The following is a 57,329-nucleotide window of genomic DNA, read 5'->3' as shown; positions in this document are numbered from 1 at the left end:
CTGGCTGGCACAGCTCAATGGCTGGATCCTGTTGTCAGGAGTCGGCAACCCCATCTGGTGGCATGCGCACGAGATGCTGTTTGGTTTCGGTGCGGCCATAGTAGCGGGCTTTCTGCTGACCGCCGTACAAAACTGGACGGCCCATCCCGGTGTCCGGGGCTGGCCGCTGGCACTGGTCGTGGGCCTGTGGGCCGTACCTAGGTGCTTGTTGCCCTGGCTGGGAGAAGGGAACCCGGTTCTGATGATGATGGATCTGATGTGGTTACCACTCTGCGCCTGGTTCCTGGCCAAGCCCATCATAATAACCCGCCAATGGCGCAACCTCTTCTTTGTCCCCCTGCTCGTGGTACTGACTCTGCTCAATGGCGCCAGCTGGTTGTGGCATGAGGAGTGGATCGTCATAGAGCATCTGCTGATCACGACAGTGCTGCTGTTCACGACTCTGATTGCCGTGATGGGAGGACGGGTCATCCCCTTCTTTACCGCCCGAGGCACCGGCCTGGAGAAAGCCGCCCCCCTGCCCTGGCTGGAGCGCACAGCACTCGCATCGCTGTGGCTTATCTTGCTGTGCTGGCTGTTGCTCCCCACCCAATGGACCACCAGCACTTATATGGTGCCTCTATATATAGTGGCGGCAGGTTTGCATCTGTGGCGACAACTGCGCTGGCGCCTGCCGACCACCCTTGCTCATCCCCTGCTGTGGTCACTGCATCTCGCCTATCTGTTTATTCCGCTCGGTCTGCTCGCTCTCGGAGCGCAGGCCGCCGGCCTGCCCATCACCTTGTCGACGGCCAGCCACCTGCTCAGCGCTGGCTGCATGGGCACCATGATCCTGGGGATGATAGCGCGCGTCTCCCTCGGCCATAGCGGCCGAGCCTTGCAGGTAGGGCGCCGGATAAGCTGTGCGTTCGCACTGGTCATAGCTGCAGCCGTGATCCGGGTTGTGATCCCGCTACTCTGGCCTGCCTATACCCTGCCCGGCTGGAACCTGAGTGGCCTGGCCTGGGTCGGCGCCTATGGGCTGTTCGTCTGGGTTTATGCCCCCATACTGACCAGTCCCAGGGCGGATGGCCGTCCGGGCTGATCATCCAGGCTTATTCTCGGGGCCTGGCCGCAGGATAGTGGATCAGGTTGTGAAAGATCGCAGGGGCTATTCCCAGATTACGATAACCATGGGGGCGGTCGGCGGCAAAGCGCACCGCCTCCCCTTGTGCCAGTGCACGCCACTCCCCTTCCACCAGCACCTCCATCAAACCACTGATGACGATGACGTGCTCGGTCACACCGGGCTCATGGGGTTCGGATTCGCGCTGATACCCGGGTAGCAGCGTCAACTCAAACAATTCAAAACCAAATCGCTTCTCATAAGGAAATAAGGGAGCGACCTGCATGCCCTCTCCCGCAGGCTGCTGGCGAATGGTGTCGGCGGTACGATAGAGCACCTCTCCCTGCGCTGCCGGGGTAGGCTCGATGAAACTGGAGAAGGAGACCCGAAAGCCGGTGGCAATCTTCCACAGGGTCGCCACGGTGGGACTGGACTCTCCCCGCTCAATCTGCCCCAGCATGGCCTTGCTTACCCCCGTCTCACGTGCCGCCACATCCAGGCTCCAGCCCAGTTCGCTGCGCAACCCCTTCAGACGTTGGGCCAGATGCTGATTCATCTCTTGCATGACTGCCTCTTTGTTGCGCTTGCATGAATCGCCTTGTGCGCTATAGCGCACAACGATATAGTCAGAGCACACATTGTACGTAATAACGCACAGCCCGTCACAACTCCACAAGGACGTCACTATGCCCTTCGCCCTTCCCCACCTGGTGGCAGGTTTCATCGCAGTGATGGTCGGCTACACCAGCTCCGTCATCCTGATCATTCAGGCTGCTACGGCGGCGGGTACCGATGCTGCCCAGCTTGCCTCCTGGCTATGGACGCTGGGTATAGGTATGGGAATAAGCTGCATTGGCCTCTCCTTTTATTACCGCATACCCGTACTGACCGCCTGGTCGACCCCGGGTGCCGCCCTGCTCATCACCAGCCTGGGCAACTTCACCCTGGACGAGGCCATAGGCGCCTTCGTTATCTCTTCCCTGCTGATCACCCTGTGCGGCATCAGCGGCTGGTTCGATCGCCTGATGCGGCACATCCCGGCTCCGCTGGCCGCCGCCATGCTGGCCGGGGTCTTGCTCAGATTCGGGCTGGATCTGTTCAAGGTCGCGCCACAAGATCCCTTGCTGCTTGGCACCCTGCTGCTGGCCTTCCTGCTGGGCCGTCATCTCTGGCCTCGCTACACCATGGTGCTGGTGCTGGCGATGGGAATAACCCTCTGTGCCCTGCGGGGGGATCTGCAACTCGACACGCTGCACTGGCAGCTCGCCAGCCCGGTCTGGACCTGGCCGAGCTTCTCCTTCAATGCCCTGTTCGGCATAGCCCTGCCACTGTTCATCGTCACCATGACCTCCCAGAACATGCCCGGCATTACCATATTGCGAGCTCACGGTTATCTACCGGCCACCTCATCCCTGATCACCTGGACCGGCCTGACCGGCCTGTTGCTGGCCCCCTTCGGCGGCTACGCCTTCAACCTGGCCGCCATTACGGCCGCCATCTGCATGGGCAAGGATGTGGATCCCGATGCCAGCCGTCGCTGGCCCGCCGCCATCTGGGCTGGCGGCTTCTATCTGCTGACCGGTTGCTTCGGGGCAAGCGTGGCCGCCCTGTTCACCGCCTTTCCTGCGACGCTGGTCACCTGCGTGGCCGGGTTGGCCCTGATCGGCACCATAGGCAGCAGCCTGCACACGGCATTGCAACAAGACGAGGCGCGCGAAGCCGCCCTGCTCACCTTCATCATCACGGCCTCCGGGATCAGCCTGCTGGGTGTCGGCGCCGCCTGCTGGGGGCTGCTCGTCGGTGTCATCCTGCATCAAGTCAACCAGCGGAGAAACTGACCTGACCATCTGGGGAGCCTCCCGTGAGACACAGCACATAATTCAGAAAAATTGGTTCACAGCTGAAACTAATTGCCATTAAGTGGTGCCGAGGCACTTCTTCTTCCCCGATGTGTGCCTCTGTCAGACTCATAAACTGGAGAATAATAATGAGGAATCAGGCTGTCATTTTGTTACTGGCACTGCTGGGCGCCACCACCGCCCACGCTGCCGACTCGGATCGGGAGCTGGCACGCCAGCTCGCGCTGCAGCAGAAAAACCTGCTGCCACTGCTGAGCAATCAGGAGTACCAGAGCCCGCTGCCCAACCTGCTGCAGAAAGCCAGTCCACGGCTGAAACGGCAGGCGAGCGATGCCAACCAGGCCGCCATCAGCCGGCAAGGGCTGGACGGCGAGGTCAAGCAGTTGATGCAACTGCGACTGGCCAACCCGGAGCAGGCCGCCGCACTGCAACAAGGGGTCGAACCCCTGGTTGCCTATGTACCGAGCGGAGATGAGAAGAGCTGGAGTGCTATTGAAGCTTTCGACAGCGCCGGCAACCCCGTCTATCTGGATGTGGACAAGGCACCGGCGCGACCGGTCCTGGTGGTGGAAGCAGACCCCGTCAAGGCCAAGAACGCCGGTCTGAAGGTGATGCGCAAGGCGCTGGCCGCAGCCGATCTGCAGGCTGCCCCGCGCACAGCCGCCAGCACGGCACCGCTCAAGACCAGCATCCTGAAGAAGATAAGACTGAAGGATGATCAGGAGCCCTGGCTGCTGGGTGCGGCCGAGGTGTATGCGGTGGTCGCCGGGGTCAATCCCAGCCGGGATGAGCCCGTGGTCGACATAGTCGACATGCCCTACCTCGACTATGACAACACCGACTACACCCCCAACCAGATCCTGGTGTACTGGGATCGCTACCGCTGGGGTGCCGTCGACATCGTCATGATGGAGCAGGACGACAACGTCAACTACAAGGAGCTGAGCGGCCTGTTCATCGATGCCCTCAAGCTCGCCTTTACCGCTGGCGGCGTGCCGGAGGCCCTGCCCTTCCTGGATCTCGGCGGTCGTATCGTCAAGGCGCTGCCCGACTCCTGGATGACCAACAACGATGACTATCTGGATACCTTCTACACCCTGGAGCAGGACCAGAGTTATCACCAGTATCCGGGTGCCGCCGGCAATGCGGTCATCGATCTCGAACCTAAAGAGATAGCCCCAACCCGGCCTTGATAAGCCGCCATGACAAACAAGCCAATGAGCGACTCATTGGCTTTTTTTGTGCCTGCGGCAACCTGTGTCAGGCTGGGTCCTTCGGTCTGACCCCCAGGGTATGGCAGATGGCATAGGTCAGCTCGGAGCGGTTCAGGGTATAGAAGTGGAAATCTTTCACCCCCTCCTGACTCAGCACGCGCACCTGATCGATGGCGATACTGGCGCCCACCAGGTTGCGGGTCATCTGATCGTTGTCCAGCCCCTCGAAACGCTGATGCATCCAGCGCGGGATCTTCACGTTGGTAAAACCGGCGAACTTGGCCAGAGTCTGATAGTTGGAGACCGGCAGTATCCCTGGCACGATTTCGGCGTCTATGCCGATGGCGGCGCAGCGATCCCGAAAGCGCAGGTAGGTCTCCACATCGAAGAAGAACTGAGTGATGGCACGGTTGGCACCGGCATCAATCTTGCGCTTGAGGTTGAGCAGGTCGGACTGCGCACTCCTGGCCTCGGGATGGCCCTCGGGATAGGCGGCCACCGAAATATCGAAGTCAGCTTCAGACTTGAGCAGGGCTACCAGATCGGTGGCATACATGTCCGGCTTGTCGAGTCCGGGCGGCAGGTCGCCGCGCAGGGCCACGATATGGCGGATGCCGCTGTTCCAGTAATCGCGGGCTATGGTGCGCAGCTCATCGCGGCTGGCATCGATACAGGTCAGGTGGGGCGCCGCGATCAGGCCGGTACGCTCCTTGATGTCCTTGATCACCTTGTGGGTGCGATCCCGGGTGCCGGAGTTGGCGCCATAGGTCACGGAGACGAACTTGGGTTCCAGCACTTTCAGCCGTTCGATGGACTGCCAGAGGGTGTTTTCCATCCCTTCACTGTTGGGTGGAAAAAACTCGAAACTAACCCCTATGTCACCGCTTAAATCGGCCAAACTCTGGTTGAGTGCCTCAACCTGACGTGCACTGTGAAATCCCATCTGCTCTCTCCCTGTCCCGCAACCCATTCCTCTACGTCAAAACGGATGTTTGGACGTCTAAACGTCTTCTATCTTTATGAGAAAACGGATCAAAGTCAACACTGATTTACGGATCTAGGCGAGAGGCTGGTGTTTATTTCGCAATTAACCTGAAGTAACGATTGGCACCCCATCCCAAAATCCGCGGAGTCGCGTTATGATGAACCCGGATCGTCCTGGACGTTCTGAATCTGCGTGTGATTGTTTGGCCGGAGGCTTCTCCGGCCCCTTTTTCAACCTATTCCCCTCCCTGCCGATAACCAATTGAGCCATTCGCAGGAGCCTCATCATGGATACCCACCCCGGCTTTGCCACCGACTTGCTGTTCGATCGCTATCAGGGCAACGTGGTAGATCATGAGCAATTCTGGGCCGTGCGCACTCCCGATGCTCCCGACTACTATTTTGGCAACTATCTGCTGCTCCCCACCCCGCCCAGCGATCGTGACAAGGGCTGGCTCGAGGCCAGCTTCGACAAGCTGATCGGGCAGGATCCCAGGGTACAACACCGCACCTTCCAATGGCCGCTGGCCGCTGGCCAGAACAGCCGGGTCGCCGGTTTCGTGGCGGCAGGCTATCAATACATGGAGTGCGTGGTGCTGGCGCTGGATGCCCTCAGCTGGCATCAAGCAACGGCTGGCGATCTGGCGACGGATGCCCGTCCCTTCGAGTCCGCCGACTGGGATGAGTGGCTGACGTTTGAGCTCAATGAACGCGACCCTGGCCACTCGGTGGAGAGCTATCTGCCCTATCTGCAGTCGCGCCGCCACCTGTACGAGGCCATGATCGCGGACGGACTCGGGCAGTGGTGGGGGATCTGGCGGGAAGATCAGCTGGTCGCCAGCTGCGGCCTCTTCTTCACCGACACCATGGGCCGCTTTCAGCTGGTGCGCACCCATCAGGACTGGCGCAACCGGGGGCTGTGCCGCCAGCTGCTGAGCCAGGTCGCCCGTCAGGGGCTGGATCGCGTCAGCCAGCTCATCATAGTGGCCGACGAGCACTACCACGCCCAACGGGTCTATCGCTCGCTTGGATTTGCTCCGGTAGCGCGCATCGGCAGCCTCTGCCGCTGGCCCCACGAGGCACAATAGCCCGGCTGCGGGCAGCAATGAAAACGGGAGGCTGATGCCTCCCGTTGTTTATGGTGTTGCCGGTTATTGCTGCGGCGTCTCCAGCTCGTTGGAGAGCGCCTGTTCCACCTCGGCCGATGGCACAGGTAATGGGGCCGCAGCAGCAGACGCTGGCGCAGCGGGTGTCACCGATGGCACGGGCGCGGCAGGAGCCGCTGTCACAGCCGGCGCCGCCGCGGATGGGGCGGCAACGGCGCCAGCCTCTGTGGTAGCGGGGGCTGCTGATACAGGGGGCGCAGCAATATCACATTGGCAATCCTGCCCCTTGGCCTTGTTGCCCTGATGAGCGGGATACCAGCCTTTCAGCCCCTGCTCCAGCCGGTCGGCCGCCGCCTTGGGCTCCATCTTGCCGAGCAGCACGGCCTGACTCACCTCAGCCAGTTCGTCGCCCAGTTTTGGCGTGCCACGGGAGAGGATCTGGGTCGCCACCCGTATGGTGGAGTCACACTGATCGCGCCACTCCATCATCTCCTTCGCCGCCGGATTGGTGACATCGAAGAAGTGGTTGGAGAGGGAGAAGAACCCCGGCAGCGAGTTGGTATAGAGCTCGGCAAACTGGGGGGTGGTCAGCCACTGCAGGAAGGCCATGGCAGCCTCCTTGTTCTTGCTGGCCGGGTTCAGCCCCATGCCGATGTCGGTGTGATCGGTAAAGAAGCAACCATCCCCCTGCTTCGCCACCGGTGGACGCATGACACCAAAGTCGACCTTGCCGGTGAAGGGGGCGATTTCCCAGGAGCCCGCCACATAGAAGGCGGCCTTGCCGGAGGTGAACAACTCATTGGTGGCGGCATAGTCCCGGCTCTCGCCTCCCTCACCCAGGTAGGGGCGCCAGCGGGCCAGCTCCTCGAACACCTTCACGTATTGCGGGTTGTCGAGTCGCTCCTGACCCCCGATCAGCGCCAGACGGCCGTCTTCCCCCTTCCAGTAGTTGGGACCTATGTTCTGAAAACCGAGTTCGGACGATACCCAGCTTTCGGAGCCACTCATGGCCAGCGGCACATAACGACCATCCGCCTTCACCTTGTCGAGCACGGCGAAGAAGGCATCGCGGGTTTGTGGCACTGTCAGGCCCAACTCACTGAATATCTTCTTGTTATAGAAAAAGCCGTGAATAACCGAGGCCATGGGCACGCAGAAAGTCTGGGCACCGGAGTCGGTTTGCCAGGGCGACTGGGCAAAACTCGGGAAGTTTTCCATCCCCGACATCTCGGTCAGCTCCGCCAGATGACCGGCCTTGAACAGAGCCAAAGAGTCGTCAAACGGACGGCAGGTGATGAGATCCCCCGCCTTGCCATCCTTCAGGCTGGCCCACAGGGTCGGCATGTAGTCGACGTTCTGCACACCGTTGAACTTCACCTGGATACCCGGGTGGGCCGCCTCGAAAGCGGGAATGATCTTCTGTTCCCACAAGGCCTTGTCATCGATCCGCCAGCTCTCTATCACCAGCTCGCTGGCCATCAGCTGACCACACAACAGGAGACTCAGGGCCCCAATCCACTTTTTAGACATAAGCCCTCCTAGACCTTGAAATGTGCGATCAATTGCTGCTGCTTGGCGACCAGATCCGCCAGCACTTCACTGCTGCTGGCCGACTCTCTCGCCTCCCGCTCGGTCTCGTAGGCCACGTCGGCAATGCCGGCGATATGGCGGGCAACGCCCTGACTGACCGAGATCTGCTCCTGGGCGGCATGGGCAACCTGATCCGCCATCGACTTGATGGAGGTCATCCGCTCGGCGATGGACTGCAATGCCAGATCCATCTCGCGGGTCTGCTCGACGCAGCTGTGGGTCTGCTCCTGACTGCGACCCATCACTTCCACCACCTGCTTGCTCGAGTTTTGCAGGTTCTCGATCATCGCCTGGATCTCTTCCGTCGAGGTCTGGGTGCGGTTGGCGAGCGCTCGCACCTCGTCGGCCACCACGGCGAAGCCACGACCGGCATCGCCGGCCCGGGCCGCTTCGATGGCGGCATTCAGGGCCAGCAAATTGGTCTGCTCGGCGATGCTGCGGATCACGTCCAGAATGCTGCCGATATTGTTGCTGAACTCGCCCAGCTTGTAGGTGATGCCGACGGCCTCTTCCATGGCGCCAGCCAGCTGCTCAGTGATGCGACGCGTGGTGGCCACCTTCTGGCGACCGCTGCGGGCCTCGTCATCGGCCAAATCCACTTCCCGCTTGGTGCCATCGGTGGAGCGGGCCACCTCGGTGGCACTGACCTCCAGCTCAGTGATGGCGGCGGCGACCTGATCGGTCTGGCTCTTCTGATCCTGCACCCGGGACATGGCGCGCTCGCTGATCTCGGCGGCGCGACTCGCCTCATCCACCAGATGGCGGGAGCCCGCGTTGATCTGGGAGAGCAGCTCCCCCGTCTTGCCGGCCAGAGTATCGATGGAGCGGGAGAGGGTGCCGAACTCGCAACTGCTGCGGTAGTTGATGCGGCGGGTCATGTCCCCGGCCGCCATGTAGTTCAGCTCCTTGTTGATCATCTGCAGCGGACGCTGAATGCTGCGCGCCGTGGTGTAGCCAATGATGAGCGCCGCCGCAGCCGAGATGGCGGCGACGATCAGGATCCAGAAGCTGGCACTGCTGACCGCATCATCCGCCGTGGTCCGGCTCTGACTGGCGATGGTCCCGGCCGACTGGCCCATCTCGTCGAGCAGGCTCAGGCTGTTGACCAGGCTGGCATCGAGCTGCTGATTCAAGGTTTGCAGCGATGACGCCAGTTGCTGGGCATTGCGCATGGTGGCAAGCAAGCCCTGCTGGCCGAGCGCCAGCTCCTGCATGCGGTCCAGGTTGGAGACGAAACGCTGCTTCACATCGTCGGGGACCAGCACCCGATCGAGACGCTTGCGGGCCATCTCGATATCCTTGCTGAGCACCTTTTCCAGCTCATTGAGATCTGTCTTGGCATCGGCCCGGCGAATGTTTTTCAGATCCCGCGCTATACCCGAGGTGATGAGCTCGGCCTTGTTGCGCATGGAGCGCTTGCTGGCGGTCTGCTGCAGCAGCAGATCAGCCGCCCATTGGTAGGTGTCTTCCAGCCGGATGAAGGCAATCTCCAGCTTGTGGCGTTGATCGAGGGCGTTGACCCATTGGCTGTGCTGGGAGAGCACCTGCTCCGCCAGCCCATAAAACTGTTTGGTGGCGCCATCCACCTGCTGGAAGCGACCATTGGCCTCCGCCACGCCGGTGAACTTGTCCATCTCCTGGCTCAGCTGGCTGAAACGGGCCTGCTGCTCCTTGAACTGGCTGGCGAGTTGCGGCAGCTGGCTCGCCTCCTCACTGGTCCGGTAGACCAGCACCCAGCGGTTGCTGTCTTGCAGAGCGCCTTTCAGGCCCGCCACCGCAATCACCAGCGGCGTCGCCCGGTCTGAGACCTGCGACAGGCCGTCGTTGATACCCCTGATCTTCAGGGTACTGATCACCCCAAGCAGGATCAACAGCAGCAGCATCAACACAAATCCGGCGATGATCCGCTGCACAATAGATAAACCCATGGAGACATCCTCACTCATTGGGGGAAGGTAACGTGAACATAGACACTATCGGCACAAGCGGCGAATTATAGAGGGGAGGGTGATGTTATTTTATTGATCTATATGGGGTTGGATCACAATTGGCAGGATCTGGCACAGGCATAAAAGGGCCCGGGCAATGCCGGGCCAAAGAGACGTGCTTAGCTGTACAGGCCGTGAGGAGGCCAACCTTGTGTCCTATCAGAAGCGATAGCCGACACCGAACATGAAGGCCATGGGATCGATGGAGGTCTTGATGGTGCCCACGGCAGTGTGCACATCGGTGTCGATATCCATGATCCAGGCGGAAGCGTTGACGAACCAGCGATCATTGATCGCCATGTCCAGACCGACCTGACCGGCCAGACCCCAGGAAGAGTCCACGCTGACATCTGTGCCTTCCAGTGCGCCACGGCCCTGCTCATCGAAGAAGGTGGTGTAGTTCACACCGGCACCTATGTAGGGGCGAACCTTGCTCTTGGCATCACCGAAATAGTACTGCGCCATCAGGGTCGGCGGCAGATGCTTGACCTTGGCGACCTCGCCCAGACCCGCAGTCGAGACGGAGTGGGAGAAAGGCGTGGCGGCCAGCAGCTCGACACCCCAGTTATCGGTGATCAGATAAGAGAGGGTCAGACCCAGCTGCATGTTGCTGTCAATTTCCAGCTCACCGGTACCCAGCACATCGTCACTGCTCGTTTGAGGGGAGACAAATGCCAGGCCACCGCGGACCAGAATATCGCCGGCCTGGTGGGCCATGGCGACGGGAGAGGCAAGTGCGGCTGCGATCATCAGCGGAAGGATCTTTTTCATCACATTTTTCCTTTTAGTTTTCGTTCTATGTTGCAAGCCTGAAAACTATAAAGGGATGTGAATGCAGAGTTATTGATTTAGCTCAAACGTTACCAATAAATAGATAGATGTGTACGGCAGCTTTCGGTCCCGCCTGCAAACCGCAAAAACAAAGAAAAATTACCTATATAACAATGAATTGGATAATATATAACTGATATAAAACCCACTAAGAGACAATTAAAATATATCTTATTGCGGGTTTAAACGGCGAGAAATGGTTGTCTCATCCTGGCAACAAGCGTATTTTTGCGGCCAATGTAGCGCAGCTGTAAGCGAAAGTTTATGAAAGAACAAACAAGACGGGAAAAGATCATCGCCATTCTGGCGGCCATATGGGGCATAGGATCCTTCCTGTTTATTTTATTGGGATTCATTCTCGGCATGGCGCTATTAATGCTGACCCGTTAAACCAGCTGGCCGACATGGGATGTCTGGCACGACAGCCACTCTCCCGCCACTATCTGCTCCGGGCTCAGCGCCCATTGCTCCCGGGCCAGCTCCCCACTGTAGCCCCGCCAGCGATCCCGCCCCTCCTGCTTGGCCCTGTATAACGCCATATCTGCCAGTTTGAAGCTGAGATTCCAGAACGAATCTTCCAGTTCCCGGTGCAGGGGGTAGCTGCAATATCCCAGCGACGCCGTCATCTTGAGCGGCACCTCCTCGCGCCCGAATCTGTACTCGGCAATCTTGCGGCGCAAACGCTCGACCCGACTCGCGACCTGTGTCGCCTCCTCGCACGTGAGCAGCAGCAGGAACTCCTCCCCACCCAGCCGGATCAGTGGCTCCTCCTCACCGAGGGCGGCGCGCAGCAGTTCGGCGAGCTGGCACAGCACCAGATCGCCGATATCGTGCCCGAAACGATCGTTGACCTGCTTGAAGTGATCCAGATCCAGGATCACCAGCATCCTGGCGGCGGTGACGTTATCCCGGCTCAGCAGCCACTCGTCGAGGTAGCGCCGGTTGAAGGCATGGGTCAGCGGATCCGTATAGGCGGCAGTCTCCATCTTGGAAGAGTGCGCCTGCAGGGCACTGTGGTGCAGACTGATCTTGGCCGCCATCTCCCGGAACTTGCGGCTGAGCAGGGCCATCTCCTGGCTGCTGTCGATGATCGGCAGCACGCTCACGTCCTGTTTCTCGCCAAATTTCTGCAGCGCCTTCACCAGCTCGCTGACCGGCCCCAGTACGATTGCCCGCAACCGCGCCAGCGCCATCAAGATGCAGGCCAGGCTGATCAGCAGCATGCCGACGAAGGTCCAGATCGCCCCCTCCATCGCCCCCTGCAACACATCACGATCGTCTTCCACTATCAGGGTCAGCACGGGGTCGCCATTGCTGTCGAGCAACAGCCCCTCCCCCCTGACCCGCTGCAGCCCCAGGTCCACCAGGCGATAGCTCATCTGTGGCTTGAGTGGCTTGAAGGAGAGGAAGTTATCGGAAGGCTTCGGCTGGGAGAGGGTCAAAGAGAGGGCGGTACGCTCGGCCAGATCATGCAGATAGCGAGCATCCAGCCAGCGAGTCACCAGCAGATAACCGTTGGGTGTGGCGTTTCCCAGGGTGTTGGTCACCGGCTGAAGCGAGTAGATGAGCGGCCCCCACTGGGATCCTCTCACCCCGCTCAGGCTGCGCATCCCCTCCTGACGGGATTCACGCAGCAACTGCAGCTTGAGGTCATCCAGGAAGAAGGGAAGCAGGGTCGTGTCCGTGCCTGGCGTCTCGGGCAGCAGGGTGCGGGTCCAGATCTCGGCCCCCTGCAAATCCATATAGCTCAATACGTTGAGTTCGAAATCCCGCATCGGGGTATCGACCAGCAGATTGGAACGAATATAGGCCTGATTGGGATGGGCCAGAAAGCGATAGCTCTCATCCCAGATGCCCCAATCCCGGGTGAAGGCATTGATGGCGTTGATGTCACCCTGTACCGCCTTGATCACCCGCTGCAGGTGATCCTTCATCCGCCGCTCCTCGACCCGCTGCGCCGCCGGCACCTGGGCCAGGGCGATCACTATGAGCAGCATCAGGATGGCGCCGGCCCAGACGGGAAACATGGAGTAGGCCAGCAAATGATCGATGGAGCGGGAAGGTTGAGCCATGAACGCCAATATCCTTTGGACGGCAAACAAGGGAGCGAAAACTGTCTTGCACCAAGTATGGAGTATCCGCCTCCTGGGGCGGCAACTGAATCACTTCCATAAAAAACAAGGGGCCCGGGGCCCCTTGTCTCATTGCTGCCGCGACTATCTTACCAACAGCGGGGCCAAGAAGCGCGCCGTATGAGAATCCTCACAGCGGCTGATCTGCTCCGGCGTGCCTGTCACCAGGATACGGCCGCCACCGGCACCGCCCTCGGGCCCCAGATCGACGATCCAGTCGGCGGTTTTGATGACGTCCAGGTTGTGCTCGATGATGACTATGGTGTTGCCCCGATCCCGCAACTGGTGCAGCACCTTGAGCAGTTGCTGTATGTCGTGGAAGTGCAGGCCAGTGGTCGGCTCATCCAGGATATAGAGGGTCTGGCCCGTGTCACGCTTGGAGAGCTCCCGCGCCAGCTTGACCCGCTGCGCCTCGCCGCCGGAGAGCGTAGTCGCCGACTGGCCGAGGCGGATGTAGGAGAGGCCCACATCCATCAGGGTTTGCAGTTTGCGCGCCACCGCCGGCACAGGGTCGAAGAAGGCTCTGGCATCTTCCACCGTCATGTCGAGAATCTCGTGGATGTTCTTGCCCTTGTACTTCACCTCCAGGGTCTCGCGGTTGTAGCGCTTGCCCTTGCAGACGTCGCACGGCACATAGACATCCGGCAGGAAGTGCATCTCCACCTTGATGACCCCATCCCCCTGACAGGCCTCGCAGCGCCCCCCTTGACGTTGAAGGAGAAACGACCCGGCTGGTAGCCCCGGGAGCGTGCCTCCTGGGTGCCGGAAAGCAGCTCGCGGATCGGGGTGAACAGGCCGGTATAGGTGGCCGGGTTGGATCTCGGGGTACGGCCGATAGGGCTCTGGTCTATGTCCACCACCTTGTCCAGGTGCTCCAGCCCCTCGACGCTGCGATAGGGGGCCGGGGTGGACTCGGTCGCCTTGTTGAGCTCCCGGTGGGCGATACGGAACAGGGTGTCATTGATCAGGGTCGACTTGCCGGAGCCGGAGACGCCGGTGACACAGGTCATCACCCCTATGGGCAGATCCAGGTTGACGCTGCGCAGGTTGTTGCCGCTCGCCCCCTTGAGTTTCAACCACTTGTCTGTGAGCGGAGTACGTACTTCAGGAATGGCGATCTGCTTGCGGCCGGAGAGGTAGTCGCCGGTCAGGGAGGCGGGATTGTCGATGATCTGCTGGGGCGTCCCCTGGGCCACTATGTTGCCACCGTGCACCCCGGCGCCCGGGCCTATGTCGAGCACGTGGTCGGCGAGGCGGATGGCATCCTCGTCGTGCTCCACCACTATCACAGTATTACCGAGGTCGCGCAGGTGGGTGAGGGTCTTGAGCAACCGCTCGTTGTCGCGCTGGTGCAGGCCTATGCTGGGCTCATCCAGTACATACATGACCCCCACCAGACCGGCGCCTATCTGGCTCGCGAGCCGGATGCGCTGGGCTTCCCCGCCGGAGAGGGTCTCGGCGCTGCGGGACAGGCTCAGGTAGTTGAGGCCGACGTTGACCAGGAAGCCGAGCCGCTCGATGATCTCTTTCAGGATCTTCTCGGCGATCTGGGCGCGCTGGCCGGTCAGGCTCAGCCCCTCGAAGAAGGCGAGTGCATCACCGATGGATTGCTCGGCGATGGCGGGCAGGTTGCGGTTATCCACGAACACGTGGCGCGCCTCTTCCCGCAGCCGGCTGCCACCGCAGCTGGTGCAGGACTTGTTGGCTATGTACTTGGAGAGCTCTTCGCGCACCGAGTTGGACTCTGTCTCCCGGTAGCGCCGCTCCATGTTGTGCAGGATCCCCTCGAACGGATGCTTGCGCACCACCACATCGCCGCGGTCGTTCATGTAGCGGAACTCGACCTCGGTACGCCCCGAGCCGCGCAGTATCACCTCCTGGGTCTTGAGCGGCAGATCCTCCCAGGCCGCCTCCAGATCGAACTGATAGTGATCGGAGAGGGACTTGAGCATCTGGAAGTAGTAGAAGCTGCGCTTGTCCCAACCACGGATGGCACCGTTGGCCAGGCTGATGGCCGGATCGCCTATCACCTTGGCCGGATCGAAATACTGCTGCACCCCGAGGCCGTCACAGGTGGGGCAGGCACCGGCCGGGTTGTTGAACGAGAAGATGCGCGGTTCCAGCTCCGACATGGAGTAGCCGCACTCGGGGCAGGCGAAGTTGGCGGAGAAGGTCATGGGGGCAACCCCCTCCTCCCCATCCATGGGCACCACCAATACGATGCCACCGGAGAGGGTCAGCGCCGTCTCGAACGATTCGGCCAGGCGCAGCGCCAGGTCATCGCGCACCTTGAAGCGGTCGACCACCACTTCGATGGTGTGTTTCTTGTGCAGCTCCAGGGTGGGGGGATCGGAGAGATCGCACACCTCGCCATCGATACGGGCACGGATATAACCCTGGGCCGCCAGGTTTTCCAGCAGCTTGCTGTGCTCCCCCTTACGATCCCGCACCACAGGGGCCAGCAGCATCAGTTTGCTGCCCTCTGGCTGGGCCAACACCTGATCCACCATCTGACTGATGGTCTGGGCGGCGAGCGGAATGGCGTGGGTCGGACAGCGGGGTTCACCTACCCGCGCAAACAGCAGGCGCAGATAGTCATAGATTTCGGTAATGGTGCCGACGGTCGAGCGCGGGTTGTGGGAGGTGGACTTCTGCTCGATGGAGATGGCAGGGGAAAGCCCCTCGATATGATCCACATCCGGCTTCTCCATCAGGGAGAGGAACTGGCGGGCATAGGCGGAGAGCGACTCCACATAGCGGCGCTGCCCCTCCGCATAGAGGGTATCGAACGCCAGGGAAGACTTGCCGGAACCGGAGAGACCTGTGACCACGATCAGCTTGTCGCGGGGCAGGATCAGATTGATGTTCTTGAGATTGTGGGTGCGGGCACCCCGAATCACGATTTTTTCCATCTTTTGCACGCTCGATACACAAACCAGAGCGAATCAGTATGGCATAGAGACTACTGGATGAATAGACAGGTTTTATCCATCATCCCCATCGATTTCAGAGATACTCCTTGGCCCAGCTCACCGCCTGCAACCGGTTCTTTACGTTCAACTTCTTGAACACGTTGTAGAGGTGGGACTTGATGGTGTGCTCGCTCACGAACAGGCTGTCGGCAATCTCGGTATTGGAGGCCCCCGTCATCAGATAACGGATGATCTCCTGTTCACGCACGGTCAGCAGCGTCTGGTTGCGCAGGTGATGCTCCCCTCCCTTACGGTAGTAGTTGACCAGATCGCACAGCAGGTGGCGCGGGATCCAGTACTCCCCCTGCAGCACCTTGCGAATGCCGAGCACCAGCCGATCCAGCGGATCCTGGCGGAAGAAGAGTCCGCTGGTGTGGGGCCACATCAGCAGCAACTCCCGATCCGTGCTGGTCGGAGCGTTGAGCAACACTGTGTTGGCCTCGCCGAAGCGGCTGGAGATCTCCCGTGGCCAACCCGACTGCTGGCTCGACTTGAGATAATCCAGATCGACCAGAAACAAGGGATGCGGCTCGAGCTCGTCCTGCTGCGGCAGGGTTTCCAGCATGCTCACCAGCAGTATGGGGAGCGCCAGCTGCTCGATCAGGTAGCTCTGAAAACTGACCGCCTGCACATTATTTTCGGTAACCAGTACGATGGGATATGGGGTGGTCATGAAGAGCACGTCCTTGAACATTCAGGCCATGGTTTTTTTTGGCAGCAGAGAGTACCAAGCCCCTCGATCGGTGCAGCATTAAAAAAGTATTAGACACAAGTGTGCCTCCTTTGAAACTCACCAATTTCCCAATCAATACAAATGACTAGCCATACCCCCCCATTTGGGTGGAATGCTGGCGCCACGGCTGACAAAGGGTGTCACATCGCGGCAAACCCGCATTCCTGCAGCGATCACGCCATGGGTACAGACACCCTGCCGTTCCTGCTCACTTGCTGGCCAAGGTCTGCCTCGTGTAAGTTAATCCTTCGGTCCAGGCCCTGGGTGAAGGCTGAACGGGCAGGAAGATGTGCGCTCGTTCGCGCCAACTGTTACTATTGCGGGCAAAATCTGAAAGCGGGGCTTTGGCCAGCAGGCCGACTGAACCGGGTGCAGTCATCACTTGAGTGACGGTATCGTCCAGCGATGCTGCCTATCTGACAGAAAACAAACGATATGTTGAATTGGTCCGGGCATATGGCCTGGCCGGTATATAAGGGTGGAAGAGAGATTATGGCCAGTCGAGGCATCAATAAAGTCATTCTGATCGGTAACCTGGGACAAGACCCGGAAGTGCGCTACATGCCGAGTGGCGGTGCCGTGACCAACATCACCCTGGCCACCTCTGAAACCTGGCGCGACAAGCAGACCGGCGAGCAGAAAGAGCGTACCGAGTGGCACCGCGTGGTGTTCATGGGCAAGCTGGCCGAAGTGGCTGGCGAGTACCTGAAGAAGGGCTCCCAGGTCTATGTCGAAGGGAAACTGCAGACCCGCAAGTGGCAGGATCAGAGCGGCCAGGAGCGCTACACCACCGAAGTGCTGGTAGACAGCTTCAGCGGCGTGATGCAGATGCTGGGTGGCCGTCCGCAAGGTGGCGCAGGTCAGAGCATGGGCGGTCAGCCCCAAGGCAACTGGGGTCAGCCACAACAAGCTGCCCAGCAGCCAATGAACCAGGCTCGTCCTGCCGCCGCGCCGCAGCAGAATATGCAGCCGCCGCAAGGTGGATACGGCCGTCCGGCCCAGCAGCCCCAGTCTGCACCACCGGTATACAACGAGCCGCCGATGGATTTCGACGACGACATCCCGTTCTGACTCATGTAAAAGTTAAAGTGTAAGAAAAAACACTTTAAATAGTCAAAATTGACCGTAACCCAGCAGAAATGCTGGGTTTTTTATTTTTACAAATTTATTGCCAATCGGATTTATACAGGTGTAAGTTATTGTATAGATAAAGTGTAAAAATAAGGTTGGCTATGTATAAACTGGAGATGTTGGTTTTTGAGAATGGTGAGCGATATCCGATTCTGATGGGTAGTGATGGTATGCCCCATTTTCTTGCCACACTCTGGGTCACAACTAAGCTACGCAGCAGCATGAGCGTGAATACGATGTCGAATCAACTTCGCACATTGAAGTGGTTTTTACAGTGGGAGAAAAGGGGAAATCGAGAGCTATTTTCAGAGTTTCAGAAAAGTCAGTTTTTGAGCCCAATAGACATTGATAATGTCAAAGATCATCTTAGCCTTGATATCTCCCATATAAAGGGCCTATCTAAGAAAAAGCATAGAAATAAAGTCGTTGATATAAATATAACTCCACAGCTAATCCAGGTGACACCATCAGTTGCACGTAATAACATTTATAATAGACTAACCGTTGTTGCGGAATATTTGAAATTTATTGCAACAGTAGCAGTTCAACACAATGTCAATGAATTATTAATCACTGAAATTAACCGAATGTTTCAGCGTATTATGGCTGTGCGTCCTAGAGGTAAAGGAAAAAAAATCATCAGCAAAATTGATGATAAAAATATACCTGATGGTTTGATTTCAGACTTCATGTCTGTAGCACATTATGACCATCCAAAGAACCCTTTTAAAAATATTTCCACTAGAAAACGAAATCATCTTATGTTTGTTCTTTTAAATGAACTTGGAATACGCAGAGGTGAATTATTATCGCTCTCAATGGGTGAGAATTTGGATATTTCAGGCCCCAATAAATATATTATTATAAGACGGCTTCATGATGACAAGCATGATCCTCGTAAGTGGCAACCTGTTGCAAAAACAAGAGAAAGAAAGTTACAGCTAACAAATGATACGGCTGCGCTTATAGATGATTATATCATCAATGTGCGAGGAAAGACTCCCAATAGGGGAAAGCATCCCTATCTATTTATTACTCATAGAAAGGGCCCAACACAAGGCCATCCAATAAGTATTAGCACCTTTGACACTGTCATTGTACCCGCGATGAAAGCAGTTGATGAACGCTTTAAAGCTATTCATCCACATTATTTTAGGCATAACTGGAATCTATGTTTTTCTCGTCTTCTCGATGAGAATAATGAGCTAGCTAAAGACCCGAAAAATAATCGCACAAGGATTGAGCCAGGCGATGAAGCAAAGAAGCGTATGCATCAAATGGGGCACTCTTCCGAAAGCGCTGCTGGGCCATATATGGAACGGCATATCCAAGAAAAAGCTAATAAACTTATCTTAGCAGAGCAAGAAAAAATCCAGCGTATGTTGGCAGCATCACAAAATAATAAGGAAGATTAATGAGCAGCATAACGGCTATTGCACAAGAGATTCATTCTGTTCATCTTGCTCCAGCAGAACGTATCTCCAAAGATGGCTACAGTTTCAATATTCAATCCAATCATTGGCGCCTAAATAAAGATAGAAGTATTAAATTTACCAAAGACGTATTGTCTATAGAAACAAAGTTACTAGATGGACTCAGAAAAACTTTGTCTATTTATGCTGAAGAGCAATCAGCAGCGCATGCATCCAACATGTATCTGTTGTTTCAGCGATTATTGAAGGACACCAAGTTCGAAGTCTTGGATGAACATGTAATTCTAAATTGGCGTAGTATGCTAAATAAGGACAATGAGTATCTCTTAGGTTCACTGCGTGGCTTCCTTATTAGCTGGAATGAGTATGGATATTATGGCGTCACCACAGATATGGTTAGATTGCTAGAAAAACTAACTATTTCTGGAAACAAAAAGGGAGTTGCAGTAGCAAACCGCTGTCCCTATTCAGGAGCATTCACAGACAATGAAATACTTGCTCTGAATAGCGAGCTGATCCGCCTATTCAAGGAGGATAGCATATCTTTTGCCTGCTACACCTACGTGAGTCTGTTACAGGCGACAGCTAGGCGCCCCATACAGTTACGACAATTGAAGTCAATTGATCTACAAAAAACTTACAACCCTAAAAACAATTTTTTCAATTTCTACCTCAATATACCAAGAGCAAAGCAACGTGGAATAGGGTTCCGTGAGGAATTTAAAAAACTATCAATCACGGAAGAGTTATACCTCACTATTCTTAACTTAATTGAGCAGGAGACGAGAAAATTTAGCGTCATATTTAATACTGAGCTAACAGCTGAACAAAAGTCTCAGATACCTATATTTATCGACTGGGCCGTAGTTGAGAGGTTGTCTATCCAGAGAACCTCTCTGGACAACACCTTACTAGACTCAGACATATTACATTTGTCAACATCGTTTATTCGAAATAACATCCTTAAAGGCTTTCAAGTTAAACAAAAAGCCATCTCCGAAAGGACTGGTGATTATATACATATCACTGCACGGCGTTTTCGTCACACACGAGGTACGAATCTTGGTCGCAAAGGCCTGGGGCCATTAATCATTGCTGAAGCACTAGATCACAACGATACGCAAAACGTGATGGTCTACACGGAGAACACCGCAGATACTGCAACCTATATTGATAAGGCGATTGGCAAGCAATTAGCTCCTTTTGCCAATGCATTTCTTGGAAGAATTATTGAACAACTAGACGAAGGTGAACGAGGTTCCGATCTAACTGCCCGTATTCCCAATAAAGAAAATGAAGTTGTTGGTGCATGCGGAACTAATGATTACTGCGTGAAAGGCTATGAAAGCTGTTATACCTGTGTGAAATTTAGACCGCTATTAGATGCACCACATGAGAAGTTTTTGGCTTCCCTTTATGCAGAAAAAGAAATAAGGCTGAAAACAACAAAAAGCGAAGAATATGCATCAACCAAAGATAGACTTATTTTAGCTGTAGAGTGGGTTGTTCAAAAATGTGTTGAAATAAAAAATGATAGAATTGAGGGATAATCAATGAACGATACGGTTTTTTATTTCAAACCAGTCGCAGAAGTTGCTGCAGAGAAAAACCTATTTAATTTTATTCAAGATTGCAAATCCAAGCTCACTGTTTTTGGACAGAACTGCTGGGATGAAAATAAATGGACTACCTACATTGGAACTCGTCGCGTCACAGCTCGCTTCTCCACAAATATGAAGCCATCAGACAGCTATAACTACTCCCCACTAGAGCATCCATTTATTGATTTTGCAAAAGCATATATCCGCTATATCTATTCCTTGAATCCTGTTACCAATCTGCAGCGACATTTTGAAGCTATAAGAGTGCTAGAGGAAGCTCTGCTTTTATCAAAGGGCATTGCTGACATTCTATTACTTGATGGTATAGTTTTAGAGTATCTAGATGATAGTTTTAAACAACGAGTAATGGATTCTGCCGGTCGAAACAAGGCAGGATATCAAATGGAGTTACTGTTTAATTTTTGCCGTGATAATTTTATTACACCTCACCTTCCCCAGTGGTCAAATCCATACACAAAAACAAAAGACCTTACTATTAGCCTTGACGAGACAGGCAAGGAGCATCGCTCAAAAAAGTTACCTTCTGACGAAGATATGCTTCTAATCGCCCAGCTCTTTCATGATGCACCAAGTTTAGGTATAGAAGCCGAATACTTTAGTGCTGTAATGACGCTTCTCATGCTTGCCCCCTCACGGTGCTCTGAGCTATTTACCTTATCTACCGACTGTATCATATGGGAAGAAGATCGAGCCGGTGATAAAAAACTTGGCATTCGTTGGGTTCCCGCCAAAGGCGGTAAGGAAGGTATCAAATGGGTGCCAACTGTCATGCAAGATGTAGCATTGGAAGCTATTTCTCGTTTAAAAAAAATTGGTGAGCCGGCTCGACACATAGCAAGACAAGCAGAAAATAATGATCATGTATTTACAGCCACAGAGTATGTAAATAATTTTAATTACTGGCCACATGTTGATAGTGCAAAGAGAACAAAGGTCTCGCAAGCGTTATTACTCTTTAGAAAGTATGAATTTCATAAAGACTTCAAGGTTGTTGGTGATTCATTTATTATGCCAACCGTAAATTTAATTAATGATCGATTTATACAGAAAGACACTCGCAGCGGGTTATCACTTTGGAGCAAATACAATATTGTAAAATCTGATCGCACTCCAATTCAAGTACCATCGCATAATGCCAGACATTGGTTAAGCACTAAAGCCGAGCGTGGTGGTATGGATGAGCAAACGCTGGCTAACTGGGCCGGAAGAGCGAGAATAGCTGACAATATAAGCTACGACCACCGTACAGAGGAAGAGAAAGCAAACTCGATTGTTTCAAGCCTTTTCCCTGAAAAATACTCGGTATTAGATAAAATTAAACAAAACCTACCAATTAGCTATGAAGATATAGGGAAGGATCTAATTGGCACAGCTATTGTTACAGAGTTAGGTGTTTGTGAGCATGATTTTGCAATGATGCCATGCCAGCTAAATGGAGATTGTGAAATATGTAAAGAACTCGTCTGCATAAAAGGATTTAGCAACTCATTGAAGCTATTGAAAACACGTGAAACGCAAGTTTCCGAGCAGCTAGATAAGGCATTTAAAAATCATCAAATGGGTACTTTTGGTGCAGATCGTTGGGTCAGTTCACATGGATGGCGACTCGCTCATATTAGAACAAAAATCCGACTACTGGAGGATGCTAGTATCCCTGATGGGACACCAGTCCGTATTCCGGATGAGTATGATCCATCTCCAGCTAAGCAGATTCTTTTGGATAAAGGTTTGAGCACAGAGATCCAAACACCGGAGTCTATTGAGGCTAAGATGGCCGAAATGATGAGGATGCTGGCATGCCTAAGATAGTGATTACTACTGATAATCTCTCTTATATATTGAGCATTATTAATACATGGGAAGGGAAGTTGACATGGGATCTTCTCTGCCAGAAAGTCACAAACAAGCTAAATATAGCAGGAGGAGTTCAACGTCAGTCTCTATCTAGTTATAAGCAAATTCAAGAGGCATATACGAAAAGAAAACAAACTCTGAGAGAAGGTCTACCACTACCAATTGAGCATGAGGATGTTGATGCCACTATTAAATATCTAAGTCAACGCATTGTCATGCTCGAAATTGAACGAGATCAACTGAAAAGTCTGAATGAATCGTATAAGCAGAGATTCATCAAGTGGCAATATAATGCCTACAGGCATGGTATACGTATGACATCTATTGACAATGACCCTATTGATATATCTGATCTCAAAAAACTACGAGATATACTCGAAAAACCGCTTACAGGGGTTAAACGATAGTAAGAGGGTAGCGAATTGGAAAGACAGCAAAAGAGCCCGACATAAAGTATGTATGGGGAAACAGCTAAAGATCCCCGGTCTTCTGGCTCGTGAACTTTAGCCATTTCCCATACTCCCCTTTGTCAAGGGCAGTAAAACAGCTCAATACGCCCCCATATGAGTCAGATATGAGGCCTGGTATGGGAAACAGCTAAAGATCCTCGGTCTGCTGGCTCGTGAACTTTAGCCATTTCCCATACTCCCCTTTGCCAAGGGCAGTAAAACAGCTCAATACGCCCCCATATGAGTCAGATATGAGGCCTGGTATGGGAAACAGCTAAAGATCCTCGGTCTGCTGGCTCGCGAACTTTAGCTATTTCCCATACTCCCCTTTGTCAGGGACAGCAAAACAGCTCAATATGCACCCATATGAGTCAGAAATGAGGTCTGGTATGGGAAACAGCTAAAGATCTCCCGGTCTGCTGGCTCGCGAACTTTAGCCATTTCCCATACCCCATTGCTGAGGGCATAAAAACGGCCCTATACGCCACCCTCAATTCGAGTCAGGCATGAGGCCCTGCATGGGAAACAGCTAAAGATCCTCCGTCTACTGGCTCCCGAACTGGGGGAAATATGGGAATTTACACATCCCGACTGCATCAGGAGATAACCCCATGCTCAATTTGGCCAATCAGATCGATGACAGCCTCAACGCCTGTCGGAGTGCTCAACATCTGTAAAGGACGTTCACCACCCAAGGCTCTGGCAGGTGATTGTAGCCACTGAATAACTGCCGATACATCTCCATTAAAGAGCTGTATGGCGGTATCCAACACTTTCACGAACATATAAAATTTTCCGCTATGCTCCACCGAGAAGACTTTTTTGTCATCTTTAATCTTCCTATGATAGGTAGCACGACTGATACCTACCCATTGGCAAATGGTCATCTCATCAATTTTTATCTCTGAGGAAAGTCTCGCCACGATGTCAGAAGAGAATCCAGCCAGGATCCTCATGTGTGCATCGACAGGTTGCGTAGGCAGCGACAAGGTGGCCAGAAGGCTGACTGACATTCTGACAGGAGCCTTTGGTTTATACACGGTTCCTATATTCATATAAGCCTCAATTTAAAATATCTATGACCGATGAAGATAAATCACCTAGCCTAGCTATAGGCTCTATTCAAGTTAAGCTTTTTTAAAACTTATCCGGTACCCCAAAGCATTAGCTAATTTCATTATTGTAGAGAATCTTGGACTCCCATGCCCTGACAAAGCCTTGCATACTCTACTTCTACTCATTTTAGTGTCCTTAGCAAGTTGGCTGATATTTCGAGCTCGGGCAATATTCCCGAGGGCAACAACAATCATTGAAGGTGTACCATCTTCTAATACTGCTGCAAGATAGGCTTCTATATCTTGCTCATCGCACAAGTACCTCGCCGCGTCATAGCTGCTGTAAGTGATATCTTTATCTATCATTATTAACGCCTCCACACTGAATCATCCCAAGTTTTTCTAGATGCTCTATTGCTAAAGATTGAACTACTTTTCAAACTCTACCGGTGATAGTCCATCATTGGAACCATGCCGTCCAATCAGGTTGTAAATATCTAGATACAATCAGATACGTCGAGTGAACCTCGTCTCTTGTGCGTCAGTCCTGTGCTTGATCCACTCCAAAAACTCTCAGCAGCGGTGTTGTCATGGCATTTTCCACGTAGGCTCATACCGTAACGCAGGTTATGAACCGTCAGGAACACCACCAGTGAACTGGCTACCATTATCCGAATGTACCAAACATCTGTTCCACTGGTTGACGGCACCAGGCTGCAACCCACAGTGCATCAATCGCTAGGTCTGTCGTCATAAACTATTTCATAGCCCAGCAGACGACCTGCCGTGAGAACAATCGAGTACCACCGCTAGGTACAGCCACCCTTCTTGAGTGCGGATGTAAGTAGTGTCAGTCACGGCGTTGTTTCCCAAATCAGAGTGGCCTGAATTGAACTTATGGTGGAGACGCTGATCTGATCACCAAATCCCTCTTCAAATCAGCATCATGGGCAAGTCGCTTCACGCCATATCCAACTGGTCACAGTACAACCGTTCCCTGGTCAAACGCGGCTCGCTAACGTTCTGGGTTGATGAGAATGTCGTTCATAACTGGTTCCATCAAGAACATCATGGCCGACGTGGACGAAGCGCCCTCTACACCGACCAGACCATCTGTACCTTTCTCATGCTCAAAGGCATTTTCAACCTCTCCCTGCGGGCGACACAGGGCCTGCTCGACTCACTGTTCGAGCTGATGAATGTGCCGTTGTGTGCCCCCGACTACAGCTGTGTCAGCAAGCGCGCCAGTACTGTGAAGGTGGCATACCGCCAGCCATCCAAGGGCAAGGTTACCGATTTGGTTATCGATTCCACCGGCTTGAAAGTGTTTGGCGAGGGCGAATGGAAGGTCAGAAAGCATGGCTATGACAAGCGCCGGGTCTGGCGCAAATTGCATCTGGCGGTGGACCCGGCGACCCACGACATCGTGGCAGCCGAGGCCTCGTTGGAAAATGTTCATGATGCCGAGGTGTTGCCGACCCTGTTCAATCCGCTACGCCGAGCACTTGGGACCGTGTATGCCGATGGCGCATATGACACCAAGGCCTGCCATGAACTGATAAAGCGCAAAGGAGCCAAGGCCTGTATTCCGCCGCGCAAGAATGCCGGTTTATGGGAAAAGGGGCATCCACGCAATGAAGCTGTTCTGGTGATGCGCAAGGAGGGGCTGACTCACTGGAAGCAGCAGTCCGGGTATCATCGGCGCTCATTGGCCGAGACGGCGATGTATAGGTTCAAACAATTGATGACGGGAAAAATCAGTCTACGTAACTACAACGGACAAGTGGGAGAGGTCATGGCCTACGTGTGTGCGATGAACAAGCTGAATGCCCTTGGTCTGCCGGTTAGAGAGCCCCAAGTGTAGCTATCACCTGGGGCTGGGGAAGTTGTGGCCTAATGGCTGATTTGGGCAACAACGCCGTCAGTCACCCAGGAGATATTCGGGACTGGGGTCTTAAACTGACGAGCCAGCATGTTCGGAGCAGCCTGCGGGACCTTGCCACCATAGTACTCCTTACGGCGCGGATAGCCCGCTAACGCAACCCCTCCCGCTTTATTAACCTGGCCACACGGTGTTACCGCAGGCTTCCCCCATCGCAATGGATCTTGCGGTAACCGTAGACAGCGCCACTTTCGCCATGACTGCTTAACCAACCCGGTCAGCCGCTCATCCTCCTGCTGCCGTCACGATACGGGCTGTTACAGCCACGCGTAAAGCCACTTCGGTGAACGCCCAGAGCCAGGCACAAGGTAACGACGCGGTACCGGGCGAGTCGGGAGGTTATCAACGCGTACCTTTCCTTGCTCGCTGGCAAAGTACGCGGATTCTTTAGAATATTGCGATCCTCGGTGACTTGGCACAGTCAGGTTTTCAAGCGGCGTATCTAGGCTTGCAAAGCAGACTCTTCGTGCTGCGGCTTAGGTGGCTTACCGTACTGCTTGAGCTAGGCATATTGCTGTGGCTGGATACCCTGAGGGCTTGTGCAAGGGGTCAGTTTGGATATCGAAAATGATTGTACGCACACCATTTTTTAACTAGCTTATGAAGCTTTGTTAAATTACTAATTCAAATGGCGGCTGATAAAAATAGCCGCTCTTTTAGTCACCTCAGGGAGAGACTCGACTTCCAGAGTCTCATTCTGACTATGAGCTCCCCTGCCCCAGGGGCCAAGACCATCAAGACTGGCGGCAACATATTGTGCTATATAAGAAATATCTGCCCCCCCACGTTCAACGGCCGACACAGCCTGTAAGCTCGGCCCCCCCAAAGCCACACTAATATCGCTGAACTCAGCTAAAAGCTGCCTGTTAGCATTTGTCACTGGCATAGCAGGCATTATATTTTTGAATATTAATTGGCTGGAGGTTAGTGGTAACGGAGTCATCGTAATTTCACGCATCTTTTGTTCAGCCATACGTTTCTGCTCATCTGATAAAAACCGCAAATCACCATGCACAAGTGTTTGAGCTGCAATGATTGTCTTCTGCCCGCTGGCGTTACCGGTGTTTTGCTGCGTATCTTCGTTGACGGTCTGCCCTCCAAGGATAATGCCTGGATTAAGTGTTAACCCCGGTATATTCGAAAGGGTGGCGCTAAAACTGCTCAGTACCCGTGCCGTTTCATAAATGGCACCATCCCCTGATGCAGTCTGGAATATTGTGGAGGAATGTCCTGGCTTACCACTGCCGGAAAGGTACCATTCGCTCAATCCTCGCCTTCCTGTCACCAGCTGATTTTCGGCCAGAGAAAATTCGAATCCCAGTGCAATGTCGCTGCCCTGAGCTGCTTCTCGCAGTGCTTTACGGGAGATGGAGGTCGGTTTTGCTGCCTGTTCCTCATCTCCGGTAAGTACCACTGTTATATTGGCATGCTTCAATTTTCCTGCGTGATTCAGCGCCTTGAGTACATATAAAATCGTGACTATGCCACCTTTATCATCAATGACTCCAGGTCCTGTTGCTGATAGCTGATCTGAGGAAAGCGTGAATAACTGAAAAGGGCTATTGGGAGGGAGAACTGTATCCAGATGGCCAATTATCAAAATTTTCTTTCCTGGGCCGCTATGCGTAGCGACTAAACTACCGGCATGTTTCATCGAGGCGGGGAGATTGACCCACTGTGTTTTGAACCCCAGGTCATCTAATTCAGTTCTAACCCGCACCCCAACTTTTTCAACTCCGGGGCGGTTTCCCGTGCCACTATTGATATTGACCAGGCCCTCTAGCAGTTTGAGTTGGTTTGTTTTATGTTTATCAATATAATTGATTAAAACACTTTCATCCGAACTTAACCTCGTATTTGCTGCCGTAATGTTGCTAATACAGGACAGTATTAGCACCAAAAATAATATTTTAGCTTTCATTTTTACTCTCCGATCTGTACAGGTCCTGAATCTGTGAAGGGCTGTAACCTGTGGCATCGGACATCTTCCTGATGCTCAGTTTCTTAACCTGACGATAGTACAGGTGAATCACCTCCAGTTCCCTCCCCCCCCTAGGCACGTGAGGAAATTAGTGGAGGTGCTACGACCCATCCGCGCTATCCAGAAAGATTCAAAATTGAAGCGGTTAAACAAGCCACCGAGCGCAGGCAGCCTGTGGCTGACCCTCGGGGTATCGAGCCACAGCCTGTATGCCTGGCTCCAGTGGCCAATCAATTACCCAAACGAAGTACTAAGCATGTCTCGCTATTAACAACATAGCCTTATAGTCCATTAATCGTTTCTGCTACCATTCCCGGATCAGAAATAGTTTCAACCGCATTGAGGAATGGCATGCCCCAGTAATCTGCGTGAGCAGCCCCATTAAACTCCTGCTCATAGATAAATTGCTCATCCGTAGCATAATTCCATAAATTTCCGGCAAACCACGCACAGTTATTTATGGGAGTGTAAGCACCCTTGGATGGGTCAGGGACAGGTATCCCCATGATATTAGCTATGTCAGCGCTTGCCTTATTCAAGGCTGGTATCACTGTTTTCTCTAACTGTGCAGGCTGTTTATCTGGGTTAGATAACGGCACACAGTGTTGGACGTGAAACTTCCTTTCCGGGCTATCATTAGTACCACTACCAGTTCCATTTTTTACATATCCATAGCCTTCATGATAACCATAGGTTGTCGAATCACCTTGGTTATTACTATTGAAAAATAGTATCCACGTATGCCCAAAGCTTCCACTGCCAAATATTTTTGTAAGGGCTTCGGTGACCGCTTTTGCTCTATTCTCCTTGTCTTCAATAGGGAATTGATCTGCGACCTTATTCGCAGCATCGACTACTTCTTCAATATCAGTTCGCTCTGGAGTCCGGTTTGTTCTGATGCATAACTGTGGGTACTCTACGTTAACGTCCCCTGTTGGGGCATACTTGTCACTTTGAATCGCATATGGGATAGGCTCTTCCATATGATATATTGCAATACCCATAATAAACTCCTCCATGATTCAGGCAGGTGGGGCTGTGATAAAAAACATATCTACCCAGCACTTTAAACCTCAAAAATGATACATCAATCAATACTAACGTAAAATATAAAAAGACAAGGAATAATATTTTTTGTGATTCAAGCCACACAATCATTTTTTAAACAATTAGTTTTGTAATGAAATGTTTCTACAGGCTTCGCTTCGAATTTTCAGTGAAATGTAGTTGGTGGTGCATCTGCCATCTAACATAAAAAAAACCACTCCGAAGAGTGGCTATGAAAATACACACGAGAAAACAGGTTGCTACAGGAAAAACATATTTACAAACGAATGCGAGTTCCATTCACAAACTATGATAATAGTACCAAGATATCAGAAGGATGGGAACCTTTAAAATAAAAAAACATGGTAATGATTAACGACAAACCTCGTGCGAATAATTTTTTTAAAAAATCAACCAGCAAGGTTGGGATAAGAACAACAGCTATATTCCATGACTAACACTCACAAGCAAACATTGCCACCTACGTGGTTTAAAAAATAATATAATATTTAAACATGCAGATCTCGCTGCCAGTTTATCTTGTATCCACTAAAAATATAAATACATTAGCATGTTTCATATAATAAAATGATGGTGGTGGATCATGTTTCTATTTCACTTGATGAATAGCCAAAAAAAAAGAGGCATCCTTGCCCCATAGTTACATCCTTATTCTTGCTGCATGGAAGAGGTGGTACCCGTCACGCGGATTTCAACGCGGCGATCAGGCGCCAGGCAACTGATTTTCTGTTGCTTAGATTTGATCCCATCACAGTCGCTGCCAGTGAGTGACTCTTCGGCCCCATGGCCTTCCACCCGGATTTGCCCTGCCGGCATCCCCTGAGCAACCAGATAGTTGGCAACTTTTTCGGCGCGCGCTTCTGAAAGCTGCTGGTTGAAGCGGGCAGAACCCAGTCTATCGGTATAACCAATCACGATAGCTTCACCGTTTATAGGTCTGGCTTCAGCCAGTTGCTGATACAACTTGGCTAGCGCCTGCACCCCTTCGGCCTTCAATTCAGCCTTGCCAAAAGCAAATAGCACATCTGAGCTGAGCTCAAAGGTTTTGTCTACTGCTACAGCTTCCGGCTCAAGTGGCGGAATTGGCGCGGCCACTACGGGGGCAACATAGCTGTTACGAAACGGATGATAGACAGCTTCCAGCGTTGTCACTGTCTGGTTCGGCTTGATGCGAGTGTTGTACTCTGCGCTGTTCAGGTCGCTCACATCTGCCATATAACGCCAGCGGGCCTGAAGATCCAAGGCATCGTTGACCTTATAGGCAAGACCAGTACCAAACAGGGACGAGACCTTGTTATCACTGGTTCCCAGACCACTGCTGTGCGACCAGTAACCACCGGCCTCTGCCAGCAGGGACAGATCGTAGATCAAAGGGATACGGCCAACCAAACTCAAGGTACCGCCCTGATTCTCGAAGCGATTGCCATCGGTATTACCGCGGCCAGCATACAGATAACCCAGTTCAGCCCCCAGATAGTCATTCAGGTTGACACCGACAAACGCATTGGCAGCAGCGGCATCTTCGGTACCAGACTCAACACCTTGCAATTTATTCAGCCCCTGAAAATGGCTGAAGCCTGCGCCTGCACCCAGGTAGATATCAGCGGACTCGGCACATGCAGCGCTAGACAACAGGCCGAGAATGGCCGCGCTCAGTAGGTTGTGTTGGTATTTGTTCACAATGGGTCACCGTAATTAATAAGTTGAGGGTTGATAGGGTGGTCGCCCCGATAAGACATGTCGCTATTCGATCGTTAACCGATTCTATAGAAGTCGATATGCGTTCATTTCGATAAATACAGGCAGTTGCAAGGAGCGACGTCATAGACATGTATACAGACCGCTTAAAACTATCCCAATCAATAAAAAAATAAAGTTATTATTAATTATAAATTATTCCATGACATTCGCGTCTGGGGGAATGACCGGCTGCCAGTGCGCAACTAAACCCATCGTGGCATCAACACCGAGCCGTATCACAACACTATGAGGCCAGCCCCGATTACGCAGTTAGTGAACCAGAGCGCATCCCAGCCAAGCTGTTAATGAGCCATTTAATCCGAACCTTAAGCCACTCAAGATGTAGGAACAAAAGCCACTCACCCACAGCAGTCGCAGAACACATGGCACAACACGTTGATTTAAATCATATTTAATATTAATTACCTATAACACACAGTTAGCCTCGCTGGCATTACCATTAGGCAACCTTTTTATTATGCATCGCATTGGCGGATTTAAGATTGTGATTTATTCAAAAGTATCGCGCCGAGCCAAACGGCCAGCGTACAAGTTCAATGCTAAAAACTGTGCCTACGACTACTTAAATATTCCCATAAAATATATAAAGTGGAGCATTCTTATTCTCATGACAATCTGCCTGCTGTTGGACATTTACTTCGGCGTGCTGATATATGCCGAATATGCCAATGGGGTGAGTTGGTGATGGATTGCAATGACGGTAGTGCTAAACTGGTGGCAATCTCGCAGCCTTTACATGATCAAACCAAGATGGACTATAAACGTTATCTACTCGGCGATACCCTTGTTTTCACCCCTGCCCTCTACCTTGTTAGCAAGCATGATCCCAGCCAACCCAGAGAGATCCAGCTCAGCCAGAAGGAGAGCCAGTTGCTCGACTACCTGTGTCAACGCCCAGGGCAAGTGGCCGCTCGCACGGACATCATTGCCGAGCTCTGGAATGACAGCGAAAGCAGCGATGTCGGGCTCAACAAAAACATCCTGATGATCCGGCGCAAACTGGAATCCCTCGGCGCGGCACAGGCCATCCGCACGGTACCCCGGGTCGGATATACCCTGGAGCTGACCGTAACCGACGCTACCGAACCGCAGGAAGCCACGCGCCCCACCGCCGAGCAGGCCTTCGACGCCGCTCTGTTGCCATCCGCCGTTACTCCCCGGCCTGTTATCCGGTTCCACTATTCGAACCACCGTTGGCCCCTTGGCGTATTAGGCCTGGCCGCAGCACTGCTATTTGCGCTTTTCGGCATATCCCCGGAGGTCACAGTTGACCACTTGCGCAAAATCAAGACAGTGCACGGTATCATTTATCGCAACGACCGCAAGGCCGAGCCGATCCCCAAACAGACCCTGGCAGCCCTGGATGAGGGAGTGGCACGCCACGTGGGGGACGACTACCGCATGCTGATCTCGGATCAGCTGATCTCTGTCATCCTCTATACAAATGGCCATATGCGGTGGGAGAAGGCTTTTTTAATCGGCGATACGCCCCTCACCCTCCAACTACGCTGCGTTGTCACGGCCATGGCCAGCTCCCCGCGAGCCCCCCAGCCCACTACCCAGTCAACCGGGAATATATATAGCAATGTAGAGTTTCATGCCCCTTGTGAGCTTGGTGGACACGTGCTGGCGACCCTTCAAACTAACCACTCCGGATTCGGTGAGCGGATCCACAGCGTGGTTCAAACGATCGCCTTATGGAACTGGGAGGGTAAACCGGTGGCCGTGTTTGATCTGTTATTGGACCGCACCGCATCGTTCAGGACGGATGGAACGCATCCGAATTTCACCGCCGACATGACCTTGCAATCCGTCAGGGTCAAGGAGATCAATAGGGAAGCCTTGGACGCCACCCCCCAACTGGCGTTCATCTTGTCCTCGTATACGGGATATGACAGGCTTCACGCCATAGTATTGGAACCAGACAGGGACTTGCACGTCACCACCCGCTTCAGCGGCATGTTGACCGCCTTTCGACAGGCGCCGTAGCGGCACCTGGGGGAGGCAGGCCTCTCTCATGCACGCCCCAACGCATCCAGTCAGTCTCCCCTGGCGCAGGATTGGCCCCCTTGTGCGGCGGGAGACACACCCTTGCCAGGCACTTCCCCATATGCCACTGAGGCCTCGTGGACTGCGATAAGGCCATCCGAATCGCTATCCGGCTCGGTGAGAGCCCACCATTCACACTTTCCAGGCGCCAATTACTTACGCGGCATTTGAAGAAATCAGCCAAATCGATACAAGTTAAACACTATGCCGATACCTGATATTGCCATCCGAATTGAAAGGACAAAACAGAATATTATTTGACCAGAGAAATAAAACAGAATAATAAATAATTTGCAGTGGACGTATTCCCATGGAGAATAAAATATTGGTGACAACACCGCACACGCCACGGATACCCAACCTTTGTAATCCGTCCGAAAACCGTCCTAAAACATAGCGAGTAATTTAATATGAATAAACATAACTATAGCCTGGGCGCCCTGCTTGTTATTTTCGTCATGGCAGGGTGCAGTAGCGCTCCCTCTCCGGCAGAGCTGATGCGCCAGAAAGCCGTGGAATATAAAGTGGATGAAACGCTGGCTAACCAGTGGGAACAAGGCGAAAAGCTGGTGTTCGAGGGGAATAAAAAAATCAAAGCTGCAGACAGCGACATCAAATCTGCCGAAGGTGAAATAAAGTCGGCGAAAAATAGGATCCAGTCCGCCGAGTCGAAAAAGGCCAGTGGTCAACAAGATGTCACCCGCGGACAGTCCATGATGGAACACGCCGAGACCACCTTCAAACTGCGCAATCAAAGCCGATAACATCGGTGGGATTTCACATCCTTCAATGCCGGTCGTCAAATGTAACACCGCGACCACCGCGGTGTTACTCAATTGAACCGTCGGCCCCCACCGGGTTCGGGCTTTGAATATTGGTGTGTTATGCCAAGCATATCATCGATATGCAGTTTGTTTAACTAGCTGATACACGCCAGCACCATCCTGCACCTTGTATTTTCGGTGAGCTATATATCGGCCATGGACAACCTCAAGTTTATCCTTGGAGGTTTCAGTTACGGTATCAATGGCGGTGCCAAGATCCGACTGCCCGGGCACCGTCCCTTTTTACACATCACTAGCACCGCCTCAGTTCACGGATGTCCATTTCCCTTAGCCCAAGTCAGCGCAAGGCAGGCATGTGTAGTTAGCCACGGATACCGGGGCCCCTGGCGTAGCCAGGCCGATGGGGCAGACAGCGAGAGACACGGTGCGTGTTGGGGCGCTTAGCGGGTGCATGCACTCAGGCAGCAGGTCTTCTTTCGTGGCCCAGCCTGTGCAACACCGGTACCGGGAAGTCGCACCGACCGCCCGTAGTCGAAAGGCATCGATGCGAATGCTCCCAGCGCATTACGAAAAAAACGTTCAGATCGCAGTTGTGGGCCGCTCACGACCCCCCTCACCACACACCACACACATGCCGATGGCGCCAGTTAAGCCCAGTTCTCCTCACGCGTCACAGGTGACGGTTAAGGGTTGGCGGTAGCGATGGCCGCGGCCCCCCCCTGCCTTTGGACGGCTAAGAGCCCACCCACACCGAAAACGCACGCGGTCTTACACGGCACGTCATTGGTTTGGCACCCCAGTCGTCTACGATCCGTAACCGACGGTCATCGACTTATCCGCCACGATTGTGCAATTATCCCCGGTAGGTTTGTGCGAGTTCCGGTCTATGTGCAGTCATGCGACAGATATGGTTGGTCTGTGTACGTGTCAGCTGAAGTCCCCGACTGCGGCCTGCATCCCGCACACCGGGGGTAGCCGGCGCGGTGCGTGGCGGTTGGCACGGCGGCCCGTTGAACCCGTTCTTCTGGTGCGTCGGAAGCGTTCCACGAGCCGGCCGCACAGGGTTAGGTACGTCGCGTAGCCGACGTACGGTCGGTTTGGCGTGCCGCGTGTATTGTTTATTCGTAGTAGTTAGCGGCTAGGCCCGTCCGGTGATATCGGCTACGCCCCAGTCCCTCCCGGTGGGCGTTACGGCGTCGCGGGGTCCGCCGCGTCATGCGCCCAGTGGAGTAGTATGTCTGGCCGGTTAGCGCTGCCATTCCATCCTCCGGTTGCCGCTCGTTTCCAACATGAACATCAATTACAGGTACGCCGCATTCCACCTAAGCGTGGAGTGGGCACCCGTTTTCGTTATTCAGGTCGTGTCCCCGGTTGTTCGTGGTTTGACAGTTTGGCGACGGCCTTCCATGCCGTCACGCGTTCGCCGGCCGGTGCCCTGGTTTTGCCGCATGGTTTCGAGGGATAAGCCCCAGGCCCCCTCGGTCGGGTCGCGTGTAGAATACGGCAACCCGTATTTGGTCGGATGGTCGTAACCTTCCGCAGCCGGCAGGGCGTTATAGTGCGCGCCCTCAAATGTTGCGGCGGCGGGTGTGGTAACGTGCGATGCTCCTTAGGTGCATCACGTCACTCGGTCCGTTGTTACACGCAGGCCCCCCCGGTCCAAACCTGGGGTGTCAGGGCACCGGTTATGCGGTTCGTCGGTTGGCATCTTCCGCCGCCCTACCGTCGTGCAGGCGGGAGTCCGTGAGCCGCACCCGACGTGGAGTTAGCCCGGGCCGCTCACGCCGCAAGCCGCACGCGTTTTGGTTGTAGGCCGTGGCGCAGGGCGGCACGCGTGACGAGCCGCCCCGCCTACGCCGTTCACCCCCCGCGCCTAGATCCTCGCTTAGGGAGTTTGTTGCACGCGTTGGCGCAGCGCAGTCGGTACCGACGGAAGGGTGTATCGTCAATCGGCTGTGACGGTTAGGATCCCTTCCCCGGTGTACGTCCCGGCTTTGTACACACCGTACAGATGGCTCGTCAATACCACGGACGTGGTTCCAGCTGGCACGTCGAGCTTCCGCCCAGCCCCGGGGCCTGCCCCCACGTCGATTGTGGCATATTGCCCTGGCGCACCACCCATAGGTATTTTGGGGTTGCCGCCGAGTAAACCGATCGTGACCGATGCCGGCATGTCGCAGGTTAGGTCGAGGCGTGTGGGTTTTGATGCTGCGCCGCCGAGTTCGACCCCCGCCTTCCCAGTGTGGGTCAGCGTCGCTTGTGCCAAGTTAAACGTGCAGGTTGCGGTGTTCCCCCCGACGTCCGCGCAGCCGACTGGGTTGATCCCGGCCCGAGCGTCCGTCATCCCGTCGATCACGCCGGCGACGCAGATGTAAGCGGGTCCACTCATATATAGACCGCGAGCGTAGGATGCGACGGTTCGGATGGGTATAGCGGCGGCAAGGTCACCGAGGGTCTTCGTGGTGGTCTGGTGGTCCCCCCTGTCCCATTCCTTGTTGTTGTCGCCGTACAAGCCGGCCGCCCATTGGATACCGGGTACTGTCGGGTTGACGTAGTACCCCCGAAGGGAGCACCCGTAGATCCCGTAGCAGGGGTTCGGTGTGGGGTCACCGATGTTGAGGGTGCGGACGAATTCAATATATTCAAGCGCGCCGGGTTTTTGTGGGTGTGGGTTTGTGATCCGTAGTTGCACGTTGGCATGGGCGTTCGTCGCTAGGACGAGTAGGAGCGGCGACAGGCGAAGTAGGGAGGTTGCGAGTGGGCGGCGCATGTGGGGGTCCTGTTGGTCGTGGGGTGGATGTTAGGTGTGCGGTTGTTCGGTCACGCGGCTGGCGGCCCCGCGGATTGAGCCGGAGGTGACGGTGCCGCGACGGATTAGCTCGGGCCGAAACTCATGCTCCATCTCCCCCGATATTGCTGCACCCTGCGCTGGCACTCGATATCTGAGAGTCCATCACGCAGAGTTTGCTCATAAAGCCGCAGAGATCGGGTTCGATGGCGTTGCAGGGCCTGGGGGGCTATGCCCACCCAGCCCTGGTCGGTAAACCAGCCCCCCAACCAGTCGATGCCATGTTTCAGGCGACCGATCCAGGTCTTGTCCGGGTGCTGGCTAAAGCCGCCCTCGGCCAGCAGGGCGTTGAGGTCGGCCACCGCAGCTCTCAAGCGCCAGCGCGTGCGGGCCAGCACGATGAAGTCATCCATGTAGCGGGCGTAATAGAGCTCGTCCCGCGCGCTGAAGGCCACATCGATGTGATACAGCAGGCTGGCCCCGATCAAGGGGCTGAGGGCGCAGCCACGGCCTATGCCCAGGCGAGGGGTATGAAACTCCCCCGCCCACTCGACGCTGTACTCCAGGTACTGGCGCATCAGTTCGCGACACACGGCGCAGGGTACCTGCGCCACCACCCGCACCATCACCTGATCCTTGCGAATATGCTGGTAGTAGCCACGAATATCGGTGCGCAGCACGAAGGGATAGTGTTGCCCCTGCAACGCCTGGTGCAAGCGGCGGCGCGAGGCATGAACGCCCATGCCTCGAATGTGCTCACAGGCCGGGTGCAGCGGCAGCCAGGGAGCCACCATCAGCGCGACCCACTTCAATACCAGCGCATCCTGCGCCGACCAGATGACCCTGGCTTCCTCCCCCCGGCCCAGCCGCTGCATCGGGCTCAACCGGTAGTCACCGGCCAACACCCGTTGCAGCAAGGGACCCGCCAGGCGAGCCCAGTGAAAGCGCAGGTGCCAGACATCGGCGTTGGCCGGATGGTGGCGCCGTTGTCTGCACAACCAGTCATAGGCTTGCGCCCAGGCCTGCTCGGCAGACAACACTGGATATGCCTTATTCATAGGCCAGCTTGACCGTGGACTGGGCACTGAAGTCACCGGGCACCAGCTTGGTTTCCCCTGATTTCAGCAACTGGACATAGATACCGAAGTTGAGCTCATTCTTGCCCGATGCCAGCGAGATCTTGCCGCTTTGCTTGTTGAGCGGCAGATCCTTGGGTGACTCTTTGCCTTCGACAAAGCCGAGGGCGATACCGGAGGCGATGCTGCCACCGGCCAGCCCCAGCAACTTGCTATCTTCCGCCGAAGCTGGGCCGGAGAAGGTGGCCTTGACCCCCTTGGCGACCCCCAGGTCGCACTCTTCCAGGTGAATGACAAAGGGTTTCACTTTCGAGCGCTTGTCCCGTTGCAACTCCTTGTTGACGATATTGCCCAGCTCCAGCTTGATGTTTTCATCCGCCGGCGGGATCGAACAGGGTTGGGCGACAATCGTCCCGGTGATCGTCAACTTGACTGTCTCCGACCCAGCCATGACTCGAGTGGGAGCCGCCCCCAACAGCGCCACAAACAAGGCGGCCAAAGAACAATTACGCATTTTGGTGAGGACGGGCATCATATGTTCGCTTCCTTGTTATTGCTGTGCTTGGTCAGGTTTAAACTGGCAACTGCTGGCGCCGCAGTGAAATTGCAGCTGTTGCCGGCCACCAAAGTCATTGACGTAGGTCAGCCGGGGGTGCAGACCCAACTGCTGGACGGAGAGGTTCAACTCAGCATCGCCATAAGGCGCCAGCATCACGGGGGTGAATTCGCTCGCGCCTGCGCTGGCAGTGGCAGGCACACCATCGACCAGGGTAATGAAATAGGGGGTTGGGTTGTGCAGGTGATAACGGCCACCTTTGGGCGTCATCTGTACCTGCTGCTGCCAGGGCGTCTGGTGACTGTCAGAGGGGATCACCAGGTGCTGCGGGCGGTAGAAGAACTTGATCCTGGTCTGCAATGCCAACTGCAACGAGTTGGGTTTGTCGCTGCGGGGCGGGATCTCCCGCAGATTGAAGTAGAACAGGCTCTCTTTATCCTGCGGCAACAGACGTACCGCACCGGTGGCTTGCACCTTGAGCATGCTCTCAGCCCCCGGCTCCAGGCGCTGCACCGGTGGCAAGACCACAAACGGGCCAGAGACCTTGTTGCCTTGTGCATCTTCCAGCCACGCCTGGGCCAGATAGGGCAGCGTCTTGTTGTTGTTGCGGATGTTCAGGCTCTGGGATTTGTTATCACCAGCATATATCACCCGGGTGCGATCCAGGGCGACGGCTGCCTGACCAGGCAGCGCCATGAAGAACAGCATCGCCACAACGGCATTTATCATCAGTTTCATAACAGCATCTCGTGATTAAAGGGCTCAAATTGATCGAACTTAGTGCGTGCTGCTGCAACGCAGGGTGACTATCTCCTCATCAGAGGGCAACGGGGATGGCAGCGCCGTTTGACAGTGGTTGTTCTCGCCCCAACTCGCCGTGATCAGATCCCCGGCATGCAAGCCGGCAAGATAGGCCACACCATCGTCCCCCAGCATGCCCAGCCGCTGCTGCTTCTGGTTGTTCACCTCTGCTGCGAATGGCAGTACCTTGCCGCTGTCGAGCTGGAAGCGCAGCAACCGCTTGCTACCCGAGAGGATGTCAAAGTGCTGGTAGCCAATGGCACCCTCCGTCAAGGTGCGGCTGGACACGGGCGAACCTATGGGCTCGACATCATCACCCAGCTGATCGACATCGATACTGGTGCGCTGCCGATAATAACTGGTGATATCGGCCACCACGGCCATGCCATGGCGATCCGTCGTGGTCACAGGCCCCCCGGAGTGAACGGGCACACCTGACGCCCCATCGGCATCGACCATGACCCGACTGCCGCCCACCATGCCGACCCGATGCAGTGCTGCCCCGTCCGCCGTGGCCGTGACCCCACCTTGCAATGAGAGCCCGCCCGTGGTCGTTTGATTGGACTGATGACTGACGTTGGCCGACATGTACGCCTTGTCGCCGGTATGGGAATAGAAGCCGCTGACACTGCCGCCGCCCTGGGAAGAGGTGCTGGCCGAGAGCGAGTAACTGTTCCGTTCATCCGCGTTGTTGAAATAACTGGCACTGTGGCTGGATACGCCATTCATGGCAGCGGCGTTGTAACTTACGTGCTGGCCGGCACCGAATGGCACGGACAAGCTCAGGTACATGCCGTTTTCAGCTTGCTCCCACTGGGTTCGCCGATAGGCACTCAGCGACAGACTCAGACTACGCCAGTCCAGCACGTTGAATTGATGGGACAACGACAGGCTGAAGCGCTCACTGTCTGGCTGATACCAATAAGATTGATGGGTATAGTCCAGATAGGCACCGATGTTTTCCGAGCGAAACTGTTTGCTCAAGATGACGGAGTACATCTCTTTCGAACCACCCTCATATTCCCAAGGCATGGTTTTGGCCGTCAGATAATCACTCATGTTCATGAAATCGCGTTCAGAGAATCGATAACCGGCGAAAGCGACCTGACTGTCATATTTTTCAAATGCCTTGGAGTAGTTCACCCGGTAAGAACCCCCTCGCTTGATGCCCCGCCCTGGGATGTCGGCTCGGGATTCCGTCATATCAAATGAGATGGCCCCAAAATCCAGCAAGTCACGCCCGGTACCCAGAGTCACAGCCGCATACCCATCGCCCAGCAAGCCGCCACCAAACAGCGACCAGCCGTTATTAATCCCCCAGGATGCCTCACCACTGAGAAACAGCGGCCCCTCGAGACTGTGGTCAATGTTGGATGGCTTGCCACCGGCAAATTTGTATCGAATGGCTCCTGGGCGAGACAAGTAGGGGATGGAAGCCGTCTTGACTTGGAAGGTCTGAACGGAACCGTCTAGCTCCTCGACCTTGACATCCAACTCACCGCTGGTTGCCGAGTTGAGATCCTGGATCCGGAAAGGACCCGCCGCCACCTGGGTCTCGTAAAGCACTCGCCCCCCCTGACTGATCACCACCTTGGCATTGGTTCTGGCGATACCCACGACCTCGGGGGCATACCCTCTCAGGTTTGGTGGCAGCATGTTGTCATCCGATGCCAGAGAAGCACCGGTAAACCGGAATCCGTCAAATACCGAATTGCCCAGATCGATCTCGCCCACGGTCAGTTTTGCCTCATGGGCCGGCAGGGGCCGATAAGCATAAATCCGGGTGATACTCGCAGCTTGCTGGTGATGGGTTTCTTTGCGGCGCAGATCCGGGTTCGGCACGTCGTGCTCATCCTCGGGCTCTTCTTTGTATGCATGCCAGGATTTATCCTGTTGATACTGCGCCTGCCAATCGGCACGCAACCGCCACGCCTCGAGGTTGGCTCCCGCCACGCCGTATGCACTCATTCCTGTGTTGTTGGCATGAGAGTTGGTGTCAATGCCATGCTGAATGTTCAGCCCGTAATCCAGCATGACCCCATTGACCCCCTGATCCCATCGGGCGGCAGGCTCCCAACTGTCATCGCTGTATTCAAGATAACTCTGCGGAATAGAAATATTGAAGGTATCCGTACCTATATCGGCCTTGGTCATGACACCATCAAGGGCTTTCAAGTTACGACATTGTGGATCGACATCTGTCGTAAATACTTTATCCAAGGCACTCTCTACTAGGCCTAATTCTTTAAGCATACTCTCGCTAAGACAGCTTTCTGAACTCCCATCTTGAGCATCCTTAAAATGAATTTCACGCTCACCCAAGGCTCGCTCACCATTGATAACAACCTGCATGCTATAGTGCCCAGGGATAATATATCCAGCATGGGAAAACTGACCAAAATCTATATTTTCTTTATCATTCACATCCAGCAAGTCGGTATTGAAGTCAACACCATTGGCGTTTGCACATTGTACAGAGAAAGTATATACAAGAATGCTGAATGCTGTCTTGACGGTCTTGTTTTTCATCTGACTCAACTTCGAATTACCAATGTGAAAATATGTGCGACTGGTGACAAAATATAATCAATTGCCGCCAGTCGCACTGCCCCAGTAATAAAATTACTGATAGGTCATGACGAAATCACTACTGACATCAAATTCACCAGGCAAAATATCAGAGCGGTCTTCTACTTCCCTGACTATTTTCGCCCCGAACTTGAGGTGACGATCACCATTTACCAAGTCAGCGACTTTAGTCGGTTGACCTACAACGATCTCGGCACCGCTATTCTTGTTGACCAAGGCAAGAGAACCACCTGCACCGCCACCATTGAGCGCAAAACTAGTTCCGCGGTGTCCAGATGGAACACCATTGAACGTCACCGTAGCACTCATTGCCGTGCTGATGTCACAGTTTTCCAGATGGATTTCGAAAGGTCGCAGCGGACTGGACCCCTTCTTTTCAAGCAGGCTAGTGGCAATTTCGCCCATCTGTATGGTCTGATCGACACTTTCAGGCGCGATAGAACAAGGGGCGTCAATGATGGCACCAACAAATTTGACTGCACCATGCCCCTGATCTTGGGGGGGAGTGAACTCCGCTGCGGCATGTCCACATACCCCCATCAGTACAAATAGCGCAGTGAGCTTACTTATATGCATAATCTAATCTCGTTCTGCAGTAATTTATTACTGATAGGTCATAATGAAGTCACTGGTAGCATCAAACTCACCAGTAATTATCTCTGCATCTTTAACGCTAATCACCTTGGCACCAAACTTCAGGTGGTTATCACCATTGACCAGATTGGCGACCTTGGTTGGTGAACCAAGAACGATATCTTCACCAGTGCTTTTATTAACCAGAGCAATCGCTCCACCGCTACCACCACCATTGAGAGCCAGGCTCTTCTTGGTATTATCAGACGGAATACCATCGAAAGTGACAGTTGCATTCAATGCAGTAGTAATATCACAAGCTTCCAAGTGGATTTCGAATGGACGCAGTGGAGTTGCACCATTGGCTTTCAGCAGGCTGTTGGCAATTTCACCCATCTGCACTGTCTGGTCAACACTCTCAGGCGCGATGGAGCAGGGGGCATCAATAATGGCACCAACAAACTTGATAGTACCGTGGCCCTGGTCAACCGGCGGCTCAAAAGCAGACTCGTCGGCAACAACATGACCACAGAATACAGCGGCAGTAGCAAGCAACAGAGCGTGCTTTTTGTTAAATTTGAACATGATAAATTCCTGAATATGAGTCTATTAAAAGAGCCCATTAAGTTAGCTGTGAATTTATGGCGTTGACTCTGCGACTTATTGGTAAGTCATGATGAAGTCACTGGTGGCATCAAACTCACCAGTAACGACGTCTTTACCAGTGCTAATCACCTTGGCACCAAATTTCAGGTGGTTATCACCATTGACCAGACTGGCGACCTTGGTCGGTTTACCAATCACAATGTCCTCTCCAGTGCTTTTATTGACCAGAGCAATTGCACCACCGCTACCGCCACCATTGAGTGCCAAGCTCTTCTTATCCTTATCAAATGGGATACCATCGAAAGTAACTGTGGCATTCAATGCAGTGGTAATATCACAGGCTTCCAGGTGAATTTCGAATGGGCGCAGTGGGGTCGCACCATTGGCATTCAGCAAGCTGTTGGCAATTTCACCCATTTGTACGGTTTGGTCGACACTTTCAGGTGCGATGGAGCAAGGAGCATCAATAATGGCACCAACAAATTTGATGGTACCGTGCCCCTGATCAACAGGTCCCTGAACAGCAGGTGTAGCAGGACCAAGGTCACTCCAACCTGTCTCTTCGGCGACGGCGTTCCCACAGAAAATGGCAAGAATAGAGAGCAGAGGTACGTATTTGTTTTTCATTGGTTTATTTCCATGTGATCGTTAATTAAGAGCAAGACCTTAGTGGAGTATCCCTTTAGCCCGGACTAGCCTTAGCCAAACGCTTCCAGCACTTCTTGCCTAATAAATTATCCACACCTCCACCTCTCACCTCCAGATACAAAAAAATATGTAAAATTCACATTAAAAACAATTAGATACAATCACACCAGACAGGTGAGACAAGTAACTGCCAGAGCAAGTTATAGACCGGCACCGACATGTATTATTGATGTCATCTTGGGTTCAGTCAGATACCTCGGCATCGAGACCAACATCGAATGAAGAAAAACGAAAAAGGAAGAGGTAAGGGGGAAAGGGGAAAGGGGAAGGGGGAAGGGGGAAGGGGGAAGGGGGAAGGGGGAAGGACCAGCAATGCAAATTGCCAATTGGAAAGTGAAAAAGAAAAATGCAAGAAAAAATCACTTCCTACATAATAAAGAACCAGACATATCATGTCGCTTTATGTTTAATAAACTTCAAGGCCGACTTAAATGTGATTCGAACAGTCATGGATTTTATTTTACTCAGGGTGGTACCAGCCCTACGCTTTATTACAAGCGATAATTCTCACCACCAATCTGAACTATGTATGCATGATGTAGCAATGGTTCAAATATCGCCGCCGTTATCGGCAAACGCGCAAGACCATCGGCTAAATGGAGAATGGTTCGTTAGAATTACGTTTCCATTTTCGTAGCGTTTGTCGATCACGTTGAGAAACTGGTTTTCCTCCTGACGTCCAAACTGCAAGTCGAGCGGCCTTCGGTAATAATGGAATGGCTATCAAACGACGGGCATGCCCTTTATCACGGGTGGAATGGATGGATGCTCCAATTTGTTTGCAGCAGCCCTTGGTGACGTAGCCAAGGCTAGAGGCATGGAAGATTTATCAAAAGAGGTCGGAAGGAGCAGGGAGGGGTATAAAAAGCCTAGCCAGGTAAAGACACCCAGCCCATTCAACGATTGTCAAATTTGCCGGGGGCCACGATCACAAGAGTGCAGTTATATATGGCAGCGCCTGCGCCGCGAGCACGCTACCAGCCATGTTTTCCAGAACAGCTTTTATGCTCCCAACAGTCGCCTTGATGACAGGCCATTTGGGCTTTGGCGACGTAGCCTGCGCCTGTAACGTCGCCAGCTCTGCGTGCAATTCTTCACGAATCGCCCCCGCGATGTGCCCCTGCTGGATTGCTTTACACAGCAGCTCGATTAAAGCCGACAACGCGGCCATGTCACCACCCGCCTGCGTCTGAGTTTGGTTGGAACCATTCGATCCGATCTGGATTTGGGAACCGCTCACATCCCCGAAGTGGTAGTGTTGCTGTTGCACAGTTTGCTTCTCCTGTGACGTGAATGTCATGCCCTCCCCGAGCACACCTCTGGCCTCTAGATCTAGCGCCCATTCGAGCACCCGGCTTCTCACCGTCTCGATGACGCCCTGAACCTGCACTGGGGAAAACTTTAGAGCGGGGCGCATTATCACGCCATTTGCCTCACGTATCATCTGCATCAGCGTATGTTCAATGTTGGCGGGGAAGTGGCTGTAAATGTCCGTCGTGTTTTGCGCCAGTTGAATCAGCTCAGGCACCGACTGTCGTACCTCAAAGTCCGACAACAGCTCAGCCATACCAGGTGGAGCAAAAAATGGTATCGGGCCGCGAATTGGGTTTTCCACAATCAACTGCCCCTGTACTCGGCGATAATCAGGTACCTCTGCCGTGTAGTAACCATTCAGTTCGCTGCTAATCCAATCGACCAGTTCAGGTACGGCAAGACGCCGTGCAACAACCAGCGCCCGGCGCAATAAATCACTAGTCGACGCCGAGGTATCAATCGCCGCATTCACCAGTTCAGGGACAAGGGCAGACATTCTTACTCCAAATTATTGATAACTATAAATGGCTATCATCCATCATTTCAGAGACGATCGCACCGTTTACGCCCATCATCCTGATAGCTATCTAACAAACTATGTCTCTGTGGCTTTTCTCGCTTCTGCTTTATTGTTGAATCTACCGGCTCTTTTGCTATTCTCGGGTCTTTCTGGCTATGCATGCATACATTCCCATCAGGGCCTTGCAATTGTGCTACTACCCAAAACCGATTGGGCCTCATCATAACGGGATGAGACCCGCTACGTCGGTTCATAGTCGGGCTGTTCGGCACACCCCTTGATCCAGCCGAGGCACATCGTGGATGGGGGGCCCCACGCAACAACTTTAGGCAATACCTCCAATTGCTTGAGAAGCCTGTATCATCTAAGCTTCTGAGGCTTATCCATTGATTTAATATGCGATGAATAAATGCCCCAGCATCGTACACAGAACTCTATACATATGAAGCAAACCACCATCAATCACGCGTATTTCTATAGCTATGAAAACATGCTCGTGCGATTCAAACGGGCTAAAAGCGAAGACACTCTCGATACCATGTACCGAGGTGCAGTGAATAAAGCCAATACCAACCTACAAGGCAACGAACTATTCCAGGCACAAATCGCTATCGAGAGAGCACTGGACAAGTGCCAACAGGATTTTGACACTTCTCAGCACGGCATGGCTAGGAAAGCAAACCACGCATTGAAGCAAGCCCAGTCCTGCAAGCAATACAGCCCCGAAGACGAAATGAGACGGCTCCTTGCTGATCTGGGCTAAGAGAATCCGGCTAAAGATTGATGCGACCATGATCAGGCCAGTGGCTTGTTTATAACTTCTGAAGCAATGTCTTAAAGAGATGATGATTAACCTTGAGGCAAAAATCGTACCGCAAAGAATTGAAACCAAGGTGGGTTGTTGTTTTACACCTCTACTTTTGTTTAGAGATACTGATACAGTTCATTTGTCAACACTTCGTTACTTTGGCCAAAAAGTGTAAGAAAAGAGTCTCTAAAATGTCCAAAACTCCATTTTTTATTACTTTTTTGCATTTTTTGTCAAAATACGCGTCTCACACGCAAAGCACAGCACTACCTAATACATTGAATTTATGGAGAAATAGGCATGATGAACTCACTCACCTACTCGCTGGATGTGAAGTTTTTACAAGTACAACCATTCTGATCGGCAACGCATTGCCAGAAGGCCCTGTTCATTCAGGGCCTTTTTTTGTCCGTTATTGACGCAGGCTCGCCATGCAGTACTGTTCCTGCGCGGACTTGCCGGGTATTTTCTCCGCATGAGATGCCTTGGGCTTATGATCAGGGCGACCAGTTTGCCAGAGAGAACACATGGGGTTTTTGTATCGCATACTACTGCACGCCGTTTGTCTGACCGCCACCCTGGCGGCGCCCTTGCTCGCGGCAGCCGAGCCGCTGCGGGTGGGCGTCAGCTTCGCCATCCCCCCTTATGTGATAGAGGAAGAGGGCCGCGGGATCGAGCTCGATCTGCTGCGAGAGGCCTTTCGCAACAGCGGCTATGAGCCCAGTTTTGAATATCTGCCGCTGGAACGTACCTTCCGGATGCTGGAGTCCGGCAAGCTGGATGCCATCATCAACGCCAAACCCGGCATGCTGGGCGATGTCTTCCTGTCACAGCCGGTGATCGCCTTCCACAACCGGGTATTCACCCTCAGCAAGACCCATATCAGCACCCTGGATGACATGAAAACGCTGCGAGTCAGCGCCTTCCAGCGGGCACGTCAGGTGCTGGGAGGCGCCTTCGCCAGCATGGCCGATCAGAATCCCCGTTATGAGGAGGTCGCCAAGCAGCAGGGGCAGGTTCACAGATTGATGCTGGGACGGGTGGATGCCGTGGTTCTGGAACAGCGGGTGTTTTACTACTATCTGGCGCAACTGGCCGACAGCAAGTATGGCGCCGAGCTCTACGCTCCCGGCCGGGTCAGACAATATGACCTGTTTGCCCCGACCCAGTATCACTTTGCCTTTCGCCAAGCGGTACAACAGCGCTGGTTTGATCGCCAGTTGAACGCCATGCGGGCCGATGGCCGGTATCAGAAGATCTTCGAGACGTATGGCGCCACGCCTTGAGCCAGAAACATAAAAGCCAGCCTGTGACAGGCTGGCTTGATACTGGCTCCGGAGGAACTACAGCGTGGAGGAGCGTTACTTGATCGCGCTGCCGTTTTTCAGATCTGCTTTCTGACGTTTGGCTTCGCGCTTCTCTTTCAGTGACAACTGCGGCTTTTTCTTGGCATCTTTGCCGTTGTGATGTTCTTTGTTACTCATCATCAAACTCCAAAAATGTTACCCAGACAGTTGGAACCCAGGTTCCAGCATGCCATCCGAATCGTAGACTTCAGTACGCTTTCAGTGACGACCTGTTGATCGCACTCACTTCAGCATACCCCCAATCTTGCGCAAGAATCCACCCTCATCAGTCAGGCTTCATTCTGGGCCGGGTTTCGGCGATCTCGAGGCGCGGATAGCGAGGGCATGAACGGCCGAGAAACCTGAATATTCCTTATAAAATCTGGCCCCCTCGACGTATTTAATTACCAACTGAAATAAATCACCAAAAGCAGAAGACAACTATTAATTAAATGAGAAGAGATAATTTAGATAAGCATTCTCACTCTCGCCAGAAACAAAACGTTACAACCTGCCGCAGCCGTTTTATTTTCAAGCTGATATTATCCAACTCTATTTGCGAAAATATTATATCGAGAATAAGGATATCCCATGACCAGAAAAACCAGAGCGGCCTTGGTCTCGGTTTGCTCCAATATCACACTGATTATCATGAAGATATTTGCCGGGATCCTGAGTGGTTCCGTCAGTATTATTTCCGAAGCCATCCACTCGGCAATGGACCTGGTTGCAGCCCTCATCGCCCTGTTTGCGGTACGTCGGTCGGATATTCCACCCGATCAACGCCACCCCTATGGCCATGACAAGATCGAAAACGTCTCCGGCGTCATAGAGGCCCTGCTGATCTTGCTGGCCGCGGGCTGGATCATCTTCGAAGCCATCGGCAAGTTGATCACACCAACGCCGATCGAAAGCGTAGGCTTTGGCGTGCTGGTCATGCTGATCTCGGCACTGGTCAACAGCGGTGTCTCCACCTATCTCTACCGGGTAGCGAAAGAAGAGGAATCTGTCGCTCTGGCTGCCGATGCCCTGCACCTCAAGGCCGACGTACTGACCTCTCTCGGAGTCGCAGTCGGCCTGCTCGGTATCTGGATCGCCGACGGGCTGGGCTACAACCTCTATCTGCTCGACCCCATAGTGGCCATCTGCGTGGCGATCTTCATTCTCCGGGAAGCCATCACCATGCTTAACCAGGCCTTTCAGCCCCTGCTGGATCACAGCATGAACGAGGAGGAGCTGGCCATCACTACTCAGGTGATCGAGCAGTGCTGCCCCGAGCATGGGGGTTTTCACGCCCTGCGTAGCCGTCAGGCCGGACGCCGTCGTCACATCGATTTCCACCTGACCCTGCCCAAGGAGATGAGCATAGAGCACTCCCATGCCATCTGTGATCGGATAGAGCAGGGCATAATGCGCCACCTGCCCCATGCCATAGTGCTGATCCATGTCGAACCGAGCGGCCACGGTTGAGAGATAGTCGATGCAAACCGGAAAATGCGAGAAATCTGTAGTGAACTGGCAGATAAATAACGGAAAAAAGCGTGGAACCCGCACTTTTATGGCCATAGAGCGCATTGCGTAAGAAATAGTCGGCGAAAATGTGTTAGGGTATCCCATCCCCCAGCCGCCAGGAGCGCGCCGTGAAAAAGTTGGAAATGAAAGACCTCACCGAGGCCGAAAAGGCCGAGATAACCCTGTTGCTCCAAAAAGCCCAGGCCAATGCTGACCATCAGCTGACCAACGCAGAACGTAACAGGATCCGTGAGGAAGGCCGGCTTAAAATCGTGGCAGATCGTGCAGAGGCGGCCAAGGTGGCCTCCAAACTGGCTCGGGAGAAGGCCAAAGAGCGGGCCAGAAATCAGGTCTTGCCAGAAACCTTCAGCTGGATCGACTCCGTCAGCAACAAGTTTCGCAGCAAGCGCTGAGTTGGCGCTGTGTTGATAAGCGCCCACCCACACCAGACCGGTGTGGGTGGGCGTTTGCCGTTAAGGCCCTGCGGCAACCAAGGAAGAGCTCTTCTATACCACTCTTGATCAGGAACGCCTCTACGCCAGTCAGAAAACAGTCCCCAAAAGCTCAGCGCCAATCATAGCAGGCGTCAGCGCTCAATCTCGCCAGTGAACGGCGTGGCTCATGTGACAATATGAAGTTGGTAGCACCTCGATAACCAGAAATTAATATTGAGATAAAGTTTGCTTTAACGAAGAGAGCATGTTTTAATCTCTCTCGATGGTTCGGTAGTTCAGACCTGATTATGTTAGGCAGTCATTTTAGTAAAGCAGTGATTAGTATAAGAGTTATCTACGATAGTTCTTATTAAATAATTCTCCTTCTTTAGTGCTCCCCATACGTATTGCTGACGAAAAATCATAGATTGCCAAATTTTGGCACTTAAAACACTATTCTAGGAAATTATTATGTCTAACAAAATGACTGGTACCGTTAAGTTCTTCAACGCTGAGAAAGGTTTTGGCTTCATCTCCCCGGCTGACGGCAGCAAAGACGTGTTCGTACACTTCTCCGCTATCCAGTCCACCAGCTTCAAAACCCTGGACGAAGGTCAGCGCGTTGAGTTCACCATCGAGCAAGGCCAGAAAGGCCCGGCTGCTGCCAACGTAGTTGGTCTGTAATTCAAGCAAGAAAGCCTTCACGCTCGCTAACGCCTGCTGAGAAGACCTTCTGCAAGAATTAAAAAACCCGCCAAGGCGGGTTTTTTGTTGCCTGCGATTCAGCATTTTCCCTCCCCCCAGACTCTTTTTCCCTCTGTTTAGCCATTCTGCCCCACCCCTTTTCTTCCGGTATCCCTCCTGCATCTCCTTGTTGACGCTAGCATGACAGCACAACCTTAATGAGATTAATTATCGTTTACACATCATTCCATGATCATTACAATGCCTGCCGACAAACGGGAGGATTATCCAATTGAACCTGCCCGGTCCGGGTTTCACGCGGGATGCGGTGAAACCACCCCATAGATTCACCCAAAGGATGAATGCATCTTCTTACTAAAAGAGTTCAGGCCAACATGATAAAAATGCACCGCAACAAGCTGACCACGCTCATTCTCGCCGCCCTCGCCTCTCACGCCTATGCCGCCGAACAGGAGGTCATGGTCGTGACCGCCTCCGGCTTCCAGCAGAAGATCGAGGATACCGCCGCCTCCATCTCGGTGGTGACTCGCGAGCAATTGGAAAAACGCGCCTATCGCGACGTGACCGATGCCCTGAAAGACGTACCGGGCGTGGTGATCACCGGGGGTGGCAGCAGCAGTGACATCAGCATTCGTGGCATGGGCTCCAAATACACACTGATGCTGGTGGATGGCAAGCGGGTCGACAGCCGTGGCACTCGCCCCAACAGCGATGGCCCTGGCATAGAGCAGGGCTGGTTGCCACCGTTGCAAGCCATCGAACGGATCGAGGTGGTACGCGGCCCCATGTCCTCCCGCTACGGCTCGGACGCCATGGGTGGCGTCATCAACGTCATCACCCGCAAGACCGCCAGCATGACAGCCTGGCAGGGGTCGCTGCATGCCGACTCCACCTTCCAGGAGAACAAGGACTCCGGCGACATCTTCCAGACCAACGCCTATACCGCCGGTGCCCTGGTGGATGGACTGCTGGGGATGCGCCTGAACGGCCAGCTATCCCATCGCGGTGAGGATCAGTTCCAGAACGGGTTCGCCGAGCAGGAGATGCGCAGCGGTACAGCCGTGTTCAGCCTGACCCCGGACGAGCACAACCGTTTCGACTTCGAGGCCAGCCGCGGCCTGCAGGATCGTGATCGCACACCGGGTGAATCCCTGTCGGCCAAGTCCAAACCCAGCCTGAGCACTTACGAGCGCACCAACTACGCCATCACCCACGACGGCCGCTATGACTTTGGTTCCTCCACCAGCTATCTGCAGCGGGAAGAGAACACCAACCCCGGCCGCCAGATGAAGCTGATCAACACCATAGCCGATACCCATACCCAGTTTGAGCTGGGGGATCACTACCTGAGCGTGGGTGGCCAGTACCGCTACGAGGATCTGCAGGATCAGGGCAACCAGCTCAATGTGGCCAACCGCGCCAATCAGCTGACCCGCTGGAGCTGGGCCATGTTCGTGGAAGACGAGTGGGCACTGACCGACACCTTCGCCCTGACCGGCGGCGTGCGCATGGACAGGGATCAGAACTACGGCACCCACTGGAGCCCGCGTCTGTACGGGGTCTGGCATCCGGCCGAGTTCTGGACCTTGAAAGGGGGCGTCTCCACCGGCTACCGTTCACCGGATCTGCGCATGTCGGCCGCCAACTGGGGCCAGGCCACGGGGGGCGGCACCCAGGACGGCATGCTGGTCGGCAGCCCGGAACTCAAGCCGGAAACCAGCGTGAGCCAGGAAATCGCCCTGCTGTGGGATGGTCAGGAAGGGCTGAGCACGGGGCTGACCCTGTTCAACACCGACTTCGAGGACAAGATCTCCGAGATCCGCCGTTGCACCAGCAAGAGCGACCCCTCCTGCACCCTGAACGGTCACACCTATGACTTCATCAGCGACCGCATCAACGTCGACAAGGCGAACATGCGCGGGGTGGAAGGGACTGCCAACTGGACCATCAATGAAGATTGGTCGCTGGCCTCCAGCTACACCTTCACCCAGTCCGAGCAGAAGAGCGGCCCGATGGAAGGCAAGGCACTGAACCAGATGCCGCGCCACATGTTCAACACCACGGTCGACTGGCAGACCACAGAAGAGGTCAGCCTCTGGTCCAGGGTCAACTTCCGCAGCAAGACCTCCGATTACCTGAGCCGGGTCAAGATGGCAGAGGGCACGCCTTCTTACACCTTCTTCGACACGGGTCTGGTCTACAAGGCCAACAAGAACCTGAACGTGACCGCCGGCATCTACAACCTGTTCGACAAGACGGTGGATTACACCAGCTTCGGCACAGTGCTGGACGGTCGTCGCTACAACCTGGGGATGACCTACAACTTCTGATGATGAGCCGCCGCCCCCAGGGGCGGCGGCCTACTCTTCTGCCGCATTCTCCTTCTCCTCGGCATAACAGGCCGCTTGCCAGGTATTGCGTCCCAGCGACTTGGCGCCATACATCAACCTGTCCGCCTGCAACAACACCCGTCTGCCATCGGCTCTGACGCCATCCGGCACCCAGACGGCCCCGGTACTGATGGATAGCCCCAGCTCACCGGCACTGGTCTGCAACTTGTGCAGACTCACTTCCCGACCTATCCGGCTGGCCCAACCTTGCAGCGAAGCCATATCCGCCATCGGCAGGCTGATACAGAACTCCTCCCCCCCGATACGGGCAAACAGCGCCCCGTCCGGCAACACCAGCCGCACCCGTTCGACCAGCGCCGAGAGCACCTCGTCACCGACCCCGTGACCGAAGTGATCGTTGATCCCCTTGAAGCGATCTATGTCGAACAACAGCAGGGCCGAGGCCTGTCCGCTGGCCAGCCGCTGCTCAAACTCGGGCAGAAAGGCGCGCCGGTTCAGGATCCCCGTCATGGAATCTGTACCGGCGAGGCGCTCAAGCCGCGCATTGGCCTGGATCAGCTCGGCGGTGCGGCCCGCCACCGCCCGTCGCAGTTGCACTATGTAGACCAGCAGCACCATGCCTCCCAACGCCAGCAACCAGGGCCAGAGGTGGAGTGGATAGACTGTCTCGATATGCATCCACTTGCGGATGATCCGCTCCCGATCCGCCACACCCAGGCGGGAAAACCCCAGCTCCAGCTCCTGCAACAGGGCCTGATTGCCCTTGGCGACCGCAAAGCGTATCTCGTCGCTGTAGAGGTGGCGTACCGGGATGAAGCGGCTGGGATCCGCCGAGGTGTAGATATAGAAGTTCGCCACCTGCAGATCGGCGATGAAGGCGTCCAGTTCACCGCTGAAGGCGGCGCGCAGCATGGCATCGTTGTCACTGAAGGTTTGCAGGTGGGTGGTGGGGAAGTGCTTGCGGGCGTAATACTCCTCATACCCTCCCGCCACCACACCCACACTCTCGTGCTGCAGGTAGTAGTTCACATCCGTGCCGCGCAGGGAGTTGGCAAAGAACAGCTGGGAATCGAGACGGGAGAGCCCCTGGCCATAGTCATAGAGCGGATTGCGCTCCGGTGACCAGAGCAGGCCGCCATGGACATCGGCCTCACCGGTACGCACCAGATCCAGCGAGGTCTGCCAGTCCACCAGTTTGAACTGGATCGGGCGACCGGTGACACGGCCATACTCGCGCCAGAGATCGATCAGCAGGCCATCCGGCTGCCCCTCCTCATTGATGTAGGAGAAGGGCTGCCAGGCCTTGGAGTTGGTCACGATCAAGGGTTTGGGGGCTGGCGTTGCCCAGGCGGGCAGCCACAGCAGACAGAGCAGGAGGCAGCATCCGCTGCGCACCCGCCATCCAGAACCAGAAGAGACCGCCATTCCTGCACCAACCTTGCTATTGGCCGTCTATGCGGCCATTGATTATCGCCACCTTCAGCATAGAAGAACAAGCATGACCGAGTATGAAATTGGCGTGATTTCAGTCAGATAACAGCAAGATAAACATGAGGAGGGCGCCTCGTCTGCGCCCTCCCCAGACAGATGTCACTATGCTCACAGCGGCAGGCTGATCCTGGCCTCCAGCCCGCCCTGCGCGCGGTTGTGCAGGGTCAGCTCGCCACCGTGCTGGTGCACCAGGGTGCGGGCGATGGAGAGCCCCAGCCCCACGCTGCCGGATTCGGTGTTGCGGGCCTCATCGAGCCGCACGAACGGCTTGAACACATCCTCCAGCCGCGCCGGATCTATGCCGGGCCCCTCGTCGCAGACCCGGATCAGCAGCTCGCTGTCGGTACGCTCCAGCGATACCTCGGCGCTGCCGGCGTACTTGATGGCGTTGCCGATGAGGTTTTGCAGCACCCGCCGCAGGGTGTTGGCGCGGCAGGCGTAGACCTGCTTGCCCTCGACCATGCAGGTGACAGGCTGGCCGGTGTCGGCGTAGTCATCGCAGAGGCTCTCCAGCAGGCTGACCAGATCCAGCTCCCGGGTCGCCTCCTGCTGCCCCTCCTCCCGGGCGAAGCTCAGGGTGGCCGCCAACATCTGCTCCATCTGTTGCAGGGTCTGCTGGATCCGCTCCTTGTCCTCCCCCTCGTCCAGAAACTCGGTGCGCAGCCGCAAACTGGTGATGGGGGTGCGCAGGTCGTGGGAGATGGCCGCGAGCATCCGGGTTCTGTCCTGCACGAAGCGATCGAGGCGGGTGTGCATGCGGTTGAACGCCTGGATCGACTCGCGGATCTCGGTCGGCCCCACCTCCCGCAGCGGCTCTATGTCTTCGCCTCGCCCCAGCCGATCCGCATTGGCGGCCAGCTGCTTGAGCGGCTGGGTGGCCCGCCGGAACAGCCAGATCATCAGGCCTATCACCAGACTCGCCACCAGCATCAGGTTGAAGGTGGTCTGCCAGGACCAGCTCGCCGACTCCTTGTCCACCAGGGAGCTGAACTGCAACCAGCCACCGCGCGGCAACTGGATGGAGCCATAAAGCCGCATATCCTGTGGCGGTGGCATCCCCTTGCGGTCCTTCATCATGCGGGTGTGGTGCTGCCAGGCGCGGCTGCGCTGGGCGTCCTGCTTCAGCTCGGCGCTGATCTCCACCATCAGCGACGGCGGATAACCGAGCCGGGAACGCACCTGCTGCTCGAAGCGGGGACTGCGGTTGTCCGGTTGCAGCGGCTCGTCGGCGAGGCGCAGCAGCAGGGTTTCGCTGCGGCTCGCCTTGAGGATCTCGTCATAGAGCGAAGGCGGGGAGAGGGCCAGCAACCGCGCCACAGATACGATGCGCTGCATGGCGTTGCGGCTGTTGACATAGCCCAGCGCCTCCTCCCGATCCGAGCGGTAGATCTGGATGCTGAGCAGCTGGATCAGCACCAGCCCGGCCAGCGCCACCAGTATGATCTGGCCGGTCAGCCCCTTGGGCCACAGTCGGGAACAGAGTCGCTTGATCATGACCACGGCGTCACACCTGGGTCACGTCGGCGGCGAACAGATAACCGCCGCCCCAGATGGTCTTGATGAGCTCGGGATTCTTGGGATCCCGCTCCAGCTTGCGCCGCAACCGGCTCACCAGGGTATCTATGGCCCGATCGAAGGCCACAGCCTCGCGGCCCCGGGCCAGATCCAGCAGTTGATCCCGGCTCAGCACCCGCTGGGGGCGCTCCAGAAACACCCGCAGCAGGTCGAATTCGGCTGTGGAGAGGCTCAGTCCTACCCCTTCCTCATCCACCAGTTCGCGACGATTGATGTCGAGCAGCCAGCGATCGAAACGCAGATCCCGGGTCAGGGTCTCGGGGGCGGGTTGCGGCTCGACCTGGGTGCGGCGCATCACCGCCTTGATGCGGGCCAGCAGCTCGCGCGGATTGAACGGCTTGGCAAGATAGTCATCGGCGCCCATCTCCAGCCCTATGATGCGGTCCGTCTCCTCCCCCATGGCGGTGAGCATTATGATGGGCAGGCTGGATTTGGCCCTCAGCTCGCGGCACAGGGTCAGGCCATCCTCCCCCGGCATCATCAGATCCAGCACCAGCAGATCGAACTCCCGCTCCTCCAGCAGCCGCTTCATCTCCTTGCCATCCCGGGCACAGCTGACCCGCAGGCCATGCTGCTCCAGAAAGCGTTTCAGCAGATCGCGGATCTCGCCGTGATCGTCGACGACCAGAATGTGGGTGCTGCTTTGGTTCATGAGGCCTCTCCTGTTAGAGCTGGCACGAGTATACGAAAATCTGTCGGACGGTTTGTGTCAAAGTGTGCCAGATCAGCAAGATGCCACACTCTGCTACAAAAAAGCGGTCACTCGGCAAAGTTGAGACACAAGGCGAGGGTTTACTTGGGGCACACCAACTCGCCCATATTTGCTCATTGCAGGAGACAGGCCATGCTCGCCCTTACCACGCCCTTCATGCTGGCTTATGCCGCCAGCGAGGCCCTTGCCAGAGCGGCGGCCAAGCCGCATCAGCCCGCACAGGCCAGCAACCTGACGCAAGCTTCCCCCCTGGATGACGATGAGGCCGGCCTCTGCCCGCCCGGCGAGACACACTTCCCTTCCCCATGATGCCAGGCAGCACCCGATTGTTCGGGCGGCGCCTGGCACCATGACACACAACGCCGGCATCCTTCGGCGAGCCATACCAAGGAGACAATGATGATGAAAAAGACCCTGACCCTGTTCGCACTGGCCGGACTGGCCCAGATCGGCATGGCACAAGCAGCCATTCCGGCCGACGTCAGCGCCGCCCCCGGCCTGCTGTTCGTCAACTGGCACGATGACGCCAGCAGCAGCAACGCCAACCCGACCCTGATGATCCGCAATGCCTCCGGCGACGTGCTCAAGCGGGTGCCCGCCGAGTTGAAAGGGATGCAGCAGGTACGACTGCCGATGAGAGCCCAGGGCAATCTCACCCTCAGCCTGGACGGTGAGAGCGACAGCTATCGCATGCCTTACAGCGTTGGCAGCGGCCGCCAGCGCTGAGCCGAGCCATTCACCCTGTGGTTTTCTCACGATAACCATGTTGCCTGACCGGTGACATGAAATACCCCGCCAGAGACGCTGTCCGGCGGGGTATTTCATTTTCCGCCCCTGAGAACGCTATTCCGGCCCCTGGCTGGCGCATATTTTGCCAGGCGGATTGGCGCTGGCTTTTCAGGGTGACAGGCCTATCCTCGAACACTGTGACAGACCCGGTTTTCGTTAACCCACAGCACAGCCTCACAGTGTCACACTCTGCTACAAAATAGGCTTCAACTGGCAAAGTTCAGACACCAGTCTGGTGTTTACTTAGGGTCAAGGCGAGCAAGCCGAACCCGAACTCAATCCGCGAGGAGATAAACCATGAAAACCCTGACCAAAACCCTGCTGACCGCCACCCTGATCCTTGGCCTGCCGCTCGGCGCCTATGCCGCCAGCGAAGCCGTCGCCACCACCCAGGCCGGCATGATGACCGACTGCCCCATGGACGGCAGCGG

Annotated in this window: 48 protein-coding genes and 4 pseudogenes (2 of these 52 cut by a window edge); 23 read left to right on the top strand and 29 right to left on the bottom strand. The window is 54.6% G+C overall.

What is annotated here, in order from left to right:
- Positions 1-1,084, top strand: the 3' portion of a protein-coding gene (locus CK910_RS06980; protein ID WP_098981813.1) for an NnrS family protein. The gene continues 113 nt to the left of window position 1, outside the view; 1,084 of the gene's 1,197 nt are visible here — the last part of the coding sequence; the start codon falls outside the window, past its left edge; the stop codon is at positions 1,082-1,084.
- Between the two features lie 10 nt (positions 1,085-1,094).
- On the opposite strand, the gene CK910_RS06975 is transcribed toward CK910_RS06980, so the two are convergent.
- Positions 1,095-1,670: a helix-turn-helix domain-containing protein gene (locus CK910_RS06975; RefSeq protein WP_172955260.1), complete on the bottom strand. Its 576-nt coding sequence runs from the start codon at positions 1,668-1,670 to the stop codon at positions 1,095-1,097.
- 121 nt (positions 1,671-1,791) lie between these two features.
- Here CK910_RS06975 and CK910_RS06970 point away from each other — a divergent pair, with 121 nt between their 5' ends.
- Together CK910_RS06970 and CK910_RS06965 are read left to right on the top strand one after the other, a co-directional pair.
- Positions 1,792-2,943 (top strand): benzoate/H(+) symporter BenE family transporter, encoded by a 1,152-nt coding sequence (locus tag CK910_RS06970; protein ID WP_098981811.1) that lies wholly within the window; start codon positions 1,792-1,794, stop codon positions 2,941-2,943.
- A 149-nt stretch (positions 2,944-3,092) separates the two neighbouring features.
- On the top strand, positions 3,093-4,157 hold the full coding sequence (locus CK910_RS06965) for a DUF3103 family protein (protein ID WP_065402590.1): 1,065 nt from the start codon (positions 3,093-3,095) through the stop codon (positions 4,155-4,157).
- A gap of 67 nt (positions 4,158-4,224) precedes the next feature.
- Here the strand turns inward: CK910_RS06965 and metF are convergent, their stop codons facing one another.
- Positions 4,225-5,121, bottom strand: coding sequence for a methylenetetrahydrofolate reductase (gene metF / locus CK910_RS06960; protein ID WP_021140731.1), 897 nt, complete (start codon positions 5,119-5,121; stop codon positions 4,225-4,227).
- 328 nt (positions 5,122-5,449) lie between these two features.
- Here metF and CK910_RS06955 point away from each other — a divergent pair, with 328 nt between their 5' ends.
- On the top strand, positions 5,450-6,250 hold the full coding sequence (locus CK910_RS06955) for a GNAT family N-acetyltransferase (RefSeq protein WP_098981808.1): 801 nt from the start codon (positions 5,450-5,452) through the stop codon (positions 6,248-6,250).
- A 63-nt stretch (positions 6,251-6,313) separates the two neighbouring features.
- Here CK910_RS06955 and CK910_RS06950 read toward each other — a convergent pair whose 3' ends face one another.
- The 3 genes from CK910_RS06950 to CK910_RS06940 form a co-directional block, all read right to left on the bottom strand.
- The gene (locus tag CK910_RS06950) at positions 6,314-7,798 is read right to left on the bottom strand and encodes an ABC transporter substrate-binding protein (protein ID WP_098981805.1); all 1,485 of its coding nucleotides are present in this window, start codon (positions 7,796-7,798) and stop codon (positions 6,314-6,316) included.
- Between the two features lie 8 nt (positions 7,799-7,806).
- Positions 7,807-9,786 (bottom strand): methyl-accepting chemotaxis protein, encoded by a 1,980-nt coding sequence (locus CK910_RS06945; protein WP_043141408.1) that lies wholly within the window; start codon positions 9,784-9,786, stop codon positions 7,807-7,809.
- A 219-nt stretch (positions 9,787-10,005) separates the two neighbouring features.
- Positions 10,006-10,617: an OmpW family outer membrane protein gene (locus tag CK910_RS06940; RefSeq protein ID WP_042865943.1), complete on the bottom strand. Its 612-nt coding sequence runs from the start codon at positions 10,615-10,617 to the stop codon at positions 10,006-10,008.
- 324 nt (positions 10,618-10,941) lie between these two features.
- Between CK910_RS06940 and CK910_RS24500 the strand changes: the two genes are divergently transcribed.
- A complete protein-coding gene (locus CK910_RS24500) occupies positions 10,942-11,067 on the top strand; it encodes a hypothetical protein (protein WP_264303493.1) in 126 nt (41 codons plus the stop codon).
- On the opposite strand, the gene CK910_RS06935 is transcribed toward CK910_RS24500, so the two are convergent.
- The 3 genes and pseudogenes from CK910_RS06935 to CK910_RS06925 form a co-directional block, all read right to left on the bottom strand.
- A complete protein-coding gene (locus CK910_RS06935; protein WP_172955259.1) occupies positions 11,064-12,749 on the bottom strand; it encodes a sensor domain-containing diguanylate cyclase in 1,686 nt (561 codons plus the stop codon). The genes CK910_RS24500 and CK910_RS06935 overlap by 4 nt on opposite strands.
- Positions 12,750-12,893: 144 nt before the next feature.
- Positions 12,894-15,721 (bottom strand): annotated as a pseudogene (gene uvrA / locus CK910_RS06930) (excinuclease ABC subunit UvrA).
- A gap of 94 nt (positions 15,722-15,815) precedes the next feature.
- The gene (locus tag CK910_RS06925; RefSeq protein WP_098981803.1) at positions 15,816-16,475 is read right to left on the bottom strand and encodes a LuxR C-terminal-related transcriptional regulator; all 660 of its coding nucleotides are present in this window, start codon (positions 16,473-16,475) and stop codon (positions 15,816-15,818) included.
- Between the two features lie 531 nt (positions 16,476-17,006).
- Between CK910_RS06925 and CK910_RS06920 the strand changes: the two genes are divergently transcribed.
- From CK910_RS06920 to CK910_RS06900, 5 genes are all read left to right on the top strand, one after another.
- Entirely contained in the window at positions 17,007-17,585 is a 579-nt protein-coding gene (locus tag CK910_RS06920; protein WP_043556077.1) for a single-stranded DNA-binding protein, read from the top strand.
- Positions 17,586-17,746: 161 nt separating this feature from the next.
- Positions 17,747-19,060 (top strand): site-specific integrase, encoded by a 1,314-nt coding sequence (locus CK910_RS06915; protein WP_216640183.1) that lies wholly within the window; start codon positions 17,747-17,749, stop codon positions 19,058-19,060.
- Positions 19,060-20,628 carry a site-specific integrase gene (locus CK910_RS06910; RefSeq protein WP_216640182.1) on the top strand — a complete coding sequence of 523 codons (1,569 nt, stop codon included), beginning with the start codon at positions 19,060-19,062 and terminating at the stop codon, positions 20,626-20,628. Before CK910_RS06915 ends, CK910_RS06910 begins: the two co-directional genes overlap by 1 nt.
- A 3-nt stretch (positions 20,629-20,631) precedes the next feature.
- A complete protein-coding gene (locus CK910_RS06905; protein WP_098981797.1) occupies positions 20,632-22,509 on the top strand; it encodes an integrase in 1,878 nt (625 codons plus the stop codon).
- Complete coding sequence (locus CK910_RS06900; RefSeq protein WP_098981795.1) at positions 22,497-22,961, top strand: hypothetical protein; 465 nt, start codon at positions 22,497-22,499, stop codon at positions 22,959-22,961. Before CK910_RS06905 ends, CK910_RS06900 begins: the two co-directional genes overlap by 13 nt.
- Positions 22,962-23,599: 638 nt before the next feature.
- On the opposite strand, the gene parS is transcribed toward CK910_RS06900, so the two are convergent.
- From parS to CK910_RS24290, 3 genes and pseudogenes are all read right to left on the bottom strand, one after another.
- Positions 23,600-24,058 (bottom strand): type II RES/Xre toxin-antitoxin system antitoxin, encoded by a 459-nt coding sequence (gene parS, locus CK910_RS06895; RefSeq protein ID WP_098981792.1) that lies wholly within the window; start codon positions 24,056-24,058, stop codon positions 23,600-23,602.
- 72 nt (positions 24,059-24,130) lie between these two features.
- Positions 24,131-24,424 (bottom strand): addiction module antidote protein, encoded by a 294-nt coding sequence (locus tag CK910_RS06890; protein ID WP_098981790.1) that lies wholly within the window; start codon positions 24,422-24,424, stop codon positions 24,131-24,133.
- 63 nt (positions 24,425-24,487) lie between these two features.
- A pseudogene (locus CK910_RS24290) lies at positions 24,488-24,916 on the bottom strand (DDE-type integrase/transposase/recombinase); the annotation flags it as partial.
- Positions 24,917-25,004: 88 nt separating this feature from the next.
- Here CK910_RS24290 and CK910_RS06885 point away from each other — a divergent pair.
- The gene (locus CK910_RS06885; RefSeq protein WP_098981788.1) at positions 25,005-25,922 is read left to right on the top strand and encodes an IS5-like element ISAs15 family transposase; all 918 of its coding nucleotides are present in this window, start codon (positions 25,005-25,007) and stop codon (positions 25,920-25,922) included.
- A gap of 56 nt (positions 25,923-25,978) precedes the next feature.
- Here the strand turns inward: CK910_RS06885 and CK910_RS06880 are convergent.
- Positions 25,979-26,546: pseudogene (locus CK910_RS06880) on the bottom strand (IS3 family transposase); the annotation flags it as partial.
- Between the two features lie 73 nt (positions 26,547-26,619).
- Positions 26,620-27,921: a M20 family metallopeptidase gene (locus CK910_RS06875; protein ID WP_098981786.1), complete on the bottom strand. Its 1,302-nt coding sequence runs from the start codon at positions 27,919-27,921 to the stop codon at positions 26,620-26,622.
- A gap of 147 nt (positions 27,922-28,068) precedes the next feature.
- Here CK910_RS06875 and CK910_RS23650 point away from each other — a divergent pair.
- Positions 28,069-28,204 (top strand): annotated as a pseudogene (locus tag CK910_RS23650) (transposase); the annotation flags it as partial.
- Between the two features lie 58 nt (positions 28,205-28,262).
- Here the strand turns inward: CK910_RS23650 and CK910_RS06865 are convergent.
- Complete coding sequence (locus tag CK910_RS06865; RefSeq protein WP_216640181.1) at positions 28,263-28,985, bottom strand: hypothetical protein; 723 nt, start codon at positions 28,983-28,985, stop codon at positions 28,263-28,265.
- Positions 28,986-29,697: 712 nt separating this feature from the next.
- On the bottom strand, positions 29,698-30,729 hold the full coding sequence (locus CK910_RS06860) for an OmpA family protein (RefSeq protein ID WP_253852833.1): 1,032 nt from the start codon (positions 30,727-30,729) through the stop codon (positions 29,698-29,700).
- Positions 30,730-31,494: 765 nt separating this feature from the next.
- Between CK910_RS06860 and CK910_RS06850 the strand changes: the two genes are divergently transcribed.
- Both CK910_RS06850 and CK910_RS06845 read left to right on the top strand, forming a co-directional pair.
- Positions 31,495-32,799 (top strand): winged helix-turn-helix domain-containing protein, encoded by a 1,305-nt coding sequence (locus CK910_RS06850; RefSeq protein WP_098981781.1) that lies wholly within the window; start codon positions 31,495-31,497, stop codon positions 32,797-32,799.
- 470 nt (positions 32,800-33,269) lie between these two features.
- The gene (locus tag CK910_RS06845) at positions 33,270-33,623 is read left to right on the top strand and encodes a hypothetical protein (protein WP_098981778.1); all 354 of its coding nucleotides are present in this window, start codon (positions 33,270-33,272) and stop codon (positions 33,621-33,623) included.
- Positions 33,624-35,589: 1,966 nt separating this feature from the next.
- On the opposite strand, the gene CK910_RS06840 is transcribed toward CK910_RS06845, so the two are convergent.
- From CK910_RS06840 to CK910_RS06795, 10 genes are all read right to left on the bottom strand, one after another.
- A complete protein-coding gene (locus CK910_RS06840; RefSeq protein ID WP_098981775.1) occupies positions 35,590-36,414 on the bottom strand; it encodes a hypothetical protein in 825 nt (274 codons plus the stop codon).
- 104 nt (positions 36,415-36,518) lie between these two features.
- Positions 36,519-37,490 carry a reverse transcriptase domain-containing protein gene (locus CK910_RS06835; protein ID WP_098981773.1) on the bottom strand — a complete coding sequence of 324 codons (972 nt, stop codon included), beginning with the start codon at positions 37,488-37,490 and terminating at the stop codon, positions 36,519-36,521.
- Positions 37,483-37,935: a fimbrial protein gene (locus tag CK910_RS06830; RefSeq protein ID WP_253852832.1), complete on the bottom strand. Its 453-nt coding sequence runs from the start codon at positions 37,933-37,935 to the stop codon at positions 37,483-37,485. Before CK910_RS06830 ends, CK910_RS06835 begins: the two co-directional genes overlap by 8 nt.
- A 123-nt stretch (positions 37,936-38,058) precedes the next feature.
- The gene (locus tag CK910_RS06825; protein WP_098981770.1) at positions 38,059-38,802 is read right to left on the bottom strand and encodes a fimbria/pilus periplasmic chaperone; all 744 of its coding nucleotides are present in this window, start codon (positions 38,800-38,802) and stop codon (positions 38,059-38,061) included.
- 39 nt (positions 38,803-38,841) lie between these two features.
- Entirely contained in the window at positions 38,842-41,394 is a 2,553-nt protein-coding gene (locus CK910_RS06820) for a fimbria/pilus outer membrane usher protein (protein ID WP_098981767.1), read from the bottom strand.
- A 93-nt stretch (positions 41,395-41,487) separates the two neighbouring features.
- Positions 41,488-42,030 carry a fimbrial protein gene (locus tag CK910_RS06815; RefSeq protein ID WP_216640180.1) on the bottom strand — a complete coding sequence of 181 codons (543 nt, stop codon included), beginning with the start codon at positions 42,028-42,030 and terminating at the stop codon, positions 41,488-41,490.
- A gap of 27 nt (positions 42,031-42,057) precedes the next feature.
- On the bottom strand, positions 42,058-42,612 hold the full coding sequence (locus tag CK910_RS06810; RefSeq protein ID WP_098981764.1) for a fimbrial protein: 555 nt from the start codon (positions 42,610-42,612) through the stop codon (positions 42,058-42,060).
- A 75-nt stretch (positions 42,613-42,687) separates the two neighbouring features.
- The gene (locus CK910_RS06805; RefSeq protein WP_098981761.1) at positions 42,688-43,260 is read right to left on the bottom strand and encodes a fimbrial protein; all 573 of its coding nucleotides are present in this window, start codon (positions 43,258-43,260) and stop codon (positions 42,688-42,690) included.
- 630 nt (positions 43,261-43,890) lie between these two features.
- The gene (locus CK910_RS06800; RefSeq protein ID WP_098981759.1) at positions 43,891-44,031 is read right to left on the bottom strand and encodes an ATP-binding protein; all 141 of its coding nucleotides are present in this window, start codon (positions 44,029-44,031) and stop codon (positions 43,891-43,893) included.
- Positions 44,032-44,269: 238 nt separating this feature from the next.
- Positions 44,270-45,151 (bottom strand): AbiTii domain-containing protein, encoded by an 882-nt coding sequence (locus tag CK910_RS06795; RefSeq protein WP_172955258.1) that lies wholly within the window; start codon positions 45,149-45,151, stop codon positions 44,270-44,272.
- A gap of 466 nt (positions 45,152-45,617) precedes the next feature.
- Between CK910_RS06795 and CK910_RS06790 the strand changes: the two genes are divergently transcribed.
- Together CK910_RS06790 and CK910_RS06785 are read left to right on the top strand one after the other, a co-directional pair.
- Positions 45,618-45,938 (top strand): hypothetical protein, encoded by a 321-nt coding sequence (locus tag CK910_RS06790; protein WP_157774601.1) that lies wholly within the window; start codon positions 45,618-45,620, stop codon positions 45,936-45,938.
- Between the two features lie 572 nt (positions 45,939-46,510).
- The gene (locus CK910_RS06785) at positions 46,511-47,269 is read left to right on the top strand and encodes a substrate-binding periplasmic protein (RefSeq protein WP_098981754.1); all 759 of its coding nucleotides are present in this window, start codon (positions 46,511-46,513) and stop codon (positions 47,267-47,269) included.
- A gap of 75 nt (positions 47,270-47,344) precedes the next feature.
- On the opposite strand, the gene CK910_RS24495 is transcribed toward CK910_RS06785, so the two are convergent.
- Entirely contained in the window at positions 47,345-47,467 is a 123-nt protein-coding gene (locus tag CK910_RS24495; protein ID WP_098981751.1) for a hypothetical protein, read from the bottom strand.
- 453 nt (positions 47,468-47,920) lie between these two features.
- Between CK910_RS24495 and CK910_RS06775 the strand changes: the two genes are divergently transcribed.
- The 4 genes from CK910_RS06775 (at position 47,921) to CK910_RS06760 (ending at position 52,310) form a co-directional block, all read left to right on the top strand.
- Positions 47,921-48,799, top strand: a complete 879-nt coding sequence (locus CK910_RS06775) for a cation diffusion facilitator family transporter (RefSeq protein WP_043556073.1) — start codon at positions 47,921-47,923, stop codon at positions 48,797-48,799.
- A 170-nt stretch (positions 48,800-48,969) separates the two neighbouring features.
- Entirely contained in the window at positions 48,970-49,254 is a 285-nt protein-coding gene (locus CK910_RS06770; RefSeq protein ID WP_011899186.1) for a DUF3811 domain-containing protein, read from the top strand.
- 492 nt (positions 49,255-49,746) lie between these two features.
- Positions 49,747-49,959: a transcription antiterminator/RNA stability regulator CspE gene (cspE, locus tag CK910_RS06765; RefSeq protein WP_005316548.1), complete on the top strand. Its 213-nt coding sequence runs from the start codon at positions 49,747-49,749 to the stop codon at positions 49,957-49,959.
- Between the two features lie 404 nt (positions 49,960-50,363).
- Positions 50,364-52,310: a ligand-gated channel protein gene (locus tag CK910_RS06760; protein WP_098981749.1), complete on the top strand. Its 1,947-nt coding sequence runs from the start codon at positions 50,364-50,366 to the stop codon at positions 52,308-52,310.
- A 30-nt stretch (positions 52,311-52,340) separates the two neighbouring features.
- On the opposite strand, the gene CK910_RS06755 is transcribed toward CK910_RS06760, so the two are convergent.
- From CK910_RS06755 to CK910_RS06745, 3 genes are all read right to left on the bottom strand, one after another.
- Entirely contained in the window at positions 52,341-53,756 is a 1,416-nt protein-coding gene (locus tag CK910_RS06755) for a transporter substrate-binding domain-containing diguanylate cyclase (RefSeq protein WP_098981746.1), read from the bottom strand.
- 174 nt (positions 53,757-53,930) lie between these two features.
- On the bottom strand, positions 53,931-55,316 hold the full coding sequence (locus CK910_RS06750) for an ATP-binding protein (RefSeq protein ID WP_043556095.1): 1,386 nt from the start codon (positions 55,314-55,316) through the stop codon (positions 53,931-53,933).
- Positions 55,317-55,326: 10 nt separating this feature from the next.
- Positions 55,327-56,049, bottom strand: a complete 723-nt coding sequence (locus CK910_RS06745; protein ID WP_042873218.1) for a response regulator — start codon at positions 56,047-56,049, stop codon at positions 55,327-55,329.
- Positions 56,050-56,241: 192 nt separating this feature from the next.
- Between CK910_RS06745 and CK910_RS23645 the strand changes: the two genes are divergently transcribed.
- The 3 genes from CK910_RS23645 to CK910_RS06735 all read left to right on the top strand — a co-directional run.
- Positions 56,242-56,418 (top strand): hypothetical protein, encoded by a 177-nt coding sequence (locus CK910_RS23645; RefSeq protein WP_157774600.1) that lies wholly within the window; start codon positions 56,242-56,244, stop codon positions 56,416-56,418.
- 90 nt (positions 56,419-56,508) lie between these two features.
- Positions 56,509-56,835, top strand: coding sequence for a hypothetical protein (locus CK910_RS06740; protein WP_080741176.1), 327 nt, complete (start codon positions 56,509-56,511; stop codon positions 56,833-56,835).
- Between the two features lie 360 nt (positions 56,836-57,195).
- Positions 57,196-57,329 carry the beginning of a hypothetical protein gene (locus CK910_RS06735; protein ID WP_043141431.1) on the top strand. It continues 217 nt past the right edge of the window, so 134 of the gene's 351 nt are visible here — the first part of the coding sequence; the start codon lies at positions 57,196-57,198; its stop codon lies off the right edge, out of view.

This window comes from Aeromonas sp. CA23, from assembly GCF_002587065.1.
In the GTDB taxonomy this organism is placed as follows: Bacteria; Pseudomonadota; Gammaproteobacteria; order Enterobacterales; family Aeromonadaceae; genus Aeromonas; species Aeromonas bestiarum.
This window is presented reverse-complemented; position numbering and strand designations above follow the sequence as displayed.

Coding starts and splice junctions, on each gene's coding strand:
- CK910_RS06755 (WP_098981746.1), bottom strand. CDS start 53,756: ATGGCGGTCTCTTCTGGTTCTGGATGGCGGGTGCGCAGCGGATGCTGC.
- CK910_RS06825 (WP_098981770.1), bottom strand. CDS start 38,802: ATGAAACTGATGATAAATGCCGTTGTGGCGATGCTGTTCTTCATGGCG.
- CK910_RS06940 (WP_042865943.1), bottom strand. CDS start 10,617: ATGAAAAAGATCCTTCCGCTGATGATCGCAGCCGCACTTGCCTCTCCC.
- CK910_RS06805 (WP_098981761.1), bottom strand. CDS start 43,260: ATGAAAAACAAATACGTACCTCTGCTCTCTATTCTTGCCATTTTCTGT.
- CK910_RS06915 (WP_216640183.1), top strand. CDS start 17,747: ATGTATAAACTGGAGATGTTGGTTTTTGAGAATGGTGAGCGATATCCG.
- CK910_RS06775 (WP_043556073.1), top strand. CDS start 47,921: ATGACCAGAAAAACCAGAGCGGCCTTGGTCTCGGTTTGCTCCAATATC.
- CK910_RS06850 (WP_098981781.1), top strand. CDS start 31,495: ATGGATTGCAATGACGGTAGTGCTAAACTGGTGGCAATCTCGCAGCCT.
- CK910_RS06815 (WP_216640180.1), bottom strand. CDS start 42,030: ATGCATATAAGTAAGCTCACTGCGCTATTTGTACTGATGGGGGTATGT.
- CK910_RS23645 (WP_157774600.1), top strand. CDS start 56,242: ATGCTCGCCCTTACCACGCCCTTCATGCTGGCTTATGCCGCCAGCGAG.
- parS (WP_098981792.1), bottom strand. CDS start 24,058: ATGAATATAGGAACCGTGTATAAACCAAAGGCTCCTGTCAGAATGTCA.
- CK910_RS06910 (WP_216640182.1), top strand. CDS start 19,060: ATGAGCAGCATAACGGCTATTGCACAAGAGATTCATTCTGTTCATCTT.
- CK910_RS06890 (WP_098981790.1), bottom strand. CDS start 24,424: ATGATAGATAAAGATATCACTTACAGCAGCTATGACGCGGCGAGGTAC.
- cspE (WP_005316548.1), top strand. CDS start 49,747: ATGTCTAACAAAATGACTGGTACCGTTAAGTTCTTCAACGCTGAGAAA.
- CK910_RS06925 (WP_098981803.1), bottom strand. CDS start 16,475: ATGTTCAAGGACGTGCTCTTCATGACCACCCCATATCCCATCGTACTG.
- CK910_RS06920 (WP_043556077.1), top strand. CDS start 17,007: ATGGCCAGTCGAGGCATCAATAAAGTCATTCTGATCGGTAACCTGGGA.
- CK910_RS06810 (WP_098981764.1), bottom strand. CDS start 42,612: ATGTTCAAATTTAACAAAAAGCACGCTCTGTTGCTTGCTACTGCCGCT.
- CK910_RS06875 (WP_098981786.1), bottom strand. CDS start 27,921: ATGAAAGCTAAAATATTATTTTTGGTGCTAATACTGTCCTGTATTAGC.
- CK910_RS06745 (WP_042873218.1), bottom strand. CDS start 56,049: ATGAACCAAAGCAGCACCCACATTCTGGTCGTCGACGATCACGGCGAG.
- CK910_RS06820 (WP_098981767.1), bottom strand. CDS start 41,394: ATGAAAAACAAGACCGTCAAGACAGCATTCAGCATTCTTGTATATACT.
- CK910_RS06900 (WP_098981795.1), top strand. CDS start 22,497: ATGCCTAAGATAGTGATTACTACTGATAATCTCTCTTATATATTGAGC.
- CK910_RS06795 (WP_172955258.1), bottom strand. CDS start 45,151: ATGTCTGCCCTTGTCCCTGAACTGGTGAATGCGGCGATTGATACCTCG.
- CK910_RS06785 (WP_098981754.1), top strand. CDS start 46,511: ATGGGGTTTTTGTATCGCATACTACTGCACGCCGTTTGTCTGACCGCC.
- CK910_RS06790 (WP_157774601.1), top strand. CDS start 45,618: ATGAAGCAAACCACCATCAATCACGCGTATTTCTATAGCTATGAAAAC.
- metF (WP_021140731.1), bottom strand. CDS start 5,121: ATGGGATTTCACAGTGCACGTCAGGTTGAGGCACTCAACCAGAGTTTG.
- CK910_RS06760 (WP_098981749.1), top strand. CDS start 50,364: ATGCACCGCAACAAGCTGACCACGCTCATTCTCGCCGCCCTCGCCTCT.
- CK910_RS06955 (WP_098981808.1), top strand. CDS start 5,450: ATGGATACCCACCCCGGCTTTGCCACCGACTTGCTGTTCGATCGCTAT.
- CK910_RS06845 (WP_098981778.1), top strand. CDS start 33,270: ATGAATAAACATAACTATAGCCTGGGCGCCCTGCTTGTTATTTTCGTC.
- CK910_RS06950 (WP_098981805.1), bottom strand. CDS start 7,798: ATGTCTAAAAAGTGGATTGGGGCCCTGAGTCTCCTGTTGTGTGGTCAG.
- CK910_RS06965 (WP_065402590.1), top strand. CDS start 3,093: ATGAGGAATCAGGCTGTCATTTTGTTACTGGCACTGCTGGGCGCCACC.
- CK910_RS24500 (WP_264303493.1), top strand. CDS start 10,942: ATGAAAGAACAAACAAGACGGGAAAAGATCATCGCCATTCTGGCGGCC.
- CK910_RS06835 (WP_098981773.1), bottom strand. CDS start 37,490: ATGAATAAGGCATATCCAGTGTTGTCTGCCGAGCAGGCCTGGGCGCAA.
- CK910_RS24495 (WP_098981751.1), bottom strand. CDS start 47,467: ATGAGTAACAAAGAACATCACAACGGCAAAGATGCCAAGAAAAAGCCG.
- CK910_RS06945 (WP_043141408.1), bottom strand. CDS start 9,786: ATGGGTTTATCTATTGTGCAGCGGATCATCGCCGGATTTGTGTTGATG.
- CK910_RS06885 (WP_098981788.1), top strand. CDS start 25,005: ATGGGCAAGTCGCTTCACGCCATATCCAACTGGTCACAGTACAACCGT.
- CK910_RS06750 (WP_043556095.1), bottom strand. CDS start 55,316: ATGATCAAGCGACTCTGTTCCCGACTGTGGCCCAAGGGGCTGACCGGC.
- CK910_RS06970 (WP_098981811.1), top strand. CDS start 1,792: ATGCCCTTCGCCCTTCCCCACCTGGTGGCAGGTTTCATCGCAGTGATG.
- CK910_RS06975 (WP_172955260.1), bottom strand. CDS start 1,670: ATGCAAGAGATGAATCAGCATCTGGCCCAACGTCTGAAGGGGTTGCGC.
- CK910_RS06740 (WP_080741176.1), top strand. CDS start 56,509: ATGATGAAAAAGACCCTGACCCTGTTCGCACTGGCCGGACTGGCCCAG.
- CK910_RS06865 (WP_216640181.1), bottom strand. CDS start 28,985: ATGGGTATTGCAATATATCATATGGAAGAGCCTATCCCATATGCGATT.
- CK910_RS06905 (WP_098981797.1), top strand. CDS start 20,632: ATGAACGATACGGTTTTTTATTTCAAACCAGTCGCAGAAGTTGCTGCA.
- CK910_RS06935 (WP_172955259.1), bottom strand. CDS start 12,749: ATGGCTCAACCTTCCCGCTCCATCGATCATTTGCTGGCCTACTCCATG.
- CK910_RS06840 (WP_098981775.1), bottom strand. CDS start 36,414: ATGCGCCGCCCACTCGCAACCTCCCTACTTCGCCTGTCGCCGCTCCTA.